The 56,056-nt window shown below is 69.8% G+C and carries 53 protein-coding genes, 2 tRNA genes and 1 pseudogene (1 of these 56 cut by a window edge); 29 read left to right on the forward strand and 27 right to left on the reverse strand.

From position 1 onward, the window contains the following. The 3 genes from MOTC310_RS29160 to MOTC310_RS29170 all read right to left on the reverse strand — a co-directional run. A partial coding sequence (locus MOTC310_RS29160) for a 3'-5' exonuclease (protein ID WP_331304292.1) occupies window positions 1–528 on the reverse strand: 528 nt, incomplete at its 3' end. A gap of 72 nt (window positions 529–600) precedes the next feature. Then, window positions 601–3,033 carry an NAD-dependent DNA ligase LigA gene (ligA, locus tag MOTC310_RS29165; RefSeq protein ID WP_331304293.1) on the reverse strand — a complete coding sequence of 811 codons (2,433 nt, stop codon included), beginning with the start codon at window positions 3,031–3,033 and terminating at the stop codon, window positions 601–603. A 64-nt stretch (window positions 3,034–3,097) separates the two neighbouring features. After that, window positions 3,098–4,390 carry an MFS transporter gene (locus MOTC310_RS29170; protein WP_331304294.1) on the reverse strand — a complete coding sequence of 431 codons (1,293 nt, stop codon included), beginning with the start codon at window positions 4,388–4,390 and terminating at the stop codon, window positions 3,098–3,100. 130 nt (window positions 4,391–4,520) lie between these two features. On the opposite strand from MOTC310_RS29170, the gene MOTC310_RS29175 reads away from it, so the two are divergent. Together MOTC310_RS29175 and MOTC310_RS29180 are read left to right on the forward strand one after the other, a co-directional pair. Further along, window positions 4,521–5,237 carry a 4'-phosphopantetheinyl transferase family protein gene (locus MOTC310_RS29175; protein WP_331304295.1) on the forward strand — a complete coding sequence of 239 codons (717 nt, stop codon included), beginning with the start codon at window positions 4,521–4,523 and terminating at the stop codon, window positions 5,235–5,237. Window positions 5,238–5,322: 85 nt separating this feature from the next. Then, window positions 5,323–5,399: transfer RNA gene (locus tag MOTC310_RS29180), tRNA-Pro, on the forward strand. A 103-nt stretch (window positions 5,400–5,502) separates the two neighbouring features. On the opposite strand, the gene MOTC310_RS29185 is transcribed toward MOTC310_RS29180, so the two are convergent. Then, the gene (locus MOTC310_RS29185; protein WP_331304296.1) at window positions 5,503–5,784 is read right to left on the reverse strand and encodes a hypothetical protein; all 282 of its coding nucleotides are present in this window, start codon (window positions 5,782–5,784) and stop codon (window positions 5,503–5,505) included. A 582-nt stretch (window positions 5,785–6,366) separates the two neighbouring features. Here MOTC310_RS29185 and MOTC310_RS29190 point away from each other — a divergent pair. Next, the gene (locus tag MOTC310_RS29190) at window positions 6,367–6,657 is read left to right on the forward strand and encodes a hypothetical protein (RefSeq protein ID WP_331304297.1); all 291 of its coding nucleotides are present in this window, start codon (window positions 6,367–6,369) and stop codon (window positions 6,655–6,657) included. Window positions 6,658–7,055: 398 nt separating this feature from the next. Here MOTC310_RS29190 and MOTC310_RS29195 read toward each other — a convergent pair whose 3' ends face one another. Beyond that, window positions 7,056–7,766, reverse strand: a complete 711-nt coding sequence (locus MOTC310_RS29195; RefSeq protein ID WP_331304298.1) for a hypothetical protein — start codon at window positions 7,764–7,766, stop codon at window positions 7,056–7,058. 148 nt (window positions 7,767–7,914) lie between these two features. After that, window positions 7,915–8,667: a class I SAM-dependent methyltransferase gene (locus tag MOTC310_RS29200; protein WP_331304299.1), complete on the reverse strand. Its 753-nt coding sequence runs from the start codon at window positions 8,665–8,667 to the stop codon at window positions 7,915–7,917. 215 nt (window positions 8,668–8,882) lie between these two features. Here MOTC310_RS29200 and MOTC310_RS29205 point away from each other — a divergent pair, with 215 nt between their 5' ends. Continuing rightward, window positions 8,883–9,926, forward strand: coding sequence for a hypothetical protein (locus tag MOTC310_RS29205; protein ID WP_331304300.1), 1,044 nt, complete (start codon window positions 8,883–8,885; stop codon window positions 9,924–9,926). A gap of 7 nt (window positions 9,927–9,933) precedes the next feature. Here MOTC310_RS29205 and tgt read toward each other — a convergent pair whose 3' ends face one another. Continuing rightward, window positions 9,934–11,070, reverse strand: a complete 1,137-nt coding sequence (tgt, locus tag MOTC310_RS29210) for a tRNA guanosine(34) transglycosylase Tgt (protein ID WP_331304301.1) — start codon at window positions 11,068–11,070, stop codon at window positions 9,934–9,936. Next, window positions 11,067–12,131: a tRNA preQ1(34) S-adenosylmethionine ribosyltransferase-isomerase QueA gene (gene queA, locus MOTC310_RS29215; protein WP_331304302.1), complete on the reverse strand. Its 1,065-nt coding sequence runs from the start codon at window positions 12,129–12,131 to the stop codon at window positions 11,067–11,069. The genes tgt and queA overlap by 4 nt, the downstream gene beginning before the upstream one ends. Window positions 12,132–12,229: 98 nt before the next feature. Between queA and MOTC310_RS29220 the strand changes: the two genes are divergently transcribed. The 3 genes from MOTC310_RS29220 (at window position 12,230) to MOTC310_RS29230 (ending at window position 13,687) form a co-directional block, all read left to right on the forward strand. Continuing rightward, window positions 12,230–12,487 (forward strand): hypothetical protein, encoded by a 258-nt coding sequence (locus MOTC310_RS29220; protein WP_331304303.1) that lies wholly within the window; start codon window positions 12,230–12,232, stop codon window positions 12,485–12,487. Then, window positions 12,484–12,702, forward strand: a complete 219-nt coding sequence (locus tag MOTC310_RS29225; RefSeq protein WP_331304304.1) for a hypothetical protein — start codon at window positions 12,484–12,486, stop codon at window positions 12,700–12,702. Before MOTC310_RS29220 ends, MOTC310_RS29225 begins: the two co-directional genes overlap by 4 nt. Before the next feature lie 97 nt (window positions 12,703–12,799). Continuing rightward, a complete protein-coding gene (locus tag MOTC310_RS29230) occupies window positions 12,800–13,687 on the forward strand; it encodes a cation diffusion facilitator family transporter (RefSeq protein WP_331304305.1) in 888 nt (295 codons plus the stop codon). Window positions 13,688–13,696: 9 nt separating this feature from the next. Here the strand turns inward: MOTC310_RS29230 and MOTC310_RS29235 are convergent, their stop codons facing one another. The 10 genes from MOTC310_RS29235 to coxB all read right to left on the reverse strand — a co-directional run bounded on the left by MOTC310_RS29235 (window position 13,697) and on the right by coxB (window position 23,093). Continuing rightward, entirely contained in the window at window positions 13,697–14,953 is a 1,257-nt protein-coding gene (locus tag MOTC310_RS29235; protein WP_331304306.1) for an SfnB family sulfur acquisition oxidoreductase, read from the reverse strand. A 42-nt stretch (window positions 14,954–14,995) separates the two neighbouring features. Continuing rightward, window positions 14,996–16,108 (reverse strand): dimethylsulfone monooxygenase SfnG, encoded by a 1,113-nt coding sequence (gene sfnG / locus MOTC310_RS29240; protein ID WP_331304307.1) that lies wholly within the window; start codon window positions 16,106–16,108, stop codon window positions 14,996–14,998. A 212-nt stretch (window positions 16,109–16,320) separates the two neighbouring features. Beyond that, window positions 16,321–17,085 (reverse strand): SURF1 family protein, encoded by a 765-nt coding sequence (locus MOTC310_RS29245; RefSeq protein WP_331304308.1) that lies wholly within the window; start codon window positions 17,083–17,085, stop codon window positions 16,321–16,323. Then, the gene (locus MOTC310_RS29250) at window positions 17,082–17,456 is read right to left on the reverse strand and encodes a DUF983 domain-containing protein (RefSeq protein WP_331304309.1); all 375 of its coding nucleotides are present in this window, start codon (window positions 17,454–17,456) and stop codon (window positions 17,082–17,084) included. Before MOTC310_RS29250 ends, MOTC310_RS29245 begins: the two co-directional genes overlap by 4 nt. Window positions 17,457–17,606: 150 nt before the next feature. Next, on the reverse strand, window positions 17,607–18,470 hold the full coding sequence (locus MOTC310_RS29255) for a cytochrome c oxidase subunit 3 (RefSeq protein ID WP_331292333.1): 864 nt from the start codon (window positions 18,468–18,470) through the stop codon (window positions 17,607–17,609). Window positions 18,471–18,617: 147 nt separating this feature from the next. After that, a complete protein-coding gene (locus MOTC310_RS29260) occupies window positions 18,618–19,229 on the reverse strand; it encodes a cytochrome c oxidase assembly protein (RefSeq protein WP_331304310.1) in 612 nt (203 codons plus the stop codon). Window positions 19,230–19,239: 10 nt separating this feature from the next. Continuing rightward, the gene (locus MOTC310_RS29265) at window positions 19,240–19,404 is read right to left on the reverse strand and encodes a hypothetical protein (RefSeq protein ID WP_331292331.1); all 165 of its coding nucleotides are present in this window, start codon (window positions 19,402–19,404) and stop codon (window positions 19,240–19,242) included. Window positions 19,405–19,409: 5 nt separating this feature from the next. Then, window positions 19,410–20,360, reverse strand: a complete 951-nt coding sequence (locus MOTC310_RS29270; protein WP_331292330.1) for a heme o synthase — start codon at window positions 20,358–20,360, stop codon at window positions 19,410–19,412. A 214-nt stretch (window positions 20,361–20,574) separates the two neighbouring features. Beyond that, on the reverse strand, window positions 20,575–22,203 hold the full coding sequence (ctaD, locus tag MOTC310_RS29275; RefSeq protein ID WP_331304311.1) for a cytochrome c oxidase subunit I: 1,629 nt from the start codon (window positions 22,201–22,203) through the stop codon (window positions 20,575–20,577). A 50-nt stretch (window positions 22,204–22,253) separates the two neighbouring features. Further along, the gene (coxB, locus tag MOTC310_RS29280) at window positions 22,254–23,093 is read right to left on the reverse strand and encodes a cytochrome c oxidase subunit II (protein WP_331292328.1); all 840 of its coding nucleotides are present in this window, start codon (window positions 23,091–23,093) and stop codon (window positions 22,254–22,256) included. Window positions 23,094–23,405: 312 nt separating this feature from the next. Between coxB and fdhD the strand changes: the two genes are divergently transcribed. Then, the gene (gene fdhD, locus MOTC310_RS29285; protein WP_419539976.1) at window positions 23,406–24,248 is read left to right on the forward strand and encodes a formate dehydrogenase accessory sulfurtransferase FdhD; all 843 of its coding nucleotides are present in this window, start codon (window positions 23,406–23,408) and stop codon (window positions 24,246–24,248) included. 22 nt (window positions 24,249–24,270) lie between these two features. On the opposite strand, the gene MOTC310_RS29290 is transcribed toward fdhD, so the two are convergent. Continuing rightward, complete coding sequence (locus MOTC310_RS29290; protein WP_331304312.1) at window positions 24,271–25,164, reverse strand: hypothetical protein; 894 nt, start codon at window positions 25,162–25,164, stop codon at window positions 24,271–24,273. Between the two features lie 492 nt (window positions 25,165–25,656). Between MOTC310_RS29290 and gltB the strand changes: the two genes are divergently transcribed. Then, window positions 25,657–30,372, forward strand: coding sequence for a glutamate synthase large subunit (gene gltB, locus MOTC310_RS29295; protein WP_331304313.1), 4,716 nt, complete (start codon window positions 25,657–25,659; stop codon window positions 30,370–30,372). A 102-nt stretch (window positions 30,373–30,474) separates the two neighbouring features. Then, entirely contained in the window at window positions 30,475–31,908 is a 1,434-nt protein-coding gene (locus MOTC310_RS29300; RefSeq protein ID WP_331292325.1) for a glutamate synthase subunit beta, read from the forward strand. A 24-nt stretch (window positions 31,909–31,932) separates the two neighbouring features. Here the strand turns inward: MOTC310_RS29300 and MOTC310_RS29305 are convergent, their stop codons facing one another. From MOTC310_RS29305 to galE, 3 genes are all read right to left on the reverse strand, one after another. Continuing rightward, window positions 31,933–33,363 carry an SGNH/GDSL hydrolase family protein gene (locus MOTC310_RS29305; RefSeq protein ID WP_331292323.1) on the reverse strand — a complete coding sequence of 477 codons (1,431 nt, stop codon included), beginning with the start codon at window positions 33,361–33,363 and terminating at the stop codon, window positions 31,933–31,935. 93 nt (window positions 33,364–33,456) lie between these two features. Next, window positions 33,457–34,647 carry a lytic murein transglycosylase gene (locus MOTC310_RS29310; RefSeq protein ID WP_331304314.1) on the reverse strand — a complete coding sequence of 397 codons (1,191 nt, stop codon included), beginning with the start codon at window positions 34,645–34,647 and terminating at the stop codon, window positions 33,457–33,459. 4 nt (window positions 34,648–34,651) lie between these two features. Then, a complete protein-coding gene (gene galE / locus MOTC310_RS29315) occupies window positions 34,652–35,644 on the reverse strand; it encodes a UDP-glucose 4-epimerase GalE (RefSeq protein WP_331292320.1) in 993 nt (330 codons plus the stop codon). Between the two features lie 175 nt (window positions 35,645–35,819). On the opposite strand from galE, the gene galU reads away from it, so the two are divergent. Then, entirely contained in the window at window positions 35,820–36,689 is an 870-nt protein-coding gene (gene galU, locus MOTC310_RS29320; protein ID WP_331304315.1) for a UTP--glucose-1-phosphate uridylyltransferase GalU, read from the forward strand. 364 nt (window positions 36,690–37,053) lie between these two features. On the opposite strand, the gene MOTC310_RS29325 is transcribed toward galU, so the two are convergent. Then, window positions 37,054–37,956, reverse strand: a complete 903-nt coding sequence (locus MOTC310_RS29325) for an N-formylglutamate amidohydrolase (protein WP_331292318.1) — start codon at window positions 37,954–37,956, stop codon at window positions 37,054–37,056. A gap of 206 nt (window positions 37,957–38,162) precedes the next feature. On the opposite strand from MOTC310_RS29325, the gene cpdR reads away from it, so the two are divergent. From cpdR to MOTC310_RS29345, 4 genes are all read left to right on the forward strand, one after another. Then, complete coding sequence (gene cpdR / locus MOTC310_RS29330; RefSeq protein ID WP_003603128.1) at window positions 38,163–38,519, forward strand: cell cycle two-component system response regulator CpdR; 357 nt, start codon at window positions 38,163–38,165, stop codon at window positions 38,517–38,519. A gap of 102 nt (window positions 38,520–38,621) precedes the next feature. After that, on the forward strand, window positions 38,622–38,891 hold the full coding sequence (gene grxC, locus MOTC310_RS29335; protein WP_331292316.1) for a glutaredoxin 3: 270 nt from the start codon (window positions 38,622–38,624) through the stop codon (window positions 38,889–38,891). Then, window positions 38,884–39,741, forward strand: coding sequence for a carbon-nitrogen hydrolase family protein (locus tag MOTC310_RS29340; protein WP_331292315.1), 858 nt, complete (start codon window positions 38,884–38,886; stop codon window positions 39,739–39,741). Before grxC ends, MOTC310_RS29340 begins: the two co-directional genes overlap by 8 nt. Before the next feature lie 20 nt (window positions 39,742–39,761). Beyond that, complete coding sequence (locus tag MOTC310_RS29345) at window positions 39,762–40,220, forward strand: DUF1178 family protein (RefSeq protein WP_331304316.1); 459 nt, start codon at window positions 39,762–39,764, stop codon at window positions 40,218–40,220. Window positions 40,221–40,243: 23 nt separating this feature from the next. Here the strand turns inward: MOTC310_RS29345 and MOTC310_RS29350 are convergent, their stop codons facing one another. Further along, window positions 40,244–40,732, reverse strand: a complete 489-nt coding sequence (locus MOTC310_RS29350; RefSeq protein WP_331304317.1) for a disulfide bond formation protein B — start codon at window positions 40,730–40,732, stop codon at window positions 40,244–40,246. A 2-nt stretch (window positions 40,733–40,734) separates the two neighbouring features. Beyond that, entirely contained in the window at window positions 40,735–41,316 is a 582-nt protein-coding gene (locus MOTC310_RS29355) for a YqaA family protein (RefSeq protein WP_331292311.1), read from the reverse strand. Between the two features lie 125 nt (window positions 41,317–41,441). Between MOTC310_RS29355 and MOTC310_RS29360 the strand changes: the two genes are divergently transcribed. The 5 genes from MOTC310_RS29360 (at window position 41,442) to MOTC310_RS29380 (ending at window position 44,304) form a co-directional block, all read left to right on the forward strand. Continuing rightward, window positions 41,442–41,526: transfer RNA gene (locus MOTC310_RS29360), tRNA-Leu, on the forward strand. Between the two features lie 171 nt (window positions 41,527–41,697). After that, window positions 41,698–42,639 carry an NAD(P)/FAD-dependent oxidoreductase gene (locus MOTC310_RS29365; RefSeq protein WP_331304318.1) on the forward strand — a complete coding sequence of 314 codons (942 nt, stop codon included), beginning with the start codon at window positions 41,698–41,700 and terminating at the stop codon, window positions 42,637–42,639. Further along, the gene (locus tag MOTC310_RS29370; RefSeq protein ID WP_331304502.1) at window positions 42,639–43,556 is read left to right on the forward strand and encodes a histone deacetylase family protein; all 918 of its coding nucleotides are present in this window, start codon (window positions 42,639–42,641) and stop codon (window positions 43,554–43,556) included. Before MOTC310_RS29365 ends, MOTC310_RS29370 begins: the two co-directional genes overlap by 1 nt. Window positions 43,557–43,741: 185 nt before the next feature. Further along, a complete protein-coding gene (locus MOTC310_RS29375; protein WP_331304319.1) occupies window positions 43,742–43,915 on the forward strand; it encodes a hypothetical protein in 174 nt (57 codons plus the stop codon). 146 nt (window positions 43,916–44,061) lie between these two features. Further along, window positions 44,062–44,304, forward strand: a complete 243-nt coding sequence (locus MOTC310_RS29380; protein ID WP_331304320.1) for a hypothetical protein — start codon at window positions 44,062–44,064, stop codon at window positions 44,302–44,304. Window positions 44,305–44,514: 210 nt separating this feature from the next. On the opposite strand, the gene MOTC310_RS29385 is transcribed toward MOTC310_RS29380, so the two are convergent. Next, window positions 44,515–45,150 carry a 2-dehydro-3-deoxy-6-phosphogalactonate aldolase gene (locus tag MOTC310_RS29385; RefSeq protein ID WP_331304321.1) on the reverse strand — a complete coding sequence of 212 codons (636 nt, stop codon included), beginning with the start codon at window positions 45,148–45,150 and terminating at the stop codon, window positions 44,515–44,517. Beyond that, the gene (locus MOTC310_RS29390; protein ID WP_331304322.1) at window positions 45,147–46,037 is read right to left on the reverse strand and encodes a 2-dehydro-3-deoxygalactonokinase; all 891 of its coding nucleotides are present in this window, start codon (window positions 46,035–46,037) and stop codon (window positions 45,147–45,149) included. Before MOTC310_RS29390 ends, MOTC310_RS29385 begins: the two co-directional genes overlap by 4 nt. Window positions 46,038–46,235: 198 nt before the next feature. On the opposite strand from MOTC310_RS29390, the gene MOTC310_RS29395 reads away from it, so the two are divergent. From MOTC310_RS29395 to MOTC310_RS29435, 9 genes and pseudogenes are all read left to right on the forward strand, one after another. Next, complete coding sequence (locus MOTC310_RS29395) at window positions 46,236–46,994, forward strand: ABC transporter ATP-binding protein (RefSeq protein WP_331292304.1); 759 nt, start codon at window positions 46,236–46,238, stop codon at window positions 46,992–46,994. Then, the gene (locus MOTC310_RS29400) at window positions 46,987–47,727 is read left to right on the forward strand and encodes an ABC transporter ATP-binding protein (protein WP_331292303.1); all 741 of its coding nucleotides are present in this window, start codon (window positions 46,987–46,989) and stop codon (window positions 47,725–47,727) included. Before MOTC310_RS29395 ends, MOTC310_RS29400 begins: the two co-directional genes overlap by 8 nt. 94 nt (window positions 47,728–47,821) lie before the next feature. Further along, complete coding sequence (locus tag MOTC310_RS29405; protein WP_331304323.1) at window positions 47,822–49,039, forward strand: ABC transporter substrate-binding protein; 1,218 nt, start codon at window positions 47,822–47,824, stop codon at window positions 49,037–49,039. A gap of 28 nt (window positions 49,040–49,067) precedes the next feature. Continuing rightward, window positions 49,068–49,955, forward strand: a complete 888-nt coding sequence (locus MOTC310_RS29410) for a branched-chain amino acid ABC transporter permease (RefSeq protein WP_043380394.1) — start codon at window positions 49,068–49,070, stop codon at window positions 49,953–49,955. Between the two features lie 20 nt (window positions 49,956–49,975). After that, window positions 49,976–50,959, forward strand: a complete 984-nt coding sequence (locus tag MOTC310_RS29415) for a branched-chain amino acid ABC transporter permease (protein WP_331292301.1) — start codon at window positions 49,976–49,978, stop codon at window positions 50,957–50,959. 142 nt (window positions 50,960–51,101) lie between these two features. After that, window positions 51,102–51,455: a hypothetical protein gene (locus tag MOTC310_RS29420; protein WP_331292300.1), complete on the forward strand. Its 354-nt coding sequence runs from the start codon at window positions 51,102–51,104 to the stop codon at window positions 51,453–51,455. 59 nt (window positions 51,456–51,514) lie between these two features. Beyond that, a pseudogene (gene mutL / locus MOTC310_RS29425) lies at window positions 51,515–53,495 on the forward strand (DNA mismatch repair endonuclease MutL). Window positions 53,496–54,703: 1,208 nt separating this feature from the next. Continuing rightward, the gene (locus tag MOTC310_RS29430) at window positions 54,704–55,288 is read left to right on the forward strand and encodes a hypothetical protein (protein WP_331304324.1); all 585 of its coding nucleotides are present in this window, start codon (window positions 54,704–54,706) and stop codon (window positions 55,286–55,288) included. A gap of 8 nt (window positions 55,289–55,296) precedes the next feature. Beyond that, window positions 55,297–56,056: the start of a hypothetical protein gene (locus tag MOTC310_RS29435; RefSeq protein ID WP_331304325.1), read on the forward strand. The gene runs 1,520 nt beyond the window's last position; only the first 760 of its 2,280 coding nucleotides appear in the window; it begins with the start codon at window positions 55,297–55,299; the stop codon falls past the right edge of the window.

Here is a 56,056-nt window from a genome sequence, read left to right on the forward strand (position 1 = left end):
GAGCGCGGCCGCGAGGGCGTGCACGTCCGCGACCGCCCGCTCGCGCATCGCGGCGAGCGCGATCTCCGCGCAGGCGAAGGCGTCCTCGCCGGCATCGTGGTGCTCGAAGCGGATGCCGAGGCGCCGCGCCACCTTGCCCAGTCCGCATCCTTCCGGCGACGGGAAGACCCGGCGCGCCACCTGGACCGTGCAGAGATAGGCGAGATCGGGCACGGGCAGGCCCGCCCGCGTCAGCCCGGCGCGCAGGACGCCGATATCGAAGCTCGCGTTGTGCGCCAGGATCAGCCCCCGCCCGAGATCGCCGAGATAGGGCGCCATGACGGCCGCGAAGTCGGGCTTGTCGGCGACGTCGGCCGGCAGAATGCCGTGCACGCGGATGTTGCCCGGCGCGAAGCGCATCTCGGGCGGCCGGATCAGGTGGCTCTCGCGGCGCACGACCCGCCCCTCCGCGATCCAGGCGAGACCCACCGCGCAGGCGCTGTCACGCCGCTCGTTGGCCGTCTCGAAGTCGAGGGCCAGGACCGTCATCGAGGTTCAACCATGCCGGGTGGAAGTTCTCGGGGTGTTCCCCCGGAGGTCTAGGCCGCCCGGACTCGCGCTTCAACCCTGCGCCACCAACGCCAGCCAATCGTCCTCCGAGACGACCCGGACCCCGTGCTTCTGCGCGTCCTTCAGCTTCGAGCCCGCACCCGGGCCCGCCACGACCAGGTCGGTCTTGGCCGAGACCGAGCCCGAGACCTTGGCGCCGAGGCGCTCGGCCACCGCCTTGGCCTCGTTGCGGGTCATCTTCTCAAGGGTGCCGGTGAAGACCACGGTCTTGCCCGCGAAGGTGGAGGCCGAGGCGGTGCGCTCCATCGGTTGCACCGCGACCGCGTCGAGCAGCGCCGTGACGGCGTCGGCGTTGTGCGGCTCGGAGAAGAACAGGAGCAGCGCGTCGGTCGCCACGGGACCGATCTCGCCGTCGTCGGCGAAGACCCGGTAGGCATCGCCGGGACGCTGCGCCGCAGCCCGCGCGATCGCCGCGCGCACCGCGTCGACGTCGCCGTAATGGGCGAGGAGGTTCTCGCGCTGCACGGCGCTCAGGCGCGCCCGCTCCTTGGCCGGCGCCGCGTCGTCCTCCGGGAAGCCGAGATCGAGGAGTCGGTCCCGGGTCGTGCCCCCGACCCGCGGCACCGCGGTGAGCTCGACCCAGTCGGGACCGGGCTGCGCCGCCGCGGCCTCGCGGATCGCCGCGATCAGTGTCGGCATGTCGGCGAAGCGCTTCGCCAGCGCCTTGGCGGTCGCCTCGCCGATCTGCGGGATGCCGAGGGCGAAGAGCAGGCGGTTCATCGGCACGGCGCGCCGCGCCTCGACGGCGGCCAGCAGGTTCCTGATCGCCTTGTCGTCCTCGTCGCCCTTCTTCTTGGCGGCCTTCTTCGGCGGCTCGCTCGTCCCCGATTCCGCGCGCCGCTCGGCCGACAGCGCTTCGCGCCGCGCCACGATGGCGGCCTTGAGTTCCTCGAAGTCGAGGCGGAACAGGTCGGCGGGCTGGCGCACGAGCCCGGCCTCGAACAGGACCTCGATATAGGTCTCGCCGAAGCCCTCGATGTCGAAGCCGTTGCGCGACACGAAGTGCTTCATCCGCTCGACGCCCTGCGCCGGGCAGATCAGCCCGCCGGTGCAGCGGCGCACAGCGTCGGGGCGGCCGGTGCGCGGGTTGATGGCGCGGACGGCGCGGCTGCCGCAGGCCGGGCAGGTCTCCGGGAAGGCGTAGGGCCGCGAGCCGGCCGGGCGCTTGGTGAGGTTGACGTCCATGACCTTGGGGATGACGTCCCCGGCCCGGACCACCGTCACGGTGTCGCCGACGCGGATGTCGCGGCCGTCGCGGATCGGCTCGCCGTCGGCGCCGACCCCCTTCACGTAGCCCTCGTTGTGGAGGGTGGCGTTCGAGACCACCACGCCGCCGACCGTCACCGGACGGAGCTTGGCGAGCGGGTTCAGCGAGCCGGTGCGGCCGACATTGATGACGATGTCCTCGACCACCGTCGTGGCTTCCTGGGCGGCGAATTTGTGGGCGAGCGCCCAGCGGGGCGAGCGCGAGACGAAGCCCAGCCGCTTCTGGAGCCCGAGGTCGTCGACCTTGTAGACGACGCCGTCGATGTCGTAGCCGAGCCCGGCGCGGTCCGCCTCGATGCGGCGGTAATGGGCGAGCATCGCCTCCGTGTCGGTGAAGGTCTCGGTGCGCGGGTTCACCGGCAGGCCCCAGGACGCGAAGCGCTCCAGCACGCCGGACTGCGTGTCGGCAATGGGCGCCGACAGCTCGCCCCAGGCATAGGCGAAGAAACGCAGCGGCCGGGACGCGGTGATCGCGGGATCGAGCTGGCGCAGGCTGCCGGCCGCGGCGTTGCGGGGATTGGCGAAGAGCGGCTTGCCGGCCGCCTCCTGCCGGGCGTTGATCGCGGCGAAATCGGCGTGGGACAGGTAGACCTCCCCGCGCACCTCGCAGATCTCCGGCCAGCCGGACCCCGCGAGCACCGCCGGGATGTCCTGCACCGTGCGGGCATTGGCCGTGACGTTCTCGCCGACCTCGCCGTCGCCGCGGGTGGCGGCGGTGTCGAGCCGGCCGTTCACGTAGCGCATGGACAGGGACAGGCCGTCGATCTTCGGCTCGGCCGTGAAGGCGAGGGGGGCGTCGTCCGGCCAGCCGAGGAAGCGGCGCACGCGCGCGACGAATTCGGCCACCTCCGCGTCGTCGAAGGCGTTGCCGAGCGAGAGCATGGGCACGGCGTGCCGCACCTTGGCGAACTTCTCCGAGGGCTTGGCGCCGACCGAAGCGCTCGCGGCACCGGTGCCGGCGAGATCCGGGAAGCGGGCCTCGATGTCTTCCAGGCGGCGGCGCAGCCGGTCGTACTCGGCGTCCGAAATCTCGGGAGCGTCCTCCTGATAGTAGAGGCGGTCGGCCTCCAGGATCGCGTCCGACAGCCGCGCGTACTCGGCGCGCGCTTCCTCGGCGGTGAGGTCGAGATCGAGCGGATCGGATTTCGTGACGGCCATGCCGGGGTTCTAACGCATCGGCGGCCGAGGGGGAGTCGGCGGGGGCCAACACTCCCCGCTTCTCTCAAGAACGGGAGGCGAGCAGATCGCCGCGCTCAGCCATCCGGAAGGCCGCGAAGAACGTCGCGGCGACCAGGGCGGCGACCGCCTGGAGCGGCAGCACGGGGGCCAGCCAGCCCGCGACCGCGGTCCCGGAGACCGAGCCGAGATTCATCGCCGCCATGTATACCTCGAACTGCGTGGCCGCGCCCGGTCGGCCCCGGCTCGCCTCGAGCAGGGCCGGCATCAGCGCGACGATCAGCAGGCCGGGCAGCACGCTGGTGAGTGCCAGGATCGCCGGGGCCGCGGCCCCGACGAGGCCGGCACCGATCAGGCCCCCGGCCAGCAAGAAGGTGACGGCGCTGCCCAGAAGCAGGGCGCGAAGCGGCGCTGCAGCCCCGGCGCGGTCCGACCAGAGCCCCACCGCGACGGCGCCGGCCGTGCCGCTCACCAGGGTCAGCACCGCCTGGAGGCGCGACAGGCCGGCGGCCTCCCAGCCCTGCCGCTGGAGGAGGTCGACCGAGAAGGGCAGCTCGAACAGGCCGAGCGCCGCGTCCAGGCCGAAGCACAGGGCGAGCAGCCGCAGGGCGCGCGGACGGCGCAGGGCGACGGCCGTCCGGCGCAGGAAGCGGCGGAACGGGACGCGCCGCGGCGCCGGTCCGCGGCCTTCGAGCGACCAGATCGGATCGGTCGGGGTCTCGCGGACCAGCAGCATCGGCAGGCTCGCGAGGATCGCGGCGGCGAGCAGGCAGCGGGCGCTCGCCCCGAAGCCCCAGCTCGCGAGCGTCCAGCCGAAGAGCGCGGCGCTGAGGCCAGTTCCGGCCACGAAGCCGGCGCGGGTGCAGGCGCTGACCCGGCCGAGTTCCTCGGCCGGAACATGATCCATGATCATCCGGTCGCAGGCGGTGTCGAGGAGCGACGCGAACAGGCTGTGGACGAGGAAGACCAGGCCGAGCGCGCCGACGGCGTCGGTTCCCGCGACGAGGAGGAGCGCCAGCGTTGCGTGGCATCCGACGAGCGCCGCGACCGCGAAGGGCCGGCGCCGTCCCACCCGCGTGTCGCCGGCGCGGTCTACCCAGGGCCCCCAGAGCAGGGGCTGCAAAGTCCAGGGAAGGCCCGCCAGGGCGAAGTGCAAGCCGATCTCGGTCGAGGAGACGCCCTGCGCCGCGAGGTGATTGGCGAGCGCGGTGAGCGAGAACCCCGCGATGAGGCCCTGGTAGAGGTAGGTCGTGAAGAAGACCCCGTAGCGGATGGACCGCTGGCCAAGGCTCGGTCTGGTCGCGAGGCCGCCGCGACGATCCGCGATCTGGGGCGTCACGGAGCGCGGTGCGCCTTGCAGGAGAGGGGCCGCTTCCCGATGCTGCTCATCGCCTGTTCACCGGATCGCCGCCCGTGCCGTTTCGCCTCCCAGACGCTAGCGCCACTTCTCCGTCCTCGCGAGGTGTCGCGTGAGCGCGGCGCAGGTCTGGATCGTCGATCTCGCCCTGTCGCGGGATCAGATCGAGCGGTGCGACCGTGTGCTCGACGCCGCGGAGCGTGCGCGGGCCGACCGGTTCCTGCGCCCGGCGGATAGGGCCCGGTTCCGCGCCAGCCACGCCGCGCTGCGCCTGATCCTCGCCGACGCGCTCGGTGTCGCGCCGGCTAATGTGGAGTTCGCGGTCGGGCCCGGCGGCAAGCCGGAGCTCGCGGGCGCGGCGCGGGGCGCCGCGGACTTCAACCTGTCCCATTCCGGAGCGCGCGCGCTGATCGGCCTGGCCCGTGACGCGGCGATCGGCGTCGATGTGGAGGCCGTGCGGCCGATCCCGGACGCGCTGCGGATTGCGGCGGCGCATTTCGCCGCCGACGAAGTGTCGACCCTGGCCCGGGCCCACCGAAACGTGATCGCGCACAGCTTCTTCGGCCTGTGGACCCGCAAGGAAGCGGTCGTGAAGGCCCTTGGGAGCGGCCTGTCGCTGCCCCTCGATCGGTTCAGCGTCAGCGTGCCCCCCGAACCACCGCGCCTGATGCGGGCGGCCGGCGACGCGTCGTGGAACCTGAGCGGCCCGTGGAGCCTGGAAGAGCTCGATTGTGGGGCCGCGCATGTCGCCACCGTGGCGGTCCGATCCGCGGACGCGGACATCACCCGCCACCGTCTCGCGGACGACTGGCCCGATCATCTCGGCTGAAAAGGCGCAACACCGCGCTTGCGGTGGGGGAAAGGCGCGGCTATACACCCGCTCGCCGGTCCTGGCGGACACGCGGGGCGGCCTTCGGAGTGTAGCGCAGTCTGGTAGCGCACCACGTTCGGGACGTGGGGGTCGCAGGTTCAAATCCTGCCACTCCGACCAAATTTCCCGAGATCTCTCAAGTTTATCTCGGATCTCGACTTGCCCGCAGGCGATCCGGGACCGCGAACCGGTCACGCGGAGACCCTGGCGATCTGCGCGCCGCTCATCCCGGATCCGGCGCATGGGTGCCGCGCGTATCGCGGTTCTTAGGTGAAATGTCTGCGCCATTCGTCCTGCCGGACATCCCGCGCTGAGGCATGAGCGGCGCGTTGGCTACGCTCTCCGCGAGAAGCGCGATCATCGCCGACCGTGAGTTCAAAAGAACGGCGGGCGGCTCGCCGGTGATCTGCTGCCATCGCTGGATGAACACGCCCGTCGGCAACTCGGAGAGCGCGTCCGCTTCGGTCGCGGGTCGGTCCGTTCCGGGAAGCGCGGACTGGTCCATCCGCCTCGACGGACTCGACCGAGTTTCGGCCTCAGCGCCTGACCGGCACGGTGACGCGGGCGTTGCCCCGATTGGGGAAAAATATGCCCGCCGCGGCGGACCGGGCGGGCAAGGACAGGGGCGCTCGATGCGTTGGCGAGCGCCGCCGCGCACGATAGCAGCAGGGCGCGCTGCGGTAAGCCCGCGGGCGTGACAGATTGGGGCGCGTGAAGGGTCCCACGCGCGTTCGCGGGCGCTCGTGACGCCGCCACAGCACGGGCCACGCGCTCCACCGATGCGCCTCTCGGTTCGATGTGACTCGAACCGTCGGATCGCTCCGCGCGAGCCGAGCACCGTGTTCGCCGAAAGTTGGGCAGGCGACGACGATGCCCCGACCGGTGCCGCGGGATTGTCGCGCTACGCGAGTGCCCGCCGCGCTGAACGCGAAGCCACACACCTTGACGAGCCGTAAGAAACACCTAAACGATATTATGCCGACCTAAAAGATTTTTTACGACGCCAGGGGAGTTGCCGGGTTCCGGCCGGTGTGCCGCCGGCTTCGCGGTTGCCGAACCTGGGAGCGGGGGCCAAACGCGGATGAAGATGTTCAGACCGAGGCTTGCCCCGATCATCCCGGAGGAGGCCGAGGGCGGCCTGGAGGCACCGGTCATCTACTTCGAAGTGGTCGCCACGCAGGGGACCGGGCTCGGCGTCGGCAGCATGGCCCTGGAGATGCTGATCGTGGATCCCGCAGCCAGCGGTAAGCCGCTCCGGTATCGACGCAAGATCGTCGCCCAACTCCGTGCCCCCGCCGGCGGATGGGAGTCGATGCGCGAGGCGCTCGATCAGATGGCCGAGGACGCCGCATCTCAATCGCCCGGGGCATCGTCGTGACACCCGAGCGATCTCACCGTGATCTGGACGGTGTGCGCACGGTCGTCCTCCGGTGACCGGAGGTGGCGCGCGAAGTCGACCTGCGGATCCACCTTTCGTCCGACACCCTTGCAGCGGCTTGAATCGCCATCCTCATCGGATGGGGCGGCCATTCGTGGGAAGCAGTTCCGTCAGCCCGTGCTCAGGGACAGGACCAGTTTCTGTCCGAAAACCGCATAGCCGAACAGAAGGCTGCCAACCACGACGGAAGCGGCGATGCCGCACGCCGGTGCCACACTGTCAGACAGGCTCACGACCGACGTTCCCCCCGCGCGAGGGTCGTCTCTGTGGCGGGTTGCGAGTGCTGGAATCGCGCGGGCGCACATGTTCGCGTCGGCGGAGCGGATTCCGCGACGCGGTCAAGCCGCCAGGCGGAGGCCGCTTCCGGGGACGCGGCGGGGCGTGCCCATCGTACGGTCCCGAGGCAACAACAGGTCGATCTGTGAGCAGTGGAGCGCCAGGACGTTCTGCTCCTCCGCCATGGCGCGCGCCGCGCCGCTGAACCGGCCATTGGTCATCACGCACGCCGTGGAAGATCCGGCGCGCTCCGCCGTTGCCGCGACGTCCGAGATCGGGAGGCACGCGATATCGCGATCCGTCCAGTGCAGGCAGACGACGACGCGCGTTCGGGCCCGGAGGAGGACGAAGTGCTCCTGATCCTGATAGTCCAGCCGCCACCCGGCCGCCTTCAGGCACCGGAGCATCAGCGCCTCGTAGCTTGCCTGCGAGGAACTGATGCGATCGACGAACGTCCAGGACGCGAGCTCAGCCGGAAGGATCGACGCGAATTCCGCCCGAACGAGTCGACGGAAGCCGCCGATCGGCACGACGGCGCGGAGCGGCCTCGGGAGATGAGCGCGGCGCAACCGAACCAATTCCCGGTCCCACAGGATCTCGAACGCGGCCGGACCGCGCGCGTGGCGTTCCAACCATCGGTTCTCGATGAGCAGTCGCTCGATGTGCGGTCGGACCGTGCGGCGACACCGCTCCGTGACGCGGACCTGGATATGGAGCCAAGCGATCGGGATCAGGATGGCTGTCACCCACAGGGCGAGGCTCGTCGCGAACATGGCGCCGGAACTTTGCGAAATGAGGCCGATGTTGCGATTTATCTGCCACAAGAATTAAGCGGGCATTGCTGATCAGGATCGCGTTCGTCCGAATAACGCAAGACTTTGAGGATGGTGAATTCTAAATTGATGCGGGCGTCGGGGATGCTCAGGTCCGCATGGCCACGAACATGCTCCGGCCCTGCTGATGATAGTAACCGCTCTCCATCGAGCCGCGGATGTCGCGCCCGAGCATGTCGTACTGCTCGTAGACCATGTCGAAGCCGCACTCCTTGAGGAGTTGAATCAGGGCCGGCTTGGTGGGCCAGAAAGAGTGCTTGTTGCTCCACGACGTCCACTTGTGCGCCTCGAGCTGGCTCGTGTCGTCGAGATCGTGCTCGTGCATCCAGCGACCCGGCAGACCTTCGTTCTCGGCGGGCGGAGAGAGCTGGAACAGGGCCTCGTTGGTTTCGGTCGCGAAATGCGTGTGCAGGATGATCACGTCGCGCACGCAAGCGGCCATCAGACGGATGAAGGCGGCCGGCCGGTCGAGGTGGTAGAGCAATCCGCAGCAGAAGGCGGCATCGAAGGGCCCGTGGGCCGCGAGGTTCCAGACGTCGTCGTTGACGAAGGCGAGGTCCGGAACGGCCGCGCCGTCCTTGACCCGCAGGCAATTCTCGAAATTCGACTGGCGCACCTCGACGCCGGTCGCGCGCATCCCGGCGCGGGCGAATTCGAGCGTGTACCCGCCCTCGAGGCAGCCCAGATCCACGATCGAGCGGCCGGCCAGCCTGTGCCCGTAGAACAATCGGAGCGAGCGTAGCGCCGCCTGCGTCCAGGGGCTGTCGGCGATCAGCCAACCGGCCTCGGGCAAGGTCTCGGACCCGTCCGCGAGGCGGATGTTGTGTGCGGTGAACGTCATCGTGCCTCCGCGCGCCGCACATGTGTGCCGAGCGGCGTCTCGGTCAGTCTATGCGGTTGGCTGTCTATTGGTTCACGCGGTTTGTCGATCCGCCGGCGTCAAACGGAAGGCGATCCGCGGGATGCGCCGCAGGGCGCGCATTCCGCCTTCAGACAGCGAAAGCGGCGACACGATGCCTGCGACGCAGGTCTCGAAACGGCGTATGACGCGGGCCGATGGATTCGCCTACCCCCAGCCAGGCCGTCCGGCGACCCGCAGGATGGATCGGCTTCGCGCGCAGTTTCCTCATCAGCGCCGCCGTCATCGGTTCGGCGGTGGTCGGGCTCGTGGCCGCGGTCGATCCCTACGGTCTGCGGGCCGCGCCCGGCCATCCGCCGGGGCCGATCCTGGACGCCAATCAGCGGCTCTCGTATCCGCAGATCGCCCGCGGCGGGGCGTTCGACGCGGCGGTCTTCGGCACCTCGACCGCGCGGCTGCTCGACCCGCAGGCCCTGGATGCGGCCTTCGGCGTCCGCTTCGCCAATCTGGCGGTGAATGCCGCCACGCCCGACGAGCAACTCCGCCTCGCCGCGCTGTTCCTGGGCCGCAGGCCGATCCACGCGGTCCTGTTCGGCCTCGACGCCACGTGGTGCGCCGCCGAACCGCCGGCCCGCACCGCCAACGCCTTCCCCGACTGGCTCTACGCCGACAGGGCTCCCGGCGACGTGCTGCGGCAGGTTAACCTGCGCTCGGTCACGACCGCGATCCAGGCCGGGCTCGCCGATCTCGGGCTGGCTCGGGCGCGGATCCGCGGCGACGGCTACGCGGTGTTTACCCCGCCGGAAACGCGTTACGACCTCGGTCGCGCTCAGACCCATATCCGTGCGGGCCGCGTCGATCCGGCGGTTGCGGAACCGCCCGACGCACCGATGCCGGCTCTCGACCGACTGGGCGACCTCCTCGGCCGTGTGCCCGCGGAGGCCTTGAAGATCGTGGCTTTCATGCCGGTTCACGCGGCGGCCCAGGGCGCACCCGAATCGGCGCTGGGCCGGCGCGAGGGTGCGTGCAAGGCGCGCGCCGCGATGATTGGGAAGCGCCACGGCGCAGTCGTGGTGGATTTTCGCCGGATCTCGCCGCTGACGACCCGGGACGCGAATTACTGGGACGCGCTGCATTACCGCCTGCCCGTGGCAGCGCGCATCGTCGCCGATCTCGCGAGCGCCGTCGCCACTGGCCGCGACGATCCGGACGGGGAGTACCGGGTGCTCGTTCACCCGTGACCGGCCCTCAGGCGGCGGCGCGCTCGGCGCTGGCCCAGCCCGCGCGAGTCTCGGCGCAGTAATCCGCGTAGCGGCCGTCGCGGATCGCCGCGCGCGCCCCGGCCATCAGCTCCTGATAATAGGCGAGGTTGTTCCAAGTCAGCAGCATCATCCCGAGGATCTCGTTGGAGCGCACGAGATGGTGCAGGTAGGCTCGGGAATAGTCCCGGGCGGCAGGACAGGTCGACGCCTCGTCGAGCGGCGCGGTCACCTCGGCGTGGCGGGCGTTGCGAAGATTGACGCGCCCGTGGCGCGTGTAGGCGAGGCCGTGCCGCCCTGCGCGGGTCGGCATAACGCAGTCGAACATATCGATCCCGCGGGCGACTGCGCCGAGGATATCGTCCGGCGTGCCGACACCCATCAGGTAGCGGGGCTTCGCCGCCGGCAGGTGCGGTTCCACCGACTCGATCATCGCGAACATCACCGCCTGGGGCTCGCCCACGGCGAGGCCACCCACCGCGTAGCCCTTGAGACCGAGATCCGTCAGGGCGCGGGCACTCTCGACCCGCAGGGCCGGCACATCGCCGCCCTGGACGATCCCGAACAGAGCGCGGCCCGGCTGCTCGCCGAACGCGACGCGGCAGCGTTCCGCCCAGCGCAGGGACAGGTGCATGGCCTTCTCGATCGCCGCGTGGTCCGCCGGCAGGCGCACGCACTCGTCGAGCTGCATCTGGATGTCCGAGCCGAGCAGGCCCTGGATCTCGATGGAGCGCTCCGGGCTCATGTGATGGGCGGTGCCGTCGATATGCGAGCGGAAGGTCACGCCCTGCTCGTCGATCTTCCGCAAGGCGGAGAGCGACATTACCTGGAATCCGCCCGAATCCGTCAGGATCGGCCGGTCCCAGTTCATGAAGCGGTGCAGGCCGCCGAGCCGGGCCATGCGCTCCGGGCCGGGCCGCAGCATCAGGTGATAGGTGTTGCCCAGCACCACGTCGGCGCCGAGATCGCGGACCTGGTCGGGATACATGGCCTTGACGGTCGCGGCGGTGCCCACCGGCATGAAGGCCGGGGTCCGGATCTCGCCCCGCGGCGTCGCGATCACGCCGGTGCGGGCGGTGCCGTCCCGGGCCAGCAGGTCGAAGCTGAAGGAAGGGCTGTCGATCATGGAATGTCCGCGCGCGGGTCCGGGAAGAGCAGGCTCGCGTCGCCGTAGGAGTAGAAGCGGTAGCCGGCGCCGATCGCGTGCGCGTAGGCCGCACGCATGGTCTCAAGGCCGGAAAAGGCGGAGACCAGCATGAACAGCGTCGAGCGCGGCAGGTGGAAGTTGGTCACGAGCGCGTCGACCGCGCGGAACCGGTAGCCCGGCGTGATGAAGATTTCCGTCGGCCCCGAGAAGGGCGCGAGCGTCCCGTCCGGGCGGACCGCGCTCTCCAGCAGGCGCAGCGCCGTGGTGCCCACCGCGACGATCCGGCCGCCCGCGGCCCGCGCGGCATTCAGGGCGTCGGCCGTGGCGGCGTCGAGGATGCCGACCTCCGCGTGCATGCGGTGCCCGTCAGTGTCCTGGGCCTTGACCGGCAGGAAGGTCCCGGCCCCGACATGCAGCGTGACGTGGTGGCGCCGCAGACCGGCGGCGTCGAGATCGGCCAGCAGCGCGTCGGAGAAGTGCAGGCCGGCCGTGGGGGCCGCTACCGCCCCCGGATTGCGGGCGTAGACCGTCTGGTAATCGGTGGCGTCGCGGTCATCCGTGGCGCGCTTGCCCGCGATGTAGGGGGGCAGCGGCAGGGCACCCTCCGCGGCGATGGCCGCGTCGAGGTCGGGCCCGGCCCGGTCGAAGGCGAGGACGATCTCGCCGGCCTCGGCCTTCTCGAGAACGGTCGCCGCCAAATCGCCGAAGCGCAGCGCGTCGCCCGCCGCGAGCCGCTTGGCCGGACGCGCGAAGGCGCGCCAGCGGTCGGGAGCCTCGCGCAGGTGGAGCATCACCTCGGTGCGCTGGCCGGGGGCACCGGGCCGGGTGCGCACGCCGTTCAGCCGGGCCGGGATCACCCGCGTGTCGTTGAAGACCAGGGCGTCGCCGGCCCGGAGGGCGTCGGGCAGGTCGCGCACGGTCCGGTCGGCCAGCGGCGCGCCGGGGCTGACCACGAGCATCCGCCCGGCGTCGCGCGGCTCGGCCGGGCGCAGGGCGATGCTGGTCTCCGGCAGCTCGAAATCGAAGAGGTCCACGCGCATCGCCGGCTGCCTGCACCGAACGGCACGCGGTTTCAACCGCGGAACCGCCGGGGAGCGCGTCCGTTTCCAGCGTCACCGAGACGCGAGGCTCCCGATCCATGCCCTGGTACGCCGTTCGCCCCCGTGACGCCGCCGATCCCCGCTGGCCGCTCCCCGGCACGTCCGAGATCGTGCTGAAGGCCGAGGATCCCGACACCGCCCGCGCGAAGTTCGAATCGGCCTACCCGAGCCAGCCCTTCGGCAGCCCCGGAATCCCGGTGCCGAATACCGGCGCCGGCAGCTTCCGCGGCGATCCGGACGCCCTGGTCGTGGCCGAGACGGGCGAGCCGCCGGCGCCGCGGGGGCACGACGCGTGACGCCTCGTGGTCGCCCCCGGCGGGTCACGCTCGACGGGCAGCTCCTCGGGTACTGGGCGCGCGAGGCCGCCCGGCTGGAGGCCCTCGCCGCCGCGGCGCGCTTCGCCTGGCAGCGCCATCGCTACCTGCGCAAGGCGGAGGCCGCGCGCGCCAAGGCGGAGCCGAGCCGGCTCCGCGAGGCCGCCCGGGACGACGGCGGCGCGCCGGAGACTTAGCCGCGGCTAACACGTTTTCGACGGCGTCGAACCTTTGCCGTGGCCTTGGCCGTGGCCGGTGCCGTATGGGCGCGGCGTCACCCCAACGGCGCGAACCATGGACCGCACCCAGAAAGCCGCCCTCTTCAGCGCGGGCATCGGCCTCGCCGTCACGGCGATGAAGTTCTACGCGGCGTGGCTCACCGGCAGCCTCGCCCTGTACTCCGACGCGCTGGAGAGCATCATCAACGTGGTCGCCGCGGTGGGCGCCTTCGTGGCGCTGCGGGTCGCGGCGCGCCCGGCCGACGAGGACCATCCCTACGGTCACCACAAGGCGGAGTTCTTCTCCGCAGTGATCGAGGGCGCGCTGATCGTGGTGGCAGCCCTGCTGATCCTGCGCGAATCCTATTTCGGGCTTCTCGCCCCGAAGCCCCTCGACGCGCCCGCGATCGGCCTCGCGATCAACTTCGCGGCCGGGATCGTCAACGCGGTCTGGGCGGCGGCGCTGATGCGCTGGGGCCGGCGGTGGCGGTCGCCCGCGCTGATCGCCGACGCGCGCCACGTCTTCGCCGACGTGGTCACGTCCTGCGGCGTCCTCGCCGGCGTCGGCGCCGTGGTGGTGACGGGGTACCCCGTCCTCGATCCCGTGGTGGCCGGGCTGGTCGCCATGAACATCCTGTGGTCCGGCTTCCGCATGGTCCGGGAATCGGTGGACGGACTCATGGACCGGGCTGCCCCGGCCGAGATGGTCAGCCAGATCCGGTCGCTCATCTCCCAGCACGGCGAGGGCGCGCTGGAGGCGCACGACGTGCGCACCCGCTCCGCCGGGCAGGCGACCTTCATCGACTTCCACCTCGTCGTCCCCGGCGCGATGACCGTCGAGGATTCCCACGCGATCTGCGACCGGCTCGAGACCGCCCTGGAGACGACGATTCCCGGGGCGGTGGTGACCATCCATGTCGAGCCCGGCGAGGAGGCCAAGGCGCGGGGCTTGCCGGTGCTGTAGCCCTGCCGCTCAGCTCCAGGCGTGGAGCGGCGGAGTCGCGCCGTTGAGGGCGTGGTCGCCGACGATCGCGTATTTCCAGCGGACCGGGTCGTGCAGCGTGTGCGTGCGCGCGTTCCGCCAGTGGCGGTCGAGATTCTCGGCCGCCAGGGTCGAGCGGGTCCCCGACAGCTCGAACAGCTTGTTCGACGCCGCGAGGGCAACCTCGGTCGTCAGCACCTTCGCCTCGGCGACGGCGATCTGCGCCGCCGCGACCGTTTCGGCATCCGGCCGCGCGACGGCCGCGTCGAGGGCGAGACCGGCCCGGTCGAGCAGCGCCTCGGCGGCGTGCTGCCGGATGGTCAGGTCGCCGATCGCCTGGATCGTGTAGGGATCGTCGGCGGCCCGCTCCAGCCCGCTGTCGATCCAGGGGCGGGCCTTCTCGCGGACGAAGGCGATGGTGTCGTCGAGGGCCTCGCGGCCGATCCCCGCATCAATTGCCGCCTGGATAATCTGGAACACCGCGCCGTCGGCGGTGGGCGCCGCGTAGCCCTTCCAGGCGGGAACCAGGTGGGTCTTCGGCACACGGACGTCGTCGATTCGCACCGTCCCGCTCGCCGTGCCGCGCTGGCCGAAGCTCGACCAGTCGTCGATCACCGTCAGGCCGGGCGCGTCCCGCTCGGCGATGGCGTACCAGGCGCGCCCTTCGCCATCGAGGGCGACGATCGGCACGAGATGCGCCAGGAGGGCACCCGTGGCGTAGAACTTCTGGCCTCGCACGACGACGTGGTCGCCGTGATCGGTGAAGCGGGTGTCGAAATCGGCCGCTCGCTTGGTGCCGCGCTCCGAGAAGGCGTTGCCGAACCGCGTGCCGCGCAGAACCTCACCGAAGAGCAGGTGCTTCTGCGCCTCGTCCGACACGGTCCGGATCGCCGCCAGGATGCCGAGGTGGTTCTGGGCGATCTGCGCGATGGCCGGATCGGCGGCCGCCACGTTGGCGATCACCTGCGCGAGGGTCCGGTACGAGACCTCCGGGCCGCCATAGGCCCGCGGCACGTTGATCGACCAGAGGCCGCTCTGCGAGAAGGCGTCGAGTTCAGCGAGCGGCCGCACGGCGTGACGGTCGCGCTCCGAGGCGCCGGCCCGGAAAGCGGACGCCAGCCGTTGGGCCACGTCCAACGCCTCGGCATCGTCACGGATAACGTGGGCAGGGGAGGGCGGCCGCGCGGGGCCGGGGGCGCCCGGGCGGCGCTCCGGCTCGAGCGTGCGCGCATCGACGGCGATGTTCATGGCTCACTCCGGTCAGGAAGGATTTGGTCAAGTGTGCGGCGCTCAGGCCGCCTCGGCGCGCCGGTCGCGGGCGGCCTCGAGCGCGCGGACCCGCGGGATGACGTGCGTGCCGAAATACGCGACGTCCTCCTGGAAATGCAGGAAGGCCAGCAGGGCCAGGTCCGCGCCCGCATCCTTCAGCGCGAGGATCCGCTCGGCGATCTGATCTGGCGTGCCGATCAGGTTGGTCTTGAAGCCGTCGTTGTACTGGACGAGATCCTCGAAGGTCGACTTCGCCCAGTTGCCTTCCCCTTCCGGCGAGGCCTTGCCGGCATTCTTCACCTCGTGGCCGAAGGCCTTCACGGCGTCCGGGTCGGCGTTGTCGATGATCTCCTGCAGGACGGCCCGGGCCTCCTCCTCGGTGTCGCGGGCGATCACGAAGGCGTTCACGCCGATCCGGGGATGGTTGCCGGTCACGGCCGACTTGGCGCGGATGTCATCCACCTGGGTGCGGATCGTCTCCGGCGACCCGCCGTTGGTGAAGTACCAGTCGGAGACCCGGGTCGCCATGTCGCGCGCCGCCCGCGACGAGCCGCCCTGGAAGATCTCCGGCAGCGGCTGGGCCGGCTTCGGCTTCAGCGTGTAGTCGCTGTAGCGGTAGAAGTCGCCGCGGAAGGTGAAGTTGTCCTGCGTCCAGATCCCGCGCAGGCTGCGGATGAACTCCTCCGACCGACGGTAGCGCTCGTCATGGTCGAGCCACGGCTCGCCGATCGCCCGGAACTCGCCCGAGAACCAGCCCGAGACGATGTTGACCGCGATGCGGCCCTCGGTGAGCTGCGAGATCGTGGCGATCTGCTTGGCGGCGAGCGTGGGGTGCCACGGCCCGGGCAGGATCGCCGCGATCACCTTGAGCTTGGTGGTCGCGGCCAGCAGAGCGTGGCTGAAGGCGACCGATTCGTGCTGGTACTCGGCGCCGTAGCCCGCGGTGAACCGGATCTGCGTCAGCCCGTAATCGAACCCGGCCTCCTCGGCGATCTGGGCCAGCTTGCGATTGTACTCGGCATCCCAGCTCGTGCGCTGGGGGATCTTGCTGATCACGAGGCCGCCCGAGACGTTGGGCACCCAGTAGGCGAAGCGGATTGGCTCGCGTGCCGCGTCGGCGAGATGGCTGGTCATCCGGCGTTACCTCAGTTGCACGGCGGTCCGGCGCCGTGACGTCTTCGGAAGATCGCCGCGAACTGAATACACTATGCAGCGCGCGGCCGATCGCTCAAGAACACAGAAAGTATTCCGGGGCGACGGCCGTGGGTCAAAGGAACGGGTTGCCGTTTTTCGGCCGATCTCGGCGACACTTTTCTTCGCCGAGATCCTGCGCCTGCTGCTTTATCCTAGGCGGCGCGGGCCGCGGGCGAATCGTGCAGGCGCCGCCACGCGAAGACCGAGAAGACGCCGATCAGGCAGGCGGCGAGGCCGAACCAGGTGAAAGCGTACTGCAGGTGGTTGTTCGGCAGATCGACCCGCAGTTGACCGCCGCGCGGCCACGTCGTCTGGCCCGGGACGGCGTCGGCCTCGACCAGGTAAGGCTCCACCGTGCCGAGGCCGCGCGCCGCCGCGATCCCCGCGATGTCCCGGTTGAACCACTCCCCGCGGGCGGGATCCGGCTCAGGCACGAACAGACCCCGGGCCTCGCTCGCGCGGAGAATGCCGGTCACGGTTGTCGGTCCGTCGATCAGGCCGTCCCGGCGATCGGCCTGCGCCTTCAGCTCCGTCGGAACGAAGCCCCGATTGACCAGCACGACACGGCCGTCATTCCGGCGGAACGGCGTGAGCACGTAGTAGCCCTGAAGCGCGCGGCCCGGAGTCTCGCCGGCCGCCAGTCCGTGGACCAGGGTCTCCCGGTCGTTGAGGAACTCACCGCTGACTCGGACATGCCGAAACTCGTCGCGCGCCGGATCCCAGGCATCCGCAGCCGGCGGTGCCACCGGCTCGGCGCGACTCTGACGCACGATGCGGGCGATGAGGTCTTCCTTCCAGGCCTTGCGCTCGAGCTGCCATGTCCCGAGGCCCAGCAGGATGGCCAGGGCGATCAGCGAGGCGAGACCGGGCGCGACGAGGTCGCGCCAAGCGGCCCGTTGCAGTCCGGTTCCGGTCACGGTTCGAAGCGCCCTTCCTCGGCCCGGTTGCTGAACTGCAGGGCGATCAGCAGGCCCTTGAGGGGCCGCACCAGGATCAGGCTGAGTCCGACCGAGAGTGACAGGGCCACCAGGGCGTGGACCCAGATCGGCGGCTCGTACGTGATCTCCAGCCACAAAGCGAGGCCGACGACGACCAGGCCGACGATCGACATGACGAAGAAGGCCGGCCCGTCCGCCGAATCGAAATGCGCGTAGTCGAGGCGGCAGGCCTCGCAGGAGGGGCGCAGGCTCAGGAATCCCTTGAACAGGTGACCCTCGCCGCAGCGCGGGCAGCGGCCGCGCAGGCCGGTGGGGATCGGCGGCGGCGGCGAGAAGGTTCGGTTGTCCACGGGCACACTCCAGCACTGATCCGCGCGGGCCCCGATCGCCCCGTGCCCGGGCCGTCCTATCCATATGGGGATGACGACCCGTCCGAAATGCAAAAGGGCGGCCTGAGCCGCCCTTCGCAGGCCCGCCATGCAGCGGCGGGATGGTTCCGCTCAGTGAGCGCCGCCACCGTGGAAGACGCCCGAGCCCCACACGTAGATGGCGGCGAACAGGAATAGCCACACGACGTCGACGAAGTGCCAGTACCAAGCGGCGAACTCGAAGCCGAGGTGCTGACGCGGGGTGAACTGGCCCGCGTAGGCGCGGAACAGGCACACGGCCAGGAAGATGGTGCCGATGATCACGTGGGCGCCGTGGAAGCCCGTCGCCATGAAGAAGGTCGACGAGTAGATGCTGCCCGAGAAGCCGAACTCGGCGTGGCTGTACTCGTAGGCCTGGCAGGCGGTGAACAGCACGCCGAGGATGATGGTCAGCCACAGCCCGTACTTCAGGCCCTTGCGGTCGCCCTCGATCAGGGCGTGGTGCGCCCAGGTCACGGTGGTGCCCGAGGTGAGCAGGATCAGCGTGTTCAGGAGCGGCAGGTGCCAGGGATCGAACGCCTCGATGCCCTTCGGGGGCCACACGCCGCCGGTGAACTCCACGCGCGAGACCTGGATCGGGTCGGCGGTGTAGAGGGCGGCCTCGAAATAGGCCCAGAACCAAGCGACGAAGAACATCACCTCGGAGGCGATGAACATCATCATGCCGTAGCGGTGGTGCAACTGGACAACCCGGGTGTGATCGCCGGAATTGGCCTCGTGGGCGACGTCCTTCCACCACGAGAACATCGTGTAGAGGACACCGATCGTGCCGGCCCCGAAGATGTAGGGGCCCGGGGTCAGGGTGCCGATCTGGAGACTCTTCATCCAGAACACGGCGCCGAACGCCATGAGGAAGCCCGAAAAGGCCCCGATCAACGGCCACGGACTCGGATTCAGGATGTGAAAGTCGTGATTCTTGGCGTGCGCCTCGGCCATCGTCCCGTCGCTCCTCACCCTCGCGCCCTGCGCCGTTCCCGGCCTTACGCTGTTCGTTGCTTGCCCTTGGCCGGGCGCGGCACGCACCACGCCCAAGCTTGCTCGCAGCTTTAGTCGGTGCGGCCCCGTGTTGTCACGGGTCCGCGATCAGAAATCGCCCTTCGTGCCCGAAGAAGACGATTTCGCCACCGTCGCCTTGACCGGCTGACCGTTCTTGGACGCGAAGTACGTGTAGGACAGCGTCATCTCCGAGAGATGCGCGGTGTTCGAGTCGTCCCGCACGGCCGGATCGACGTAGAACACCACCGGCACGTCCAATGTCTCGCCCGGCTGGAGCGTCTGCTCGTTGAAGCAGAAGCAGGCGATCTTGACGAAGTAGCCGCCCATCAATCCGGGCTGAACGTTGAAGGTAGCGACCCCCGCCGAGGGCGTGCTGCCGGTGTTCTGCACCCGGAAGAAGACCGTCTTGGTCTCGCCGAGCTTCGCCTCGACGCTGCTCACCTCCGGGATGAACTTCCAGGGCAGGCCCGGCGCGACGTTCGTGTCGAAGTGGACGACCATGCTGTCGTCGGTCCGCGCCGCGGAGGCCGAGAGTGCCGGCCCCTGCCGTGGCGTGCCGTCGTAGCCGGTCGCCTTGCAGAAGGCGTCGTAGAGCGGCACCGACGCGAAGGCGAGGCCGACCATGCCGATAGCGAGACCCGCGCAGGCGAGCGCCGTGCGCGTCGCGGCTCGGTTCGATCCTGAGGGAGGGACTGTCATCCAGAACGCCTCAGAGCGGCCGGCTCAGGATCTGCGGTCCGAGCTTGACGATCGTCAGCACGAAGAACAGCAGAACCCAGGCACCGAGGGCCAGCGCGATCGCGATAGACCGCTTGCGGCGCCGCGCCTCCTGCTCGGGCGTGAGCGGCCGGTACTGGATCTCCGGATCCACCATGGCGCTCAACCCAGGACCGGGCGGAACAGGCCGAAGCTCTGCTCGGCCAGGAGCGCCGAGAACAGCGCGAACAGGTAGAGGATCGAGAATCCGAACATGCCCATCGCGGCGCGCCGCTCGGCATCGCCCTCGGGATTCCGCAGCACCCGGATGCTGAACGCCACCATGCCGAGGCCGCCCACGAGGCCGACGACCGCGTAGACGAGACCGCCGAAGCCCAGGGCCACCGGGACGAGGCCCAGGGGCGCGAGGAGCAGTGAGTACCACACGATCTGGCGGCGGGTGGAGGCCGGGCCGGCGACGTTGGGCATCATCGGGATGCCGGCACGGGCGTACTCGTCCGCCTTGATCAGGGCGAGCGCCCAGAAGTGCGGCGGGGTCCAGATGAAGATGATGGCGAACAGGATCAGCGACTCGATGCCGATCGACCCGGTCACCACCGCCTGACCGATGACCGGCGGCAGGGCGCCCGCGGCGCCGCCGATGACGATGTTCTGTGCGGTCGCCCGCTTCAGCCACATCGAGTACACCACCGCGTAGAACACGATGGTGAAGGCGAGGAGCGCGGCGGCCAGGAGATTGGCGGCGAGCCCGAGCACGACCACCGAGGCGACCGAGAGGAACAGCCCGAAGCCGAGCGCCTCCTCCGAGGTGATCCGGCCCGACGGGATCGGCCGGGTGGCGGTCCGGCTCATGACCGCGTCGATATCGGCGTCCCACCACATGTTGAGGCAGCCGGACGCCCCGGCACCGACCGCGATGGCGAGGAGCGAGATCGCGCCGATAGCCGGCTGCACGTGGCCCTGCGAGACCACCATGCCGACCAGCGCGGTGAAGATGACGAGGACCATCACCCGCGGCTTCAGCAGCGCGAAGTAGTCCGGAACGTCGCCGCCGGCGGTCGTGAGGGCCGGGGCCGGAACGTCCGGTCCGATCGTGTTCGTCAGGCTCGTCATCGCGTCTGCCGCTGCTGTGTCGGCGCCCGGCCGCGCGCGTCACGGCCGAGTCGTGTCTCGAATTCGACGTGTTCCAAGGATCGGCGTGAGCGGGGCCCAGGATGTCCCCTCGGCCCCTGCGGATCGCCCTCATCGCTCGCCCTTGCCGGGAGGTCGGCCCAGCGGCCTCCGGGGAAGGGCGAGGGCCGCGGATGCGGCCCTCGCGGGGTGTCTATCAGTGCGCGCCCGGCTCGTCGACGATGCGGGGCAGCGTCTCGAACTGGTGGAACGGGGGCGGCGACGAGAGCGTCCACTCGAGGGTGGTGGCGCCTTCGCCCCACGGGTTGTCCGCGGCCCGCTCCTTCGAGCGGAAGGCCAGGACCACGCCGATCACGAACACGAACATGCCGAGGCCGAAGATGTGGCCGCCGTAGGTCGACACCTTGTGCCACTGGGCGAAGGCGTCGGGGTAGTCGGCGTAGCGGCGCGGCATGCCGGCCAGGCCGAGGAAGTGCATCGGGAAGAACAGGATGTTCGCGCCGATGAAGGCCAGCCAGAAGTGCAGCTTGCCGACCCATTCCGGGATGATGTGGCCGGTCATCTTCGGGAACCAGTAGTAGATACCGGCGAAGATGATGAACACGGCACCCAGGGAGAGCACGTAGTGGAAGTGCGCGACCACGTAGTAGGTGTCGTGCAGGTACTTATCGACCGCCGAGTTGGCGAGCACGACGCCGGTGACGCCGCCGACCGTGAAGAGGAAGATGAAGCCGACCGCCCAGTGCATCGCGGCGGTGAAGCGGATGGAGCCGCCCCACATGGTCGCGATCCACGAGAAGATCTTCACCCCGGTGGGGACCGCGATCACCATCGTGGCGAACACGAAGTAGGACTGCGTCTGCAGCGACAGGCCGACCGTGTACATGTGGTGGGCCCACACGACGAAGCCGACGACGCCGATCGCCACCATGGCGTAGGCCATCGCGAGGTAGCCGAAGACCGGCTTGCGCGAGAACGTGGCAATGATGTGCGACACGATGCCGAAAGCCGGCAGGATCATGATGTACACTTCGGGGTGACCGAAGAACCAGAACAGGTGCTGGTACAGGATCGGGTCACCGCCGCCGGCCGGGTCGAAGAAGGTCGTGCCGAAGTTGCGGTCCGTCAGCAGCATCGTGATGGCGCCCGCGAGCACCGGCAACGACAGGAGCAGCAGGAACGCGGTCACCAGCTCGGCCCAGGCGAAGAGCGGCATCTTGTGCAGCGTCATGCCCGGGGCGCGCATGTTCAGGATGGTGGTGATGAAGTTGATCGCGCCGAGGATCGAACCCGCGCCCGACAGGTGCAGGGCGAAGATCGCGAAGTCGACAGCCGGGCCGGGATGGCCGGCGGTCGAGAGCGGCGGGTAGACGGTCCAGCCGGTGCCGGCGCCGGAGGCGCCGGGGGCGCCCTCGACGAACAGCGAGCAGAGCAGGGAGCAGAAGCCCGCCACCGTCAGCCAGAACGAGATGTTGTTCATGCGCGGGAACGCCATGTCCGGCGCGCCGATCATCAGGGGCACGAACCAGTTGCCGAAGCCGCCGATCAGCGCCGGCATCACCATGAAGAACACCATGATGAGGCCGTGGCCCGTGACGAACACGTTGTAGGTCGCGGGATTCGAGAAATACTGCAGGCCGGGCGCCTCCATCTCCATCCGGATGCCGAAGGAGAGGAACGCGCCGATCATGCCGGCGCAGAAGGCGAAGAGCAGGTAGAGGGTGCCGATGTCCTTGTGGTTCGTCGACAGGAACCAGCGGGCGAAGAACGACGGCTTGTGGTCGTGGACCGCGTGGGCCTCGGCATGGGCTGTGGCTGTAGCCATGGATTCGGGTGCCTTGTGAATCGGATGGGTGCGGTTCGGTCAGCCGGGGCTCAGCGCGCCTCGGCGACGCTCGTGCCGTTGTCGATGCGGGCGTACTTGGTCTTCGCCTCCTTCAGCCAGTCGGCGTAGGCCTGCTCGCTGACCACGCGGACCACGATCGGCATGTAGGCGTGGCGCTGGCCGCACAACTCGGAGCACTGGCCGTGGAACGTGCCCTCCTTGTCGGCCTTGAACCACATCTGGTTCAGGCGGCCCGGGACGGCGTCGATCTTGAAGCCGAAGGCCGGCATCGCCCAGGAATGCAGCACGTCGGCGGCGGTGACCTGGATCTTCACGATCTTGTTGACCGGAACGACCATCTCGTTGTCGGTCTGGAGCAGGCGCGGCTGCTTGTCCTCGTCGATGTTCGCGTCGAACGTGAACCCGCCACCGGCCTCGGTCTGCGGGTACTCGTAGGACCAGTACCAGGCATGGCCGATGACCTTGACGATCATGTCGGCCTTCGGGTCCGAGAGCTGCGTGCGCAGCAGGCGGAAGGACGGGATCGCCACGGCGACCAGGATCAGGACCGGCACGATCGTCCAGGCGATCTCGATCGCGGTGTTGTGCGTGGTGCGCGACGGCGTCGGGTTTCGCTTCTCGCCGAACCGGTAGACGCACCAGAGGATGAGACCGAGGACGAACACCGAGATGGCGAGGGACAGCCAGTGCAGGCCGATCTCGAAATTCAGGATGTCGCGCGCGTTCTCGGTGACCGGGATCTGCCGGTCCATCTCCCACGGCACGGGCTGGCCGAAGCCCGCGGCCTGCGCGCCGGATATGGGGAAGAGCAGGGCGCCGAGAGCGGCGAGGCTCCAGAGTGACCGGTTGATCGTCCGCACCGTCCGCATCTGCCTCTCGTGGCTCCCCTGAAACTATCTGGCGACCGTCGGACCTCCCCGTCTTGAACGCGTGCGGGATTGTACCGACGTGACGGAGTACCGGTTGTGTCACCCGGCATTATCCGACCGGGGCTTCAGACCACAAGGACCGGCGAGGTGCAACCGCACAAGCGTCGCATCGCGCGCTTTCCAGCCCGTTGACGGCGACTTGACGGCGACTCGTGGCGTCGGCGCACTAAGGCGCGGCAGAATTGTTCCTCGACGGGTCGCGGCGCGGATGAAGCCTCGTGCCGCGCTCGTGCCACGCCTGCGGAGTTCGAGATGTCCACGGAAACCGGCAGTCCCTCCTCCGGTCCTCTCCCATGCGCGGTCCCGGCGCCCATGCAGGTGATGGCCTATACGGGCTCGCGGCCGAGGCCGGACACGCGGTCGCTGGCCGTCGAAGCGCCCGTCAACCTTGTCTACGGCAGCGTGCCGCACGCCGTGATGATGGCGACGCCCGCCGACCTCGAGGATTTCGCCTACGGGTTCAGCCTGACGGAGGGGATCGTGGACAGCGCCGAGGAGATCCGTGGGACCTGGGTGGAAGCGGGTCTGGACGGCCTGCGCCTCCACGTCGATCTGGCCCCCGGACGGCTCCGCGAGCATCTGGCGCGCAAGCGCGCCATCAGCGGCCGAACCGGCTGCGGGGTCTGCGGCATCGAGGATCTGGCGCAGCTGCCGCGGGCCGGGGGGCGGGCGGCCTCAGAAGTCCGGGTCGCGCTGCCCGCGATTGCCCACGCCCTGTCGGGTCTCGACCGCGCCCAGCACCTCGGCGCGGAGACCCGCGCGGTCCACGCTGCGGCCTGGGCCGGCCTGGACGGCAACCTCGCGGCGGTGCGCGAAGATGTCGGCCGCCACAACGCGCTGGACAAGCTGATCGGCGCCCTGATGCGGACCGGCACACCCGCGGAGGCGGGTTTCCTGGTCATCACCAGCCGCTGCTCGTTCGAGATGGTCGAGAAGGCCGCGCGGCTCGGCGCGGCCGTGATCGTCGCCATATCGGCGCCGACGTCGCTGGCCCTCGAACGCGCCCGCTCCTACGGCATGACGCTCTGCGCCATCGCGCGATCCGACACGGTCACGGTGTTCACGGGTGCCGAGCGTCTGACCGACGGCGCGTGAAAGGCCTTTCCGATCTCCCGGCCTACTCGGATTGGCCCGGGACGACGGTCGCGCCGCCGATGATCCGAACCGGCTTCTTCTCCGTGGGCGGATCCTTCCAATCCTTCGCCGCGGGCTTGGCCGCGTCGGCCACAGCGGCGTCGGCCGGCTTTGACGGCGCGGCGGGTGCCGGCGCGGGCGACTTCTCGATTGACGCGGCCTTGGTCTCCGATGCGCCTGCCGAAGGCGGAGTCGCCTTGGCCGTATCGGCAGGCGCGATCTTGGGGGGCGGTGCCTCGGGGGAGGTGCGGGGCGGCGGCTTCAACTCCGGCGTCCGGGCGAGCGCTCCGCGCGCGACCTTTCTGGCCGGAGCGCTCCGGCCGACGCCTTCGGGGTTCACGCCCTCGGGATTGGCCTCCGGCCGCAGAGCTTCGCCGGCCGGTCGGCGCTGCGGCCGCGCGACCGGACCTTCCTCGGACGGAGTCGGGCGCATCGCGCGGCGGGGAACTACCTCGTCCTCGGTCCATCCGAAGCCCGGTCCGGGCCGCTCCAGCCGGGCGACCGTCTCGGGCGGGCCGAGCCGCTGACGGCCCACGATCCCGCCCGTCATGGGATCCACGAACAGCCGGACGGGCGTGCCGGCGGGGCCGACGGCATCGACCACGTAGACCCGCCCGTCGAAACGCGGACGGCTGAGGCCGCTGAACCCCCGGTCGGCGAGGCGCCAGGCCACGACCCGGGGCGGCAGGACCTCTTCCTCGAAGGCGAATTGGGCTCGCGCGCCGCCCGATACGCCCAGAAGGACGACCGCCGACAGGAAAACGGCGCGCAGGGGCCGGATCGTCGGGCGTTTGAGGCGCGCAGCAGCTCTGCTCGTCATCGTCACTCTTGTGCGTTCTGGGTTTGGAGACCCGGCAGAGTGTCCGGTTTCCGGCATGGTCCGGGCCGGTGGACCCGGACCTCGACCATGCCGGCGAGGTCGTTGCCCCGCATGCCGCTTGTGCTCGGCCCGACCGGTAGACCCCGCGATTCGGGCGAGATTGCGGAGGCCGGGGCCGGGCTCAGGCCCGTCATGCAGAGCGACGACCAGAGCGGCGACACCGTAGCCGCCGGCTGTCTCTTGCTGAAAACATTTCAATCTGGCAGTTTCGCGACTTAGGACAGCACAACTGTCCCATCGGCCGTGCATCCCGGCCGTCGCCGTCTCGCGCGCGGGCGAGAAATCGGCAGACGGATACGGGCGCGCCAGCGCACCGCTCCTCGAGCGGTCCGGGTCCTCGATGAACGCTAGCCGACGGACGCGTCCCCCCGGACCGGCCGGATGGCCTGCGGCAAGAGGCCGAGCGCGGGGCGCCGACGGCTTGCGGGCATGGAACATGCTCGCGGGTTCTTGGCTGCGGACGGGTTCGAGGGAAGGACGAGACGAAGCATGTCACAACGCAGACCCGCCGAAGAGTTTGCTGCGTCCACGGCCCAGGCTGCCGCTCCCCGCGGCGGCGCGATGCCGCTCATCGTGCGCGACCCCGCCCTCCCGAAAGCTCAGGGTTCCTACGATCCGGCCCGGGAGCGCGACGCGTGCGGCGTCGGCTTCATCGCCGACATGCACGACCGCCGCACTCACGCGATCGTCGAGCAGGGTCTGAAGATCCTGGAGAATCTGGATCACCGCGGTGCGGTCGGCGCGGATCCCAAGATGGGCGACGGCTGCGGCATCCTCACGCAGATCCCGCACGGCTTCTTCGCCGAAGAATGCTCGCGTCTCGGATTCGAGCTGCCTCCGGCGGGCTCCTACGCCATCGGGCAGCTGTTCATGCCGAAGGCGGAAGAGCCTCGCGCGATCATCCAGGAGATCGTCGAATCCTCCCTGGCCGCCGAGGGCCTGCCGCTCCTCGGCTGGCGCGACGTGCCGGTCGATCCGGAGGATCTCGGCGACGCCGTGAAGGCCACCGAGCCGCACCACCGCCAAGTCTTCATCGGCCGGCCCGCCTCGGTGACCGACCAGGACACGTTCGAGCGGCGGGTCTACGTCGCCCGCAAGGTGATCTCCAACAAGGTCTACGGCCTCGACGACCCGCGGGTGAAGGAGTTCTACCCGGTCTCCGTCTCGACCCGGACCATCGTCTACAAGGGCATGGTGCTGGTCACGCAGCTCGGCAACTACTTCCTCGACCTCAAGGACGACCGCTTCGTCTCGGCGATCGCCCTGGTGCACCAGCGCTTCGCCACCAACACCTTCCCGACCTGGCGGCTGTCGCACCCGTACCGGATGGTCGCCCATAACGGCGAGATCAACACGCTGCGCGGCAACGTCAACTGGATGGCGGCCCGCCAGGCGAGCGTCGATTCCGACCTGTTCGGCAACGACATCTCGAAGCTGTGGCCGATCTCCTACGAGGGCCAGTCCGACACCGCCTGCTTCGACAACGCCCTCGAGTTCCTCGTGCAGGGCGGCTACCCGCTGGCCCACGCGATGATGATGCTCATCCCGGAGGCCTGGGCCGGCAACCCGCTGATGAGCGAGGAGCGGCGCGCCTTCTACGAGTACCACGCCGCCCTGATGGAGCCGTGGGACGGCCCCGCCGCCGTGGCGTTCACCGACGGGCGCCAGATCGGCGCCACCCTCGACCGCAACGGCCTCCGCCCGGCACGCTACATCGTCACCGACGACGGCCTCGTCGTGCTCGCCTCCGAGATGGGCACCCTGCCGATCCCGGACGAGAAGATCGTGCAGTCCTGGCGCCTCCAGCCAGGCCGCATGCTGCTGATCGACCTGCAGAAGGGCCGCATCGTCTCCGACGAGGAGATCAAGGGCGAGCTCGCCGCCGCGCACCCCTACGCCGACTGGGTCAAGAACACCCAGATCGTCCTGGAGGATCTGCGCCCGGTGCAGCCGCGCGAGTCCCGCGGCGATGTCAGCCTGCTCGATCGCCAGCAGGCCTTCGGCTACACCCAGGAAGACCTCAAGCTGCTGATGCAGCCCATGGCCGTCACCGGCCAGGAGGCGGTCGGCTCGATGGGCACCGACACCCCGCTCTCGGCGCTCTCCGAGAAGTCGAAGCTGCTCTACACCTACTTCAAGCAGAACTTCGCGCAGGTCACGAACCCGCCGATCGACCCGATCCGGGAAGAGGCCGTGATGAGCCTCGTCTCGTTCATCGGGCCGCGGCCGAACCTGCTCGACATGGAGGGTGCGTCCCGGCGCAAGCGCCTGGAGGTCCGCCAGCCGATCCTCACGAACGCGGATCTGGAGAAGATCCGCTCGATCGGCCATTTCGAGGACCGGTTCGACACCAAGACCCTGGACATGACCTACCCGGCCGAGACCGGCGCGGCGGCCATGGACGGGGCGCTCGACCGGCTCTGCGACCGCGCCGAGGCGGCCGTGCGCGGCGGCTACAACATCATCGTGCTGACCGACCGGGCGGTCGGGCCGGACCGGATCCCGATCCCGGCGCTGCTCGCCACCGCCTCCGTGCACAATTACCTGATCCGCAAGGGTCTGCGGACCTCGGTCGGCCTCGTGGTCGAGTCGGGTGAGCCGCGCGAGGTGCACCACTTCGCCTGCCTGGCCGGCTACGGCGCCGAGGCCATCAACCCGTACCTCGCCTTCGAGACGCTCCTCGAGATGAAGGACGAGTTCCCGCCGGATCTCACCGACGACGAGATCATCTACCGCTACATCAAGGCGATCGATAAGGGGCTGCTGAAGGTGATGTCCAAGATGGGCATCTCCACCTACCAGTCCTATTGCGGCGCCCAGATCTTCGACGCGGTCGGCCTGAACTCGACCTTCGTGGGCCGCGACTTCTTCGGCACGGCGACGACCATCGAGGGCGTCGGCATGGCGGAGATCGCCGAGGAGACGGCCCGCCGCCACCGCGACGCCTTCGGCGACGCGCCGGTCTACCGGAACGCGCTGGATGTCGGCGGCGAGTACGCCTACCGCCTGCGCGGCGAGACCCATACCTGGACGCCCGATACGGTGGCGACGCTGCAGCACGCGGTGCGGCTCAACGTGCCGGAGCGCTACCGGGAATATGCCGAGCTGGTGAACCGGCAGGAGCACCAGCTGAAGACGCTGCGCGGCCTGTTCCGCCTCAAGTCCGCCGCCGAGCTCGGCCGCGCGCCGGTTCCGCTCGACTCGGTCGAGCCGGCCTCCGAGATCGTCAAGCGCTTCGCCACGGGCGCCATGTCGTACGGCTCCATCTCCAAGGAGGCGCACGAGACCCTCGCCATCGCGCTGAACTCGTTCGGCGGACGCTCGAATTCGGGCGAGGGCGGCGAGGAAGTGGAGCGGTTCAAGCCGCTGCCGGACGGGCGCTCGCGCCGGTCCTCGATCAAGCAGGTCGCCTCGGGCCGGTTCGGCGTCACGACGGAATACCTCGTCAATTCCGACATGATGCAGATCAAGGTCGCCCAGGGCGCCAAGCCCGGCGAGGGTGGCCAGCTGCCCGGCCACAAGGTCGACGCCAAGATCGCCAAGGTCCGCTACGCCACCCCGGGCGTCGGCCTGATCTCGCCGCCGCCGCACCACGACATCTACTCGATCGAGGATCTGGCCCAGCTGATCTTCGACCTGAAGAACGTGAACCCGTCGGCGGACGTGTCGGTGAAGCTCGTCTCCGAGGTCGGCGTCGGCACGGTCGCGGCCGGTGTGGCCAAGGCGCGGGCCGACCACATCACGATCTCGGGCTTCGACGGCGGCACCGGCGCCGCGCCGCTCACCTCGCTGAAGCACGCGGGCGGCCCCTGGGAGACCGGTCTGGCCGAGACCCAGCAGACGCTGGTGCTCAACGGCCTGCGCGGCCGCGTCGCCCTCCAGGCCGACGGCGGTATCCGGACCGGGCGCGACGTGATGATCGCGGCGCTGCTCGGCGCCGACCAGATGGGCTTCTCGACAGCCCCGCTGATCGCCGCCGGCTGCATCATGATGCGCAAGTGCCACCTGAATACCTGCCCGGTGGGCGTCGCCACCCAGGATCCGGTGCTGCGCAAGCGCTTCAAGGGCACGCCCGAGCACGTGGTGAACTACTTCTTCTTCGTGGCCGAGGAGGTGCGGGAGATCCTGGCCTCCCTCGGCTTCACGAAGCTGGAGGAGGCGGTCGGCCGCTCCGACGTGCTCGACAAGGTCGAGGCCATCGCACACTGGAAGGCGCGCGGGCTCGACTTCAGCAAGCTGTTCCACCGACCGAAGGTGGCCGAGGGCACGGCGATCCGCCACGTGGAGGTGCAGCACCACCCGATCGACACGGTCCTCGACCGTCGCCTGATCGAGAAGGCGCAGCACGCCATCGAGACCGGTGAGCCGGTGGTCATCACCGACACGATCCGGAACTCGGACCGGGCCGCGGGCGCGATGCTCTCCGGCGCGGTGGCGAAGGCGCACGGCCACGAGGGCCTGCCCGACGACACGATCGTGGTGAAGCTCGCCGGCACGGCAGGCCAGAGCTTCGGCGCGTGGGTGGCGGCCGGCGTGACCGTCGAGCTGACCGGCCACGGCAACGACTACGTCGGCAAGGGCCTGTCGGGCGGCAAGCTGATCATCCGGCCGAGCGACGCGCTGAAGTCGCCTCAGGACCGGACCATCATGGTCGGCAACACCGTGCTGTACGGGGCGATCGCCGGCGAGTGCTACATCCGCGGCTCCGCGGGCGAGCGTTTCGCCGTGCGCAACTCGGGCGCCATCACGGTGGTCGAGGGCATGGGCGACCACGGCTGCGAGTACATGACCGGTGGCGTGGTCGTTTCGATCGGCGAGACTGGGCGCAACTTCGCGGCCGGCATGTCGGGCGGCATCGCCTACGTGCTCGACGAGGACGGCTCGTTCTCGGCGCGCTGCAACCTGTCGATGGTCGATCTGGAGCCGGTCGAGGAGGAGGACGACCTGATGCGTCGCTTCCACCAGGACGGCGACCTTGAGACTAAGGGGCGGGTCGACATCCTGGCCGACATGTCCGGGCACGACGAGGAGCGGCTGACGCAGCTCATCACCAACCATCTCAAGTACACGGGCAGCCCTCGCGCCAAGGCGATCCTCGACGATTGGAGCGGCTACCGCACCAAGTTCGTGAAGGTGATGCCGGTGGAGTACCGCCGGGCGCTGCGCGAGATGGAGATGGCGCGGATGCCGGTGGCCGCGGAGTAGGCGGCTTCCTGAGACCGGGCGGGCTGCCGCCCGGTCACGCACCCACACGAGACGACGATGCGGGCAGCGCAGTCAGAGACTGGCCGGCCCAGGGGCTGACCAATGGGCAAGATCACAGGCTTCCTCGAGTTCGACCGGCAGGAGCAGAAATACCAGCTCGCCGCCGACCGGGTCCGGCACTTCCGCGAATTCACGCTGCCGCTCGACGAGCACGACCTGACCAAGCAGGCGGCCCGCTGCATGGATTGCGGCATCCCCTTCTGCCACGGGCCGACCGGCTGCCCGGTGCACAACCAGATTCCGGACTGGAACGACCTCGTCTTCCAGTCGGATTGGGAGGAGGCGTCGCGCAACCTCCACTCGACCAATAACTTCCCCGAATTTACCGGCCGCGTCTGCCCCGCGCCCTGCGAGGAGGCCTGCACGCTGAATCTCGAGAATCAGCCGGTCGCCATCAAGACGATCGAGCAAGCGATCGCCGATCGGGCCTGGAACATGGGCTGGGTGAAGCCCGAGCCGGCGCAGACCCGCACCGGCAAGCGCGTCGCGATCGTGGGTTCGGGCCCCGCCGGCCTGGCGGCCGCGCAGCAGCTCGCACGGGTCGGGCACGACGTCCACGTCTTCGAGCGCGAACCGAGGGCCGGCGGTCTGCTCCGCTACGGGATTCCCGACTTCAAGATGGAGAAGCGGCACATCGACCGGCGCGTGCGCCAGATGGAGGCCGAGGGCGTCGTCTTCCACTACAACCAGAACATCGGCGTGACGAAGTCCGTGGACGAGCTCAAGGCCGAGTTCGACGCCGTGATGTTCTGCGGCGGCGCCGAGGACCCGCGGAACCCGCAGCTCCCCGGCCAGGATCTCGAGGGCGTCCACTACGCGATGCCCTACCTCGTCCAGTCGAACCGGCGCGTGAGCAACGAGCCGATGCGCGGAAACGGCGAGCAGCCGATCCTGGCCTCGGGCAAGAACGTCGTGGTCATCGGCGGCGGTGACACGGCCTCCGACTGCGTCGGCACCGCCTTCCGTCAGGGAGCGCTGTCGGTGACGCAGCTCGACATCCGCCCGCGTCCGCCGGAGCGGGAGGACAAGCTCACCGTGTGGCCCTACTGGCCCACGAAGATGCGGACCTCGTCCAGCCAGGCCGAGGGCGCGGAGCGCGAGTTCCAGGCCGCGACCCTGCGGCTGGAGGGCAACAAGAAGGGCCAGCTCACCGGCGTGGTCTGCGCCCGGGTCGACGCCAAGCGCCAGCCGATCGCCGGCACCGAGTTCGTCCTGCCCGCCGATCTGGTCTTCATGGCGATCGGCTTCGCGGGCTCGGTCCAGAAGGGGCTGCTGGAGCAGTCCGGCATCGGCGTCGACAAGCGCGGCAACGTCGAGGCGAACGAGGAGGACTACCGCACCTCGGACGCGAAGATCTGGGCAGCGGGCGACATGCGTCGCGGCCAGTCCCTGGTCGTCTGGGCGATCCGTGAGGGACGTCAGGCGGCGCGCGCCATCGACGAGACGCTGATGGGAGCCAGCGTCCTGCCGCGCTGAGGGAGCGGTACGGACCCGCCCGGCTCAGCCGGGCGGCCAGCGGAAATCGTCGGCCCGGCCGGGCTGCGGCATCGGCGCGTTCCCGCGCAGCAGCGTCCGCTCCACCGTCCCGAAATTGTCCGAGTCGCGCGGTCGTCCCGTCAGCAGCGCCCCTCCGGGGGACACCTCCGTGCGGCTCAAGGGTACCACGGGACCGGCCGCGGGCTTGACCGGGAGGGCCGGAACGCCGGGCGGTTCCGGAAGGCTCGGAAGCATCGCCGTGATCTGACGATCGATCGCCGCCGTGTCGGTGGCCGGTGCGGTACCGTCGAGGCTGGGCCCGGCAATCGAGGGTGGTGCGGTCGGCGCCACGGTCGCGGTCGGCGAAGGCTCGCTCGAGCCCGGCACCGCGCCCATGAGCCGCTTCAGCTCGACATCGGCGAAATGGGCGAGCTTCCGGTCGCCCGCCTTGGTGAAATGGACGCCGTCGGCGGTGCGGAGTTTGGCGATCTGCCCTTCCGGATCCGGGCCAGACGCGGCGTACCGGTCCCGGTCGTCGACGAAACCTGGCCAGATGTCGACATAGGTTCCACCGGCCTTGGTGACCGTGTCCCGGACGATGTCGTTCAGGGACGCGAGGTCCCGGCTCATCGTCTCGCTCTGCACGGGCGGCAGCCCGACCCAGATCAGCGGGATCTTGCGATCGACGAACACCTTCGCGAGCGCCTCCACCCGCGCGCGATAGAGGGCGCGCCAGCGATCCGTGAGGGGATCGACCGTCTCGTCGCCCTCGCGGATCGGCTGCCGGTCGTTGGCGCCCATCATGACGAGCGCGTAGCGCACCTTCGCGTTGCTCTGGAGGTAGTCCTGCGCGACCTTCGGCCAGTCGACCACGTCCTTCCGAACCAGACCGCTGTCACCCTTCGCGCGGTCGATCACGGCGACGTCGGCATTGTCCTCGAACACGTCGTCGAGGCCCTTGGCGAGGTGGTCGGCGAGGGAGTCGCCGAAGACGGCAATCTGGACGTTCGGCTCGGTCTTGGCGATTGCGGGCTTCGGCGGCGTCGGTGCCCGGGCGGGACGCGCCCGGCGCTTCACCGCGGGGGCCGGTCGTTGCGCCTCGCCGGTCGCGTAGGGATTCCGCTGTCGCGGCGCTCGATAGGTCCGCTCCGGCTGCGGCGCCACCGGCTGCGGTCTGTCTTCCCACGGCCAGTAGAACTGACGCGGTGCCTCCTGCTGCGGCGCGTAGCGCGGTTGCCGCCCATACGTCCCGTCGTCGCGGTAATAGGCATCCCGCGGCCGCCGACGGGGCGGCGCCTCGTAGTAGGTGCCGCCGCTCGGCTGCTGCTGGTAGGTGTCGCCCCATTGCGCGCGGGCCGGGCCGACGCCGAAGGCCGAGAGCCCGGCGAGACCCAGCAGGGCCGCGAGCCCGACGAGCAGCGGGCGTTCCGAGTGACGCCGACGAGCGACTACCATGCGCATCCCGTACGCTTTACGCCGAACCGGACCCGTTCGGAACGCGGCCACTATAGGTGGAAGCCGAACGCGGGTCTAAACCCTTCGACGGGCTCAACGCCGCGGCGCCGCCTTTCCGGTGAGCCGGCTGAGCAGAACCGGCGTGGCGTAGCCGTCGGCCGGCAATCCAGCGCTGATCTGATAGCGTCGCACCGCCTCGCGCAGCTTCGGGCCGGCGCGGCCGTCCGTCGGCCCGTCGTAGAAGCCGGCCGCCGCGAGGCCGGCTTGGAGTGCCTTCAGCCCCGGCCCGTCGAGGCGGGTCCCGGCGGCCGGCCAGGGGGCGGCGAGCGGCGGACCGCCAGCGAGGCGGTCGGCGAGGTGGCCTACCGCCAGCGCGTAGGAATCCGAGGTGTTGTAGCCTCGGATCACCTCGAAATTGCCGGTGATCAGGAAGACCGGGGCGCCCAGGCCTCCGGGCAGGAACAGGCTGGCGCGTCCGGCCTCCGGCAGCGCCTTCCCGTCAGTGCGGCGGACGCCGCGCTCGGCGAAGCTGCCGAGATCGCCCGTGTAACGGCTAAGATCGAACTCTTTCGGGAGGAGCACCTCGTAGCCCCAGGAGAGGGCCGGATTCCAGCCGAGGTCCTTGAGATAGGCGGCTATGGATGCCAGCGAATCCGCCTCGCTGTTCCAGATGTCGCGTCGGTCGTCGCCGTCGAAGTCGACCGCGTGAGCCAGGTAGGTGGAGGGCAGGAACTGCACCTGACCCATCGCGCCGGCCCAGCTGCCGCTCATCCGTTCTGGCGTGATGTCGCCCCGCTGCAGGATCGTGAGGGCGGCGAGGAGCTCGTCGCGAAACAGGTTGCCGCGATGCCGTGCCTCGGCGAGCGTCGCCAGCGCCCGGATGGTCGGGACGCTGCCGGCGCTCGCCCCGAAATCCGACTCGACGCCCCAGAGCGCCGTCACCACCGGTCCCGCGACGCCGTAGCTGTCTTCGATCCCCTTGAGGGTCGACGCGTGGGCCGCTGCTCGGGCTCGCCCGCGCGCGATGCGGCCGGCCGAGACGGCGCCGACGAGGTAGTCCCAGACCGGCCGGACGAACTCGCTCTGGCGGCGTGTGCGTGCCAGGATACCGGGATCCGGGCCCGTGATCCCGCGGAACGCCGCGTCGAATGTCGCCGCAGAAACGCCCCGCGCCGCCGCGTCCGGACGCAGGGCTTCGACGAAGGCCCGGAAGGCGTCCTCCGCGCGGGACTGCCCCGTGACGAAGCACGCCGTCGCGGCCAGAAAACATCGGCGCGAGAGCATCCGGTCAGATCCGATTACGCTTCTCCAGGTGCTCTTCCCAGGCAAGCGCTTGGCCGACGATGGCGTCGAGGTCGTCGTGTCGGGGCTCCCAGCCCAGGCGCGCGCGGATGCGCGCCGCCTCGGCGACGATCTGGGCCGGATCGCCGGCGCGGCGCGGGCATAGCCGCACCTCGAAGTCGCGGCCTGAGATGCGCTTGACGACCTCCACCACTTCGAGGACCGAGTAGCCCCGCCCGTAGCCGCAATTCAGCGTCAGGCTCTCGCCGCCCGACCGCAGATGGTCGAGGGCGAGGCGGTGCGCCTCGGCGAGGTCCGAGACTTGGATGTAGTCGCGCAGGCAGGAGCCGTCCGGGGTCGGGTAATCAGTCCCGAAGACGTCGAGCCGCGCGCGCTGCCCCAGCGCCGCCTGCGTGGCCACCTTGATCAGGTGCGTGGCGTTCGGCGTCGACTGGCCTGACCGGCCCTGCGGATCCGCCCCGGCAACGTTGAAGTAGCGCAGGATCACGTAGGAGAAGCCGTGGGCCGCGGCGGCGTCGGCGATCATCCACTCGCTCATGAGCTTCGAGCGGCCGTAGGGATTGATCGGCTTCAGCGGCAGATCCTCGGGGACCGGCGTGACCTCTGGCTCGCCGTAGACGGCCGCGGTCGAGGAGAAGATCACGTGTCGCACGCCGGCGCGCACCGATGCCTCGATCAGCGAGCGCGTCTTGACCGTGTTGGCGAGGTAGTAGCCTAGGGGATCGGCCACGGAGTCGGGCACCACGATCTTGGCGGCGAAGTGAGCCAGGGCGTCGATCCTGTGCTGAAGGATCGTCTGCGTCACGAGGGCCTGGTCGGCCACGTCGCCGACGACGAGCTTCACGCCCTCCGGGACCGCCCAGTCGAAGCCGGTGGACAGATCGTCGAGGACGACGACCTCTTCATGGCCGGCATCGAGGAGCGCCAGCACCATGTGGCTGCCGATGTAGCCGGCACCGCCCGTTACCAGAACCGCCATCTCGCCCCCTACTGGCGCCGTCCCCCGGCCACTGCTTACGCTTTTGCAGACGGGATTTTTACGCCCCGCGACCTCATACTAACGACGTAGTATCCTTGCGACGGCTCGCGTTAAGCTATCTCACTGACCGCACAGCTGACCACGTCGTTCCATCCAGTTCCGGGGTTACCGCTCGATGAAACCGATCCGCAAGGCCGTCCTCCCCGTCGCGGGCCTTGGCACGCGCTTCCTGCCAGCCACGAAGGCGGTCCCGAAGGAGATGCTCACCGTGGTGGACCGGCCGGTGGTGCAGCACGTGGTCGACGAGGCGCGCGCTGCCGGCATCGAGCACTTCATCTTCGTTACCGGCCGCGGCAAGGCAGTGATCGAGGACCATTTCGACATCGCTTTTGAACTCGACCACACCCTGCAGGAGCGAGGTAAGACGGCCGCCTACGAGGAGCTGAAGAAGGATCTGCCGAAGGCCGGCCAGACCAGCTTCACCCGCCAGCAGGCCCCGCTCGGCCTCGGCCACGCGGTCTGGTGCGCCCGTGAGATCGTCGGCGACGAGCCGTTCGCGGTGCTGCTCCCGGACATGCTCAGCCGCGGCTGCATGCAGCAGATGCTGGCCGCCTACGATCGCCACGGCGGCAACATCATCGCCGTCGAGGAGGTGGCCCCCGAGGAGACGCATCAGTACGGCATCGTCAGCGTCGGCGAGACCTATGGCCAGTCGTTCGAGATCACCGGGATGGTCGAGAAGCCCAAGCAGGGCACGGCGCCCTCGAACTTCATCATCTCCGGCCGGTACATCCTGCAGCCCGAAATCTTCGGCATCCTGGAGCACGGCAAGAAGGGCGCGGGCGGCGAGATCCAGCTCACCGATGCCATGATCGACCTGATGGAGACGCAGGCGTTCTTCGGCATGCGGTACGAGGGCCGGACCTACGATACCGGCTCGAAGCTGGGTTTCCTCACGGCGAACCTCGCCTACGCCCTGGAGCGGAACGAGCTCGCAGGCCCGCTAAAGGCCGAGATCGAGAAGATGCTGAAGGGCCGGGGCTGAACGGCGCGTCGGGACCGGTTCCGGCGACGGCGGCGCCGAGCGGGCGTGAGCGACGCCACCCCGCAGTTTCCGGACCCCGATCGCCTGCAGGCAGCGATCGGGGCTCGCCCGCTCTGATCGGCTAACGGTGCCGCGCCGGCGAACGCGGTTCAGGTATGCACGCAGCGCAGCCGCGCGGACCGTTTTGCCCTTGCTTCTTGTGCGGCGCACTTTAATTTGTGCGTTGCGAGATCGCGATGGCGTCGCGGTCTCGCTGCCCTTCTTGGGCGTTTCCTCCCTAGACTTCGGGCCGCTCCTTCGGGAGTGGCCTTTTTTCTGTCCGGTAGCCCGGCGTCCTTTCCAGTGAACGCGTGGGGCGCGGCCGCTATTCCGCGGCCATCCGGCGAGGAGCGAGATCGTCGAGGTCCTGGGCGACATCGATGATCACGGCCCGCAGGGCTTCGACCAGCGCCGGGAAGGCCGCGGTCATCGCGAGGCTGGCCTCGTTCATGTAGAGGCCCCGGTTCACCTCGATCTGGATAGCGTGGCGGTCGAGGTTCGGCTCGCCGTAATGCTCCGTGATGAAGCCGCCGGCATAGGGCTTGTTGCGCACCACGCGGAACCCCTTGGCGCGGAACGCGGCCTCGAACCCGTCGATCAGGATGGGCGCGCAAGCCGTGCCGTAGCGGTCGCCGAGCACCACGTCCGCCTTCATCTCCGGCTCGCGGCCCAGGCTCGATGACGGCATCGAATGGCAGTCGACCAGCATGCAGCGACCGTGGGTGCGCGCCGTGCGCTGGACGAGACCGCGCAGCGCGCGATGATACGGCTTGTACAGGCCCTCGATCCGAGCGTTCGCCTCCGCGACCGGGAGGCGCCGGGCGTAGATTTCCTGGCCGTCGGCGACGACCCGCGGCACTGTTCCGAGGCCGCCGGCGACTCGCATCGACCGGGTGTTGGCGAAGGGCGGCAGGCGCCCCTCGAACATGCGCGGGTCGAGCTCGTAGGGCTCGCGATTCACGTCGAGGAAAGCGCGCGGGAAGTTGGCGCGCAGGAGCGGCGCACCCAGTTCGACGACCGACGCGAACAGCCGCTCGACGTGGGCGTCCTCGGAGCGGCGCAGGGTGAGCGCGTCGAGCCGCGAGGCCGCGATGAAGTCGGGGGGGTAGACGGCCCCGGAATGACCGGTATTGAAGACGAAAGGCAGGGTGTGCGCCGCGGGCTCGTCGACCGCGAAGGCCGGGGCAAATCCGAAGGCGTCTGGCTGTACCGGTTCGGTTGCAGTCATCGGCTAGTGGACACCCCGGCGGTTGAACGAGGACGGAAGGCGCTCACTGTGGTGTGCGATCGATCGCCTGTCCACTCCGCACCGGCGGCTGCCGCAGTCGCCCGGGAGACACGCGGCGCCCGCTGCGCGCTCCATCCTAACACCTTGTTTACCATCGCCTCCCTTTATGGGATCAACTTCTCGACTCGAAGGCTCGGATCCGGCCGATGAAAATCCTGCTGGCGGAAGACGACAACGACATGCGCCGGTTTCTGGCCAAGGCGCTGCAGAACGCGGGCTACGATGTCCTGTCCTTCGACAACGGCCTCTCCGCCTACAACCGGCTGCGCGAGGAGCCGTTCGAGCTCCTGCTGACCGATATCGTGATGCCCGAGATGGACGGGATCGAGCTGGCCCGCCGCGCCACCGAACTCGATCCCGACATCAAGGTGATGTTCATCACCGGCTTCGCGGCGGTCGCCCTCAACCCGGATTCGAAAGCCCCGAAGGACGCCAAGGTCCTCTCGAAGCCGTTCCACCTCCGCGATCTCGTGAACGAGGTCGAGAAGCTCCTGGCCGCCTGATCCTGCCGGCGCGCACGCGTCGGCCTGTGACCACTCGGACATAGGCAAGTCGCGCCCCGTACTCCTATATGTCGGGAGTTCACGGGCGGGACGAAGATCGCGATGCAGCCGGTCACAATCTACACCACGGCCTGGTGTCCCTACTGCTCTGCGGCCAAGAGCCTGCTGAAGGAGAAGGGCGTCGCCTTCCAGGAGATCGACGTCGAGCGCGTGCAGGGTGCCCGGTCCGCCATGGTCGAGCGTGCCGGCGGCCGCACCAGCGTTCCGCAGATCTTCATCGGCGCCGCGCATGTCGGCGGCTGCGACGACCTCTACGCTCTGGACCGGGCCGGAAAGCTCGACCCGCTGCTCAAGGACAGGGCCGATGCCTGAGCCCCGCTTCACGGCTGCCTGCGTGCAGATGCGGTCGGGGCGCGACCCGTCCGCCAACCGCGACGCGGCCGTGGCTGGCGTGCGCGAGGCGGCGGCGCGGGGCGCAGCCTACGTCCAGACACCTGAGATGACCTCGCTGGTGGAGCGGAGTCGCGAGCGCCTGTTCGCCCACGTCACCACCGAGGAGCAGGATCAGACCCTGGCGGCGCTCCGCGAGGTTGCGCGGCAGACCGGGACGGTCGTCCAGATCGGCTCGATCGCGGTCAAGTCCGGCGACAAGATCGCCAACCGTGCCTACCTAATCGGCGCCGACGGTGAGATCCTGGCATCCTACGACAAGCTGCACCTGTTCGACGTCGACCTTCCGAGCGGCGAGCGCTGGCGGGAATCCGCGACCTATTCCGGTGGCGCCTGCGCGGTGCTCGCCGAGACGCCGTGGGCCACGCTCGGCCTGACGATCTGCTACGATATCCGCTTTCCCGCCCTGTACCGCGCTCTCGCCGAAGCGGGTGCCGAAGTCCTGACGGCTCCCGCCTGCTTCACCCGCCAGACCGGAGAGGCGCACTGGCACGTCCTGCAGAGAGCGCGGGCCATCGAGACCGGCGCCTTCGTGATCTCGGCGGCGCAGGGCGGCCAGCACGAGGACGGGCGCGAAACCTACGGGCACTCGCTGATCGTCGATCCCTGGGGTCGGGTGCTGGCCGATGCCGGCGGGGCCGAGCCCGGGATCATCCTGGCGGAGATCGAACTCGCGCACGTCGCGGAGGCCCGGGGCCGCATCCCCTCGCTGCAGCACGGCCGACCCTTCACGGTCGAGCGCGTCGGTTCGCGGGTTCAGGCCGCGCAATAGGCACCACAGCAAGCACCAAAATGATCCGGTACAGTCTCGTCTGCGATGCCGGGCACGGCTTCGAGAGCTGGTTCCCGTCCTCCGATTCCTACGACACGCAGGTCGCACGCGGTCTCGTGACGTGTCCGGTCTGCGACAGCGCCAAGGTCAGCAAGGCCCTGATGGTGCCGAGCGTCGCCCGCACGGATCGGGAGCGCGCGCCGGCGCCGGCGCCGGTCCCGAAGGCGGAGGCGCCGGTGACGATGGTCGCCGAGCCGGAGCGGCAGATGCGGGCGATGCTGCGCGCGCTCCGGGAACACGTGGTGGCGAATGCCGAGCATGTCGGGGCGCGCTTCCCCGAGGAGGCGCGCAAGATCCACTACGGCGAGGCGGAAGGGCGTTCGATCTACGGCGAGGCGAGCCCCGCGGAGGCCCGCGCGCTGATTGACGAGGGCATCGAGGTGGCGGCGATCCCGGTCCTGCCCGATGACCGGAACTGAGCGGCTTCGCCGGTCCGCGCGCCTCAGGGACGGAGCGCGGCGGTCCCCGCGAACGAGGCCAGCACGGCCGAGATCGCGGCGCTCCAGCCTGCGAGCGATACGCCCAGCACCCGCAGCGCGGCCACCGAGCAATCGACGACCTTCGTGCTCTGCAGGCTGTTGAGGAAGTCGCCGACCTGGCCCGGATTGGCGCCGGTGCCGCCGCCGCAATCGGAGGGTCCCGGCCAGAAGCCCCACTCCGCGCCGGCGTGGTAGACCCCGATCCCCGCCCCGTAGAGCAGGCCGAGGGCGGCGAGGCCGAGGGCGATCCGCGCCAGCCGCTCGGGCAGGAACAGCGCCATCAGGCCCAGCGGCACCGCGGCGTAGTAGGGCAGCCGCTCCGTCAGGCAGAGCTTGCACGGCGCGTAGCCGTATCCGTACTGGAGGACGAGCGCGGCCCCGACGGTGAGGGCCGAGGCGATCGCGAGCCACAGGCCAGCGGTCTTGAGGCGCAGGGCAGCCGCCGTGTTCATCGCTACAGGATCACCTTGAAGAGCAGGAAGCCGAGGACGATGACGGCGACGGAGATCGCCGCGACCGCGTTCAGGTGCCGGTCGAGCACGCCGCGGATCTGGACACCGTAGCGGCCGAGCAATCCGGCGAGAATGAAGAAGCGGGCGCCGCGGGTCACGATCGACAGGATCGTGAACCAGAACAGGCTGTAATGCGCGAAGCCCGACGTGATCGTGACGAGCTTGTAGGGGATCGGCGTGAGCCCCTTCAGCAGGATCACCCAGTGACCGTAGCGCGCGTAGGAATCCTGGAACGTCGCCGCCGAGTTCTGCAGGCCGTAGAGGCGGATGAGCCACTCTCCGACGGAGTCGAACAGCAGGGCCCCGATCGCGTAGCCGACGAGGCCGCCCAAGACGGAGGCGACCGTCGCGATCGCGGCGTAGAACCAGACCCGGTCCGGCCGGGCGACCGCCATCGGCACCAGCATCACGTCCGGCGGCACCGGGAAGAAGGAGCTTTCGGCGAAGGCCACGGCGCCGAGCGCGTAGGGCGCGGAGGGCCGGTCACTGAGGGCCAGGATCCACGCGTAGAGCCGGCGGAGCATTCAAGGTCCCGGTTTGTGCGATCGCCGCCCTTTGAGCATAGGCGCCCCGCCTTGGCCAGATCGCCGACCCGCGCAAAAACAACACTTGGCCGCGGCCGCCGACCTATGCGAAGAGCCCCTGGCACGCGGGTATGGCGGAATTGGTAGACGCGGGCGACTCAAAATCGCCAGCCGCAAGGCGTGGGGGTTCGATTCCCTCTACCCGCACCACGGCGCCACCGACGAGCGCGGGATGCTGTCGGACCGCAGGACCGGCTCCGCGCAGAGAGCCCCTCTCGATCCCTGATTAGCGCGAATCCGTCGCTCTGACGCCGCGCGTCGCGTCCCCTATCTTCGCCGTCGCGCGGTCGGCAGGGCCGTTCGTCGAGGTGGGGCAGGGGCGTGAACGAGCACGGAATCGTCGCGGTCCTCGGCGCCGGCATCGCCGGCGCGGCCGCTGCCCGCCGGCTGTCCGAGTCAGGCCTCCACGTCCGGGTCTTCGACAAGGGGCGCGGGGTCGGGGGGCGCATGGCGACACGGCGGGTCGGTGGCATGCAGTTCGATCACGGCGCGCAGTTCATGCGGGCGCGCGGTCCCGCATTCGCGGCAGAGCTCGACCGCTGGGCGCAGCGAGGCATCGCCGTGCCCTGGGCCGGTTCCGACAGGTATGTCGGCCTACCCGGCATGACCGAGCCCGTCCGCGCTCTGCTCGCGGGTCTTCCGGTTTCGAGAGCCACGACAATCGTCCGGCTTCGACGCCAGAGATCGTGCTGGCACGTCGAGGACGCGTCCGGCACCGTTCACGGCCCGTTCGACGGCGTCGCGATCACCTTCCCGGCTCCCCAGGTCGCGACGCTGCTCGCAGCGTCGGGTGTCGCCTTGCCCGGTATCGGCCGCGCCGCCTACGCGCCGTGCTGGTCCCTCATGGTGGCGACGGACGCGTCGCCTCCGGATGTCCTGATCGAGCCCCGAACGGACCCGGTCGGCCTGATCGCGCACGATTCCTCGAAACCCGGGCGACCTGCCGGTTGCCGATTGACGGTGCACGCGACGCCGGACTGGTCCCGCAGACACCTCGAGACGCCGCGCGAAGCGGTCGTCGCCGAGCTTCTCGGAGCGGCCGAGGACGTTCTCGGCACCGGGCTCCGTCCATCCTACGCGGAGGCGCATCGCTGGCGCTACGCCCGGGTCGAGACCGCCCTGCAGAAGCCCTGCCTGTACGATCCGGACCTGCGTCTCGGCGCGGCCGGCGACTGGTGCCTCGGAGCCCATATCGAGGCGGCCTACGACAGCGGCGAGGCACTGGCGCGGGGCCTCGTGGCCGATCTGGGCCGGCCCGCGTGATCCCGCCGATCGCCTTCCATCCGGCCTACGAGGCGGCGCTCCCGTCCGGCCACCGCTTTCCGATGCGCAAGTACGGCCTGCTCGCCGAGACGCTGGTCGCCAAGGGCTTGGCACCCCTCGGCTTCGTCACGCCGGAGCCCGCCAGCGCGGACATCCTGCTGCGCGCCCACGATCCCGCCTACGTGGAGGCGGTGCTGGCTTGCGATGTCGGGCGCGAGATCGAGCGGGCCATCGGCCTCCCGGTCGATGCCGCCCTGGTCCGCCGCTCGCGGGCCTCGGTCGGCGGCACCCTCCTGGCCGGACGCCTCGCCCTCGCGGAAGGTCTGGCGGGCAGCGCCGCCGGCGGCAGCCACCACGCGCGGCGCCAGCAGGGCGCCGGCTTCTGCGTGCTGAACGATGTCGCGGTGGCGGCCCGCGCCCTCCAGGCCGAAGGCCTCGTCCGGCGCGTTCTCGTGGTCGATCTCGACGTGCATCAGGGCGACGGGACCGCGGATTGCCTCGCGCTCAGTCCCGACCTGTTCACGCTCTCGATTCATTGCGAGAACAACTACCCCGCCCAGAAGATCGCCGGCGACCTCGACATCGGTCTGCCCGACCGGCTCGACGATGCCGGGTACCTCGACGTCCTGCGCGCCCGCCTGCCGCCGCTCCTCGACGCCTTCGCGCCGGATCTCGTCTTCTACAACGCGGGGGTTGATCCCCATCGCGATGACCGCCTCGGCCGTCTCTGCCTCACCGATGAGGGGCTGCTCGCCCGCGATCGGTTCGTCGTAGCGCAGGCCCGTGCCCGCCGGATCGCGCTCGCTGCGGTGATCGGCGGTGGTTACACGCACGATGTCGAGGCTCTCGCGCGGCGCCACGCCCTCGTCTTCGAGGCTCTGGCCGCCGAGGCGGCGGCGGGAGCGACGTCCAGATGAGTCTCGGCGCGTGAATCCTGCTTGAGAACTGCAGGTGAGACCAGATTGCATCACGCGACGGTCGATATGCAGTCCTCGCTTTCGCGGGAAAGGTTTTGGGAACGGCTGCGGTCGAGGATCCAGGTCAGGCGGATCGATGAGGCGGATCCGCCGCTCGCATTCGATGACGCCGGTGGAGTTCGAGCATGCTCGCGCGGGTCTGGGACGTGGTGAAGGTGACGCTGGCAGTGTCGGCCCTGATCGCCGCCGCCCTCGTCTCGGCGGACAAGCTCGATCGTCAGAGGACACAACCGGTCGTCGGCGCGGCTCTGATCGAGCCAGTGACCACCGGTGCGATCGGACCGGACGCACGCCGCTGAACTCGTCGGTCGCGAAGGTCGGTGGCGGCGCCCTGCGTCAGATTGAAACAAGCGCGACGGGATATCTTCCCCGGTGCCGACGTTCTCGCCGGATGCCGAGGCTTGGCCGCGCGCTGCCCCCGATCCGTTCAGGAGACATCACTGCGATGAAGTCCGCCACCCTCACCCTGTTCGCCGTCCTGTTCGGCTCGGCACCGGCGCTCGCGGAGACCGGCGCCGACCGGGCCGCGTGCACGCCGGACGTCATGCGCCTGTGCGCCGCCCAGATCCCGAATGCGGGGGCGATCACCCTCTGCCTCCGCGAGAAGCGGGTGTCGCTGAGCGGTGCGTGCCGGATGGTCGTCGACCGGTCCGAGCGGTCGGCCCGCGAGATCGCGAACCGCCGATAGGTTCGGCTCGCCGCCCCGCCGGCCGCTGATTCACGGCCAGACCTCGACGATGCGGCGGTCGGTCGCGACCGCGGCGGTGGTGCCGGGCAGCGGTCGCGCTGGCGTCGTTCGGGACGATCCGGAGGCGTCCGCCGATCGGTGGCCCGCGGCGCGACCCATGCGTCCTGCTTCAACGGCTTGCGCAGAGCGGGCGGGCCGCCGACCGGGTCCTCAGGAGGAGCGCCTCAACGCCGCCACATAGGCCGCCGCATCGCGAGCGACGTCGGCCGCCGCCTTCCCAGGCCGGTACAGATTGGACCCGAGACCGAAGCCGTCGGCCCCAGCCTGACGCCAGCCCGCGATGGTCTCGGGCACGACACCGCCGACGGCCAGGACCCGCGTGTCGGGCGGCAGAACCGCGCGATGCGCCTTGAGCGCCAGGGGCGTCGCGACGTCCGCCGGGAACAGCTTCAGCGCGGTGGCGCCCGCCGCCAGGGCCGCGAAGGCCTCCGTGGGCGTCTGGTAGCCCGGAAGGGAGACGAGGCCCGCCGCGACGGTCGCGCCGATGACGGCCGGATCAGCGTTCGGCGACACCACGAGGGTCCCCCCGGCGGCGGCGACCTCTCCGACGTGAGACGGGGTCAGGACGGTGCCGGCTCCGACCAGCGCCCGCCCGGCGAGGCGCTCGGCGAGCACCGCGACGCTCCGGAGCGGATCGGGAGAGTTGAGGGGCACTTCCAGGAGGGTGAAACCGGCCCCGACCAGGGCTTCGCCCACGGCCGGCGCCTCGTCGGGCGTGAGCCCGCGCAGGATGGCGACGAGCGGGCAGGCCGCGAAGGCCGCCTCGAACCGGTCGAGGATCGTCATGCCCGCAGACTCCAGATGGCGTGGATACCGGCCGTTGTCGAACCGTCGGGCACCGTCACCGGATCCCCGCCCGCCTCGGTGATCGCGGCGGCATAGAGCGCCGCGAGGCGGCCGCCCCCGAGCAGGTGTACCGGTCGGCGCCGCAGGTCGGCCCGCGTGCCGAGATCGGCGCCGACCAGGATGCCGCTGGCGTAGGGGGCCGCCTGCTCGGGCCCGATCCGGTCGAGCAGCAGGCCGGATCGGACCTCGAACAGGGTGGCCGCGAGGTTGCCAGAGGTCAGGCCGCGGCGGATGCCCGCCCGGAAGGCGTCCCCGTCCTCGACCGAGCCGTCGAGCATCCCGGCCAGGATGCCGTGCGCCCGGAGGAGGGCGAAGAATTCCCCGGTCATCACGGTGGTGAAGTCCGTGATGGCCCCGTCGACCGTCTCGATCCACTTGTTGTGCGTGCCGGGCTGGCAGAACAGCGCCGTCGCGGGCGCCGCGCCCGCTCCGATCGCCCCGAACACCTGGATCTCCTCGCCCCGCATCACGTCGGGACGCGCGCCGTCCCGCAGAGCCACCCCCGGGACGATCCGGACGTCGGGGGCGGGCTCCAGGCAGGCCTCGGCCAGGGCGGCGAGGGTCGCCGGGGCGTCCACGTAGGGCGCCGGCCGCCAGCCCCGATTGGAGCCGACCATCCCGACGGCGATGATGGGGCGGGCGCCGAGCCGCGCGCGCAGGGCCGCGATCTCCGCCGGATACGCGTCGGGCGTCAGGGCGAGCACGCCGCGGTCGTCGTGCAGGCTGTCGAGGACCGCTCCCGCCTCCGACATGGCGAAGGCCCGCCGGTTCGTCGTGCCCCAGTCGACGGCGAGGTAGGCCGCGCGACCGCCCATGTCGAAACCCATCAGTCTATGCCGCCTCGAATTGTCTGAGTTAATTGGGCGTGGCGACGCGGTCAAGTTCGGTTCGCCGGCCGCCATGACACGGGTGGCGACTGATATCACTCCCGGGGGATTGTCGCGCCGCCAGGAGCGTTTGCGATGGACTGTGCCGTCGCGGATCGGCGATATGGCGGCAAGAAATCAAACCCGGGAGGGACACGCTTGGCACGGGATGTAATCCTGGCGACCGATGGCCTGACGATGGAGTTCCGCGGATTCCGGGCCGTCAACGGCGTGGCGTTGCAAGTGGAACGCGGCACCATCCACGCGCTCATCGGCCCGAACGGAGCCGGCAAGACCACCTGCTTCAACCTTCTGACGAAGTTCCTGATCCCGACCGCCGGGACGATCCGCTACAAGGATCGCGACATCACCGGTCTGAAGGCGGCGGACGTCGCCCGTCTCGGCCTCGTGCGCTCCTTCCAGATCTCCGCCGTGTTCCCGCACCTCACGGTCATGGAGAACGTCCGCATCGCCCTGCAGCGGCGGCGGCGCGGCGATTCCTTCGACTTCTGGCGTCCCGAGCGGGTCCTGCGCGCGCTGAACGGCGAGGCGCTCGCCCTGGTCGAGGCGGTGGGCCTCTCGGACTTCGCCGACGTGCTGGCGGTCGAGCTCTCCTACGGGCGCAAGCGCGCGCTGGAGATCGCCACCACGCTCGCCCTCGATCCCGAGATGCTGCTCCTCGACGAGCCCATGGCCGGCATGGGCCACGAGGACGTCGACCGGACCGCGGCCCTCATCCGCCGGGTCTCGAAGGACCGGACGATCCTGATGGTGGAGCACAACCTCTCCGTGGTCGCCTCCCTGTCGGACCGGATCACCGTGCTGGCCCGCGGCCAGGTGCTGGCCGAGGGCGACTACGCCACGGTCTCGAAGGATCCGCGCGTGGTCGAAGCGTATATCGGGGCGGGACATGCCTGAGGCGGCTCTCAAGACACCTCCGGCGGCCGCGACAGACGCGCTGCTGACCGTCCGCGGCCTGGAGGGCTGGTACGGCGAGAGCCACGTCCTCCACGGCATCGACATCGACGTGCGCGCGGGCGAGGTGATCACGCTGCTCGGCCGCAACGGCGCGGGCAAGACCACGACCCTGCGGGCGATCATCGGGATCCTCGGCAAGCGGTCGGGCTCAATTGTCTACGACGGCGTCGAGACGGTCCGGATGGCCTCGCGCAACATCGCTCGGCTCGGGATCGGCTACGTGCCGGAGGAGCGCGGCATCTTCGCGAGCCTGACGGTCCACGAGAACCTGATGCTGCCGCCGCGGGTGAAGCCCGGCGGCATGTCGGTGGCCGACATCCACGCGCTGTTCCCGAACCTCAAGGAGCGCGCCGGCAGCCAGGGCACCAAGCTCTCGGGCGGCGAGCAGCAGATGCTGGCGATCGGACGCATCCTGCGCACCGGCGCCAAGCTGATTCTGCTCGACGAGCCGACGGAAGGTCTCGCGCCGGTCATCGTCCAGCAGATCGGCCGGACCATCCAGCAATTGAAGGCTCAGGGCTACACCATCGTCCTGGTGGAGCAGAATTTCCGGTTCGCCCAGACTTTGGCGGACCGGCACTTCGTGATCGAGCAGGGGCGGGTGGTCGACATGATCCCCAACGCCGAGCTTGACGCCAATATCGACAAGCTGCACGCCTACCTCGGCGTCTGAAACTCGCACGCGAAAACCGTAGAAGCGCCAGAAAACGGCGACCCGATACTCGGCCGGCGGAGATCCGCTGCGCCGCTGGAGGATGGAAACGCACATGCTCGGACGCATTGCTCGGCCCGTGACCCTCGCCGCCCTCGCCGGCGCCCTGATGATGGGCACCGCGGTGGCGCAGACGAACGTGAAGATCGGCATCCTGGGCGACCGCTCGGGCGCCTACTCGGACATCAGCGGCGAGGGCTCGGTCGTGGCCGCGAAGCTCGCCGTCGAGGACTTCAAGCCGGAGCAGCACGGCCTGAAGGTCGAGATCGTCTCGGCCGACCACCAGAACAAGCCGGATGTCGGCGCGGCCATCGCCCGGCAATGGTACGACCGCGACGCCGTCGACATGATCACCGACGGGGTGACCTCCTCGGTGGCGCTGGCGATCAGTCAGGTCACCAAGGAGAAGAACAAGGTCTTCATCGACACCGGCGCCGGGACGGCCGACCTCACCGGCCCGCAATGCACGCCGAACACGATCCACTGGGTCTACGACACGGTGGCGCTGGCCAACGGCACCGGCGGCGCGATGGTCAAGCGCGGCGGCAACACGTGGTTCTTCCTCACCGCCGACTACGTCTTCGGCCAGACCCTCCAGCGCGACACCAGCGCGGTGATCACCAAGAACGGCGGCAAGGTCGTGGGCTCGGTGAAGACCCCGTTCCCGACCTCCGACTTCTCGTCCTTCCTGCTGCAGGCGCAGGGGTCGGGCGCCAAGGTGATCGGGCTTGCCAATGCCGGCACCGACACGATCAACGCGATCAAGCAGGCGGGTGAGTTCGGCATTACCGAGGGCGGCCAGGCGCTCGCCGGCCTCCTGGTCTTCTCCTCGGACGTGCATTCCCTCGGCACCAAGGTCGCGCAGGGGCTGGTGCTGACCGAGCCGTTCTACTGGGACCTGAACGATCAGACCCGCGCCTTCTCGGACCGGTTCGCCAAGCAGATGAAGGGCGGCTCGAAGCCCACCGCCAACCACGCCGGCGTCTACTCGGACGTGCTCCACTACCTGAAGGCGGTGGCCGAGCTGAAGTCGACGGCCGACGGGGCCGCCACGGTCGCGAAGATGAAGGCGATGCCCACTGACGACCCGCTGTTCGGCAAGGGGACGATCCGCGCCGACGGGCGCAAGATCCACGACATGTACCTGTTCGAGGTCAAGAAGCCCGCCGAGTCGAAGGGCGAGTGGGACCTCTACAAGAAGCTCGAGACGATCCCGGGCGATCAGGTCTTCCGGCCGCTCAACGAGGGCAACTGCCCCCTGGTGAAGGGCTGACGGTGGGATCGGGGCGCGGAGACCGGCCATGACCACGATCTTCGGTGTGCCGACGCAGGCGCTGTTCGGTCAGCTGCTGCTCGGCCTGATCAACGGCTCGTTCTACGCGATCCTGTCGCTCGGGCTCGCGATCATCTTCGGGCTCCTGAACATCATCAACTTCGCCCACGGCGCGCTCTACATGATGGGCGCCTTCGTGGCCTGGATGCTGCTCACCTATGTCGGCCTCGGCTACTGGTGGGCGCTGGGGCTCGCCCCGCTGGTGGTGGGCGCGTTCGGCATCGTGCTGGAGCGGGTGCTGATCGCGCGGCTCTACAAGCTCGACCACCTCTACGGCCTGCTGCTGACCTTCGGTCTGGCGCTGATCATCCAGGGCCTGTTCCGCAACCAGTACGGCGTCTCGGGCCTGCCCTACGCGATCCCGGCCGAGCTGTCCGGCGGCCAGCGGCTGCCCTTCATGTTCCTGCCGAACTACCGCGCCTGGGTGGTGGTCGCCTCGCTGACCGTCTGCATCGCCACCTGGCTCGTCATCGAGAAGACCAAGCTCGGCGCCTATCTCCGCGCCGCCACCGAGAACCCGACCCTGGTCCAGGCCTTCGGGGTCAACGTGCCGCTGTTCCTGACGCTGACCTACGGGTTCGGCGTCGCGCTCGCGGGCTTCGCCGGGGTGCTGGCGGCGCCGATCTACTCGGTCAATCCGAACATGGGCGCCGACATCATCATCGTGGTCTTCGCCGTGGTGGTGATCGGCGGCATGGGCTCGATCATCGGCTCGGTGATCACGGGCTTCGCCCTGGGCCTCGTCGAGGGCCTGACCAAGGTGTTCTATCCAGAGGCGTCGGCCACCGTGATCTTCGTGATCATGGTGCTGGTGCTGCTCGTCAAACCCGCCGGCCTGTTCGGGCGCACGGCCTGACCGCGATCTGAGGCATCCCCATGGCCGACACCGCCGCCCTCGACGCCGCCCCGATCGCCGCCGTTCCGACGAGCCGGGACGACAAGGCGCTCCACCGCCTGATCTTCGTCGGCATCGCGGTGCTGCTCGTCGTAGCACCGCTCGTCCTGTACCCCGTCTACCTGATGAAGGTGCTGTGCTTCGCGCTGTTCGCGCTCGCCTTCAACCTCCTGCTCGGCTACGGCGGCCTGCTCTCCTTCGGCCACGCCGCCTATTTCGGCATGGCGAGCTACCTCTGCGCCTACACGGCCAAGAGCCTGGGCTTCACCCCCGAATTGGCGATCCTCGCCGGCACGGTCACGGCCGCGCTGCTGGGGCTGGTCTTCGGCGCCCTGGCGATCCGCCGGCAGGGCATCTACTTCTCGATGATCACCCTGGCGCTCGCCCAGATGGTGTTCTTCTTCTCCCTGCAGGCGAAGTTCACCGGCGGCGAGGACGGCATCCAGGCGGTGCCCCGCGGTAACCTGTTCGGCGCGATCAGCCTCGCGGACGACCGGGTGATGTACGCGGTGGTGGCCGTGGTGTTCATGGCGGGGATGCTGCTGATCTACCGGATCATCCACTCGCCCTTCGGCCAGGTGCTGAAGGCGATCCGCGACAACGAGCCGAGGGCGATCTCGCTCGGCTACCGCGCCAGCCAGTACAAGCTCGCCGTCTTCGTGCTCTCCGCGACGCTCGCGGGACTCGCCGGCTCCACCAAGGCGATCGTCTTCCAGCTCGCCTCCCTCACCGACGTGCACTGGTCGATGTCCGGCGAGGTGGTGCTGATGACCCTCGTCGGCGGCATGGGGACCGTGTTCGGGCCGATCGTCGGCGCGCTGGTGATCGTCACGATGGAGACGTACCTGGCGCAGTTCGGCGCCTGGGTTACGATTATCCAGGGCTGCGTCTTCGTGCTCTGCGTGCTGCTGTTTCGCGAGGGCATCGTCGGCCTGGTCGCCCGTATCATCCGCCGGCCGCTCTAGGTCGAAGGTTCGAACGGAGCGCGGGTTGCGCCGCTGCAACGCCTCCATCCCGGCGCGCGGCGGGGGGAGTGTCCACAACCAATGGTGTGATTTCGTTAACCAAGACCGCCCACCCTGACAGCTTCACGCCGTCGGGGGCCGCATGACCCAGAACCGAACGCTCAGCATCGACGATCCCGCCCACGACTGCCCCGTCGCGTCGGACGTGGTCGGCCGTCTCATCAAGGCCGATCCGGAGGGCACCGCGTTCCTGCTCGACGGGATCCCGGAAGCGACCCGGGCCCGCCTCGCGGTCTGGCTCTACGGGCGCAGCCACACCCACGCGATCGGCGTCCGCGTGGCGGCGACCTGCGAGGGCGCGACCCTGCGGCGGACCGCGGGTCTCGTCGGGAACGTCCTCTACGACCTGTCCCGCCGTCCCGTGACGGCAGCGAGCCACGGGACACGCGCCGGCACCGGACGCATCTCTCTGGGCGGGTCGCAGCGCCGCGCCTGACGGGTTCGGTCGGTCGGCACGATTGGATCGCCGCCGCGCAGGGACTATCCTGCGCGCCGATGTCCTCCCTGTCCGCGCCGTCCGTCCGCCGCCTCGATCCCGTGCTCGTCGACCGCATCGCCGCGGGCGAGGTGGTCGAGCGCCCAGCCTCGGCCGTGAAGGAGCTGGTCGAGAACGCGATCGATGCCGGGGCCCGGGCCATCGAGGTCACCGTCGAGGCCGGCGGGCGCCGGCTGATCCGGGTCGTCGATGACGGCCGCGGCATGACGCCGGGCGATCTCGACCTCGCGGTCGAGCGGCACGCCACCTCCAAGCTCCCGAACGGCGATCTGACGGCGATCGACACCCTCGGCTTTCGCGGCGAGGCCCTGCCGTCGATCGGCGCGGTGTCGCGACTCGCGATCGTCACCCGGACGCCGGAGGCCGAGGCGGGGGCGAGCCTGACGGTCGAGGCGGGGCTGAAGGGGCAGGTCCGGCCGGCTCCGGCCCAGCGCGGCACCCGGATCGAGGTGACCGAGCTCTTCGCCGCCACGCCGGCGCGGCTCAAGTTCCTGAAATCGGATCGGGCCGAGAACGCCGCCATCGCCGAGACGCTGCGCCGCCTCGCCGCGACGCAGCCCGGAATCCGCTTCACCCTGAGGGCCGATGCCGGGCAGCCGCTGGTCCTGCCGGCCGAGACCGGGGCCGAGGCGGAGCTGCGCCGGCTCGCGGCGGTGCTGGGGCAGGACTTCCTCGCCAACGCCCTGCCGGTCTCCCTGGCCCGGGAGGGCTTCGCGGTGACCGGTCATGTCGGCCTGCCGACCTATCACCGCGGCGCCGCGACCCATATCCACCTCGCGGTCAACGGTCGCCCCGTGCGCGACCGGCTCCTGCTCGGGGCGATCCGCGGCGCCTACGCCGACACCCTGGCCTCGGACCGACACCCGGTGCTCGGCCTCGCCATCGCGTGCGACCCGGGGCTCGTCGACGTCAACGTCCATCCCGCCAAGACCGAGGTGCGCTTCCGCGAGCCGGGACTCGTCCGAGCGCTGATCGTGAGCGCGATCCACGATGCCCTGCGCCGGGGCGGCGCCCGCTCGGCCACGACCGGCGCCGCGCGGACCCTCGACGCGCTGCGCCCGGCCGGCCCTCCGCTCGCGACCCACAGCGGTGTCGCCGCACCGACGCTGTTCCGGCCGACGCGTCCGGGCCTGTTCCCGCCGGGCGCGCCCTCCGTGGCGGCGCCGGCCGGATACCGTCTGCCCTCCGCGTGGCGCCCGGCGCCGCAGCCGGCGCGGGGCGNCGTGGCGCCCGGCGCCGCAGCCGGCGCGGGGCGGGCCGGACGGCTTCGGCGAGCCCGCTCAGGCCGCGTACGCGACGTCAGACCTGACCGAGGTGGCGGCCCCGCCCCAGGCGGATACCCGCCTCGCCGCCGAGGCGCCGGAGGCGCTCGACCATCCCCTCGGCGCCGCCCGCGCGCAGATCCACGAGACCTACATCCTCGCCCAGACCCGCGACGGCCTTGTGATCGTCGACCAGCACGCCGCCCACGAGCGCCTCGTCTACGAGCGGATGAAGGCCGAGCGGGAGGCGGGCGGCATCGCCCGCCAGGGGTTGCTGATCCCCGACGTGGTCGAGATGAGCCCCGAGGAATCCGACCGGCTCGTCGCGGCCGCGCCGGATCTCGACCGGCTGGGCCTCACCATCGAGGCCTTCGGGCCCGGAGCGGTGCTGGTGCGCGAGGTGCCGGCAGCGCTGATCGGCGCCTCGACGCGCGATCTCGTCACCGACATCCTCGACGCCCTGGAGGCCAGCGGCGACGAGGAGGGCGGGGCTCCGGCCGCGGAGGGCGGCCCGCTGGGGCGCCGTCTCGACGCCGTCCTGTCGCGCATGAGCTGTCACGGCTCGATCCGCGCCGGGCGGCGGCTGAGGGCGGAGGAGATGAACGCCCTCCTGCGCGAGATGGAGGCGACGCCGAATTCCGGACAGTGCAACCACGGACGCCCGACCTCGATCGAGCTGAAGCTCGCCGACATCGAGCGGCTGTTCGGCCGCCGATGAGGTGACGGGCCCGGGTAGAAGCGATTCTTTTACAGAATAAGAGCGATTCACCCGAGCCAAGATAGTATGGCGGGTGGTCGGACCGCGCCAGGGAAATCACGATAATACTTGGAGCGGCACGAGCGAAGAGCCCGGCGCGTGGAAGCGCTGACGCCTGATGCGTCGTACGCTGTGCCACGCCGACGGCCATCGCCAGGCATCATTCATCGCCGGGAACAGCTTCGCACTGCCGTGCCTCGCAAGGAATATTGGTTAATTGTCTCGGCTCGTGTCGAATCGCCAACAGAAGTCGTTCTGATTGAGGCTGTAATGCCCGCTTTCCACACTTTGGATGGGTGGATTTTCGCAGCGATTCCGTGCATACTCAGAAGATCGATGTAAATTCGGAATCTCATCTCTCGCGGCCAGGTAGGCGCCTGCCTGCGGACGATCGCGTTTTCTCTGTGGATAACTCGGGGACGTTCCCTCCGCGGCATGGGGGATCGATCGCGATCGGGCCCCGAGGCCAGCGCGCCTGCCGACTCCGGAGTCCGACTCAGGTCGAGCATCAAGTGCCTGGACGGCATTGATTTCGTCCCAGCGTTCGACAGGAACGCTGTCAGACTGATTTCCTAAAAAGATTCCCTCGCGCGCAACTGACTCTTTTCGCGTGTCCGATCAACGACTTGATGAGTCGGGCGATCGGCGGCAGCGTGCGCGAACGGCACCTAACCAGCGAGCAGGTCGGGATGTAGACGCCTGAAACACGAACCCCCGCGGCGGTGAAGCCACGGGGGAAGCGCCATATCGAAACGTTGCCTGAGCGGGCCTCGGTAGCTCCCTGGACAAGATCTCCGGGGACCGCTCTCCGCGTTTCTCCTTGTCGGGCCGGGCTGACGCCGCGGCTCGGGCAGAGGAACCGTGCCCGAACGACCGGGCGCGTGCAAGCCCTGCTCCAGGGGCGCCCGACGCCCGCTTCCCCCCGAGACCGCCTCATCCAAGCCTCCGGCCGCGCTCGGCCGGGCGCCCACTTCGTTCGCCACGGAGAGAGCATGCGCATCGATGCAGCGGAAGCGGCCCTCAGGATCAGGACGATCGCCGACATCCACGAGGATCCCCGTGGCGGCCCGGTCCGCCTGATCATCAACGGACGTCACCGCAAGCCGACCGGGCGCTATCACAGCGTCAAGGCCAGCCGCTCCATGCCCTGGGAGGACCGCGCGGAGCGCATGTATTTCTGGCTGTGCGAGGCGGATACCGCCGTGGCCAGCTACCTCGCCCAGCCGCACGGCCTCGAAATCAAGGTCGCCGGCCGTAAGAAGCCGCTCCTGTACTACCCCGATATCCGCCGCGACATGGCCGACGGGCGGGTCGAGATCCGCGAGATCAAGAGCCGAGCCGGGAAAAAGGACCTCCGGGATCCGGATTACGAGCTCAAGCTCCACCTAGCCGCCGAGATCTATGAGCGCCTGGGCTGGGACTTCGCCGTGCTCCACCAGGCGGAGGACATCGAGCGCCCGCGGCAGCGGTTCGCGACGGCGCAGGAGATCCAGCGCCGGCGGCGTGTTCGCGTCGGCACCCGGGACCGCTTCGCGCTGATCGATGCGATCGAGCGCGAAGGCGGCATCGCCCCGCTGGGCGCGATCGTCGACGTACTGGGGAGCGAGCCGCTCGGCCGCGCGAAGGCCTATGCGGCCATCGTGCGGCGGATCGTGCACGTGCCGCTCGACCAACGCCTCGCTGCAGACACCCCGGTCTCGCTCCTGCGTGGTGGGCTCGACGCGTCGCGCGCCGGTCTTCGTCGTCGGGGTTGAGGTCGGCCATGGCGTTGAAGGCCACTCACCGCACCGGCGACGTCTGGGTCCTGCCCGAGGGACGGTACGTCTATCGCATGGAGTCCACCGGCGGACGAATGATGTTCGAGCCGGTGAGCGGAGGCGGCGCGCCGATCTTCAGGACGGAGGACTGGATCGAAGAGATGCAGGCGGCGCGGAAGGCGCGCCGGGTACGCCAGCATCGTAGGTCGGACGGCAGCCTGCAGGACGGTTCGGCCGGCGATGGCGTCGACGAAATCGGGCCCGAGGGATTGAGCGAGTACGGGCGGACGCTCCGGCATTACCTGCGGGAATGGGATGCGGCTCCGTGCGGCAAGGGCACCAAGGCCCTGGACGCCTTCGTGGCGCGGCATGCACCGGCCGCCGCGCGGCAGGGGCTGCATAGGCTTCCCAGCGCAGGCGCGCTGCGGCGTGCGATCAACGGCCGAGGCACGCTCCACGACCGCCCGAGCCGGCTGCTGGAAAGCAGGCGGGGAAAGGTCCCCCGGCAACGCTGGCCGAAGGCGACGCAAGAAATGTTGCGCCGGGCAATCGCCTGGTTCTACGCGCGTCGCGAACGGACGCCCGGCGACGCGTACGCTTGGCTGTTCCGGGCCATGCGCAAGCTGAACGGGCTGTGCCGGCACCGCTACGGCGGCGTTTGGCAGACCCTGCGCTGTCCGTCCGTCGAGACGGTGCGCACGCGGATCCTGTTGGCCGAGAGCCTTCTGACGCTGACCACCAAGTATGGCGAGAGGGAGGGACGGA

The organism is Methylobacterium oryzae (assembly GCF_036441375.1).
GTDB classification, from domain to species: Bacteria; Pseudomonadota; Alphaproteobacteria; order Rhizobiales; family Beijerinckiaceae; genus Methylobacterium; species Methylobacterium oryzae_A.

Coding starts and splice junctions, on each gene's coding strand:
- ligA (WP_331304293.1), bottom strand. CDS start 3,033: ATGGCCGTCACGAAATCCGATCCGCTCGATCTCGACCTCACCGCCGAG.
- MOTC310_RS29185 (WP_331304296.1), bottom strand. CDS start 5,784: ATGGACCAGTCCGCGCTTCCCGGAACGGACCGACCCGCGACCGAAGCG.
- MOTC310_RS29190 (WP_331304297.1), top strand. CDS start 6,367: ATGTTCAGACCGAGGCTTGCCCCGATCATCCCGGAGGAGGCCGAGGGC.
- MOTC310_RS29195 (WP_331304298.1), bottom strand. CDS start 7,766: ATGTTCGCGACGAGCCTCGCCCTGTGGGTGACAGCCATCCTGATCCCG.
- MOTC310_RS29200 (WP_331304299.1), bottom strand. CDS start 8,667: ATGACGTTCACCGCACACAACATCCGCCTCGCGGACGGGTCCGAGACC.
- MOTC310_RS29205 (WP_331304300.1), top strand. CDS start 8,883: ATGGATTCGCCTACCCCCAGCCAGGCCGTCCGGCGACCCGCAGGATGG.
- tgt (WP_331304301.1), bottom strand. CDS start 11,070: ATGATCGACAGCCCTTCCTTCAGCTTCGACCTGCTGGCCCGGGACGGC.
- queA (WP_331304302.1), bottom strand. CDS start 12,131: ATGCGCGTGGACCTCTTCGATTTCGAGCTGCCGGAGACCAGCATCGCC.
- MOTC310_RS29220 (WP_331304303.1), top strand. CDS start 12,230: ATGCCCTGGTACGCCGTTCGCCCCCGTGACGCCGCCGATCCCCGCTGG.
- MOTC310_RS29230 (WP_331304305.1), top strand. CDS start 12,800: ATGGACCGCACCCAGAAAGCCGCCCTCTTCAGCGCGGGCATCGGCCTC.
- MOTC310_RS29235 (WP_331304306.1), bottom strand. CDS start 14,953: ATGAACATCGCCGTCGATGCGCGCACGCTCGAGCCGGAGCGCCGCCCG.
- sfnG (WP_331304307.1), bottom strand. CDS start 16,108: ATGACCAGCCATCTCGCCGACGCGGCACGCGAGCCAATCCGCTTCGCC.
- MOTC310_RS29255 (WP_331292333.1), bottom strand. CDS start 18,470: ATGGCCGAGGCGCACGCCAAGAATCACGACTTTCACATCCTGAATCCG.
- MOTC310_RS29260 (WP_331304310.1), bottom strand. CDS start 19,229: ATGACAGTCCCTCCCTCAGGATCGAACCGAGCCGCGACGCGCACGGCG.
- MOTC310_RS29265 (WP_331292331.1), bottom strand. CDS start 19,404: ATGGTGGATCCGGAGATCCAGTACCGGCCGCTCACGCCCGAGCAGGAG.
- MOTC310_RS29270 (WP_331292330.1), bottom strand. CDS start 20,360: ATGACGAGCCTGACGAACACGATCGGACCGGACGTTCCGGCCCCGGCC.
- ctaD (WP_331304311.1), bottom strand. CDS start 22,203: ATGGCTACAGCCACAGCCCATGCCGAGGCCCACGCGGTCCACGACCAC.
- coxB (WP_331292328.1), bottom strand. CDS start 23,093: ATGCGGACGGTGCGGACGATCAACCGGTCACTCTGGAGCCTCGCCGCT.
- fdhD (WP_419539976.1), top strand. CDS start 23,406: ATGTCCACGGAAACCGGCAGTCCCTCCTCCGGTCCTCTCCCATGCGCG.
- MOTC310_RS29290 (WP_331304312.1), bottom strand. CDS start 25,164: ATGCCGGAAACCGGACACTCTGCCGGGTCTCCAAACCCAGAACGCACA.
- gltB (WP_331304313.1), top strand. CDS start 25,657: ATGTCACAACGCAGACCCGCCGAAGAGTTTGCTGCGTCCACGGCCCAG.
- MOTC310_RS29300 (WP_331292325.1), top strand. CDS start 30,475: ATGGGCAAGATCACAGGCTTCCTCGAGTTCGACCGGCAGGAGCAGAAA.
- MOTC310_RS29305 (WP_331292323.1), bottom strand. CDS start 33,363: ATGGTAGTCGCTCGTCGGCGTCACTCGGAACGCCCGCTGCTCGTCGGG.
- MOTC310_RS29310 (WP_331304314.1), bottom strand. CDS start 34,647: ATGCTCTCGCGCCGATGTTTTCTGGCCGCGACGGCGTGCTTCGTCACG.
- galE (WP_331292320.1), bottom strand. CDS start 35,644: ATGGCGGTTCTGGTAACGGGCGGTGCCGGCTACATCGGCAGCCACATG.
- galU (WP_331304315.1), top strand. CDS start 35,820: ATGAAACCGATCCGCAAGGCCGTCCTCCCCGTCGCGGGCCTTGGCACG.
- MOTC310_RS29325 (WP_331292318.1), bottom strand. CDS start 37,956: ATGACTGCAACCGAACCGGTACAGCCAGACGCCTTCGGATTTGCCCCG.
- cpdR (WP_003603128.1), top strand. CDS start 38,163: ATGAAAATCCTGCTGGCGGAAGACGACAACGACATGCGCCGGTTTCTG.
- grxC (WP_331292316.1), top strand. CDS start 38,622: ATGCAGCCGGTCACAATCTACACCACGGCCTGGTGTCCCTACTGCTCT.
- MOTC310_RS29340 (WP_331292315.1), top strand. CDS start 38,884: ATGCCTGAGCCCCGCTTCACGGCTGCCTGCGTGCAGATGCGGTCGGGG.
- MOTC310_RS29345 (WP_331304316.1), top strand. CDS start 39,762: ATGATCCGGTACAGTCTCGTCTGCGATGCCGGGCACGGCTTCGAGAGC.
- MOTC310_RS29350 (WP_331304317.1), bottom strand. CDS start 40,732: ATGAACACGGCGGCTGCCCTGCGCCTCAAGACCGCTGGCCTGTGGCTC.
- MOTC310_RS29355 (WP_331292311.1), bottom strand. CDS start 41,316: ATGCTCCGCCGGCTCTACGCGTGGATCCTGGCCCTCAGTGACCGGCCC.
- MOTC310_RS29375 (WP_331304319.1), top strand. CDS start 43,742: ATGCTCGCGCGGGTCTGGGACGTGGTGAAGGTGACGCTGGCAGTGTCG.
- MOTC310_RS29380 (WP_331304320.1), top strand. CDS start 44,062: ATGAAGTCCGCCACCCTCACCCTGTTCGCCGTCCTGTTCGGCTCGGCA.
- MOTC310_RS29385 (WP_331304321.1), bottom strand. CDS start 45,150: ATGACGATCCTCGACCGGTTCGAGGCGGCCTTCGCGGCCTGCCCGCTC.
- MOTC310_RS29390 (WP_331304322.1), bottom strand. CDS start 46,037: ATGGGTTTCGACATGGGCGGTCGCGCGGCCTACCTCGCCGTCGACTGG.
- MOTC310_RS29400 (WP_331292303.1), top strand. CDS start 46,987: ATGCCTGAGGCGGCTCTCAAGACACCTCCGGCGGCCGCGACAGACGCG.
- MOTC310_RS29405 (WP_331304323.1), top strand. CDS start 47,822: ATGCTCGGACGCATTGCTCGGCCCGTGACCCTCGCCGCCCTCGCCGGC.
- MOTC310_RS29410 (WP_043380394.1), top strand. CDS start 49,068: ATGACCACGATCTTCGGTGTGCCGACGCAGGCGCTGTTCGGTCAGCTG.
- MOTC310_RS29415 (WP_331292301.1), top strand. CDS start 49,976: ATGGCCGACACCGCCGCCCTCGACGCCGCCCCGATCGCCGCCGTTCCG.
- MOTC310_RS29420 (WP_331292300.1), top strand. CDS start 51,102: ATGACCCAGAACCGAACGCTCAGCATCGACGATCCCGCCCACGACTGC.
- MOTC310_RS29430 (WP_331304324.1), top strand. CDS start 54,704: ATGTATTTCTGGCTGTGCGAGGCGGATACCGCCGTGGCCAGCTACCTC.